This is a genomic window from Rhizobium grahamii CCGE 502 (assembly GCF_000298315.2).
GTDB lineage: Bacteria > Pseudomonadota > Alphaproteobacteria > Rhizobiales > Rhizobiaceae > Rhizobium > Rhizobium grahamii.
This window is the reverse complement of record NZ_AEYE02000036.1, coordinates 230687-288357: the sequence shown is the minus strand read 5'-3', so window position 1 is coordinate 288357 and position 57671 is coordinate 230687. Positions and strand designations below refer to the sequence as shown.

General features: G+C 58.4%; 44 protein-coding genes and 5 pseudogenes (2 of these 49 running past the window's edge). 32 read left to right on the top strand and 17 right to left on the bottom strand.

Features of this window, described 5'->3' with window-relative positions; translation table 11 throughout:
- Positions 1–79 (bottom strand): annotated as a pseudogene (locus RGCCGE502_RS31500) (IS66 family transposase) (its annotated part extends 919 nt beyond the left edge of the window); the annotation flags it as partial.
- Positions 80–726: 647 nt separating this feature from the next.
- Between RGCCGE502_RS31500 and RGCCGE502_RS31495 the strand changes: the two are divergent.
- The 3 genes from RGCCGE502_RS31495 to RGCCGE502_RS31485 are packed head-to-tail and all read left to right on the top strand — an operon-like array spanning position 727 to position 2394.
- On the top strand, positions 727–936 hold the full coding sequence (locus RGCCGE502_RS31495) for a hypothetical protein (protein ID WP_016558281.1): 210 nt from the start codon (positions 727–729) through the stop codon (positions 934–936).
- A gap of 17 nt (positions 937–953) precedes the next feature.
- A complete protein-coding gene (locus tag RGCCGE502_RS31490; protein WP_016558280.1) occupies positions 954–1151 on the top strand; it encodes a hypothetical protein in 198 nt (65 codons plus the stop codon).
- Position 1152: 1 nt separating this feature from the next.
- The gene (locus RGCCGE502_RS31485; protein ID WP_016558279.1) at positions 1153–2394 is read left to right on the top strand and encodes an AMP-binding protein; all 1242 of its coding nucleotides are present in this window, start codon (positions 1153–1155) and stop codon (positions 2392–2394) included.
- Positions 2395–3088: 694 nt separating this feature from the next.
- On the opposite strand, the gene RGCCGE502_RS34795 is transcribed toward RGCCGE502_RS31485, so the two are convergent.
- Positions 3089–4096, bottom strand: a complete 1008-nt coding sequence (locus RGCCGE502_RS34795; protein ID WP_016558278.1) for a nucleoside-diphosphate kinase — start codon at positions 4094–4096, stop codon at positions 3089–3091.
- Between the two features lie 168 nt (positions 4097–4264).
- On the opposite strand from RGCCGE502_RS34795, the gene RGCCGE502_RS31475 reads away from it, so the two are divergent.
- The 10 genes from RGCCGE502_RS31475 to RGCCGE502_RS31430 all read left to right on the top strand — a co-directional run bounded on the left by RGCCGE502_RS31475 (position 4265) and on the right by RGCCGE502_RS31430 (position 15101).
- Positions 4265–4498 carry a hypothetical protein gene (locus tag RGCCGE502_RS31475; RefSeq protein WP_016558277.1) on the top strand — a complete coding sequence of 78 codons (234 nt, stop codon included), beginning with the start codon at positions 4265–4267 and terminating at the stop codon, positions 4496–4498.
- A gap of 330 nt (positions 4499–4828) precedes the next feature.
- Positions 4829–5650 (top strand): hypothetical protein, encoded by an 822-nt coding sequence (locus RGCCGE502_RS31470; RefSeq protein ID WP_141652450.1) that lies wholly within the window; start codon positions 4829–4831, stop codon positions 5648–5650.
- A gap of 102 nt (positions 5651–5752) precedes the next feature.
- Positions 5753–6898 (top strand): hypothetical protein, encoded by a 1146-nt coding sequence (locus RGCCGE502_RS31465; RefSeq protein ID WP_016558275.1) that lies wholly within the window; start codon positions 5753–5755, stop codon positions 6896–6898.
- A 101-nt stretch (positions 6899–6999) separates the two neighbouring features.
- Positions 7000–8058 (top strand): amino acid--tRNA ligase-related protein, encoded by a 1059-nt coding sequence (locus tag RGCCGE502_RS31460; RefSeq protein WP_016558274.1) that lies wholly within the window; start codon positions 7000–7002, stop codon positions 8056–8058.
- Positions 8059–8179: 121 nt separating this feature from the next.
- The gene (locus RGCCGE502_RS31455; protein ID WP_141652449.1) at positions 8180–9130 is read left to right on the top strand and encodes a class I SAM-dependent methyltransferase; all 951 of its coding nucleotides are present in this window, start codon (positions 8180–8182) and stop codon (positions 9128–9130) included.
- Positions 9130–10599 carry a B12-binding domain-containing radical SAM protein gene (locus RGCCGE502_RS31450; protein WP_016558272.1) on the top strand — a complete coding sequence of 490 codons (1470 nt, stop codon included), beginning with the start codon at positions 9130–9132 and terminating at the stop codon, positions 10597–10599. Before RGCCGE502_RS31455 ends, RGCCGE502_RS31450 begins: the two co-directional genes overlap by 1 nt.
- A 12-nt stretch (positions 10600–10611) precedes the next feature.
- The gene (locus RGCCGE502_RS31445; protein WP_016558271.1) at positions 10612–12045 is read left to right on the top strand and encodes a B12-binding domain-containing radical SAM protein; all 1434 of its coding nucleotides are present in this window, start codon (positions 10612–10614) and stop codon (positions 12043–12045) included.
- A 4-nt stretch (positions 12046–12049) separates the two neighbouring features.
- Complete coding sequence (locus RGCCGE502_RS34790) at positions 12050–13003, top strand: aldo/keto reductase (protein ID WP_016558270.1); 954 nt, start codon at positions 12050–12052, stop codon at positions 13001–13003.
- Complete coding sequence (gene mtnA / locus RGCCGE502_RS31435) at positions 13000–14040, top strand: S-methyl-5-thioribose-1-phosphate isomerase (protein WP_016558269.1); 1041 nt, start codon at positions 13000–13002, stop codon at positions 14038–14040. The genes RGCCGE502_RS34790 and mtnA overlap by 4 nt, the downstream gene beginning before the upstream one ends.
- Positions 14037–15101 (top strand): S66 peptidase family protein, encoded by a 1065-nt coding sequence (locus RGCCGE502_RS31430; protein WP_016558268.1) that lies wholly within the window; start codon positions 14037–14039, stop codon positions 15099–15101. Before mtnA ends, RGCCGE502_RS31430 begins: the two co-directional genes overlap by 4 nt.
- On the opposite strand, the gene RGCCGE502_RS36050 is transcribed toward RGCCGE502_RS31430, so the two are convergent.
- Entirely contained in the window at positions 14994–16079 is a 1086-nt protein-coding gene (locus RGCCGE502_RS36050; RefSeq protein WP_016558267.1) for a nucleoside-diphosphate kinase, read from the bottom strand. The genes RGCCGE502_RS31430 and RGCCGE502_RS36050 overlap by 108 nt on opposite strands.
- Positions 16080–16349: 270 nt before the next feature.
- On the opposite strand from RGCCGE502_RS36050, the gene RGCCGE502_RS31415 reads away from it, so the two are divergent.
- The 4 genes from RGCCGE502_RS31415 to RGCCGE502_RS31400 all read left to right on the top strand — a co-directional run bounded on the left by RGCCGE502_RS31415 (position 16350) and on the right by RGCCGE502_RS31400 (position 19637).
- Positions 16350–17225, top strand: coding sequence for an S-methyl-5'-thioadenosine phosphorylase (locus tag RGCCGE502_RS31415; protein WP_016558266.1), 876 nt, complete (start codon positions 16350–16352; stop codon positions 17223–17225).
- Between the two features lie 288 nt (positions 17226–17513).
- Positions 17514–17783, top strand: a complete 270-nt coding sequence (locus RGCCGE502_RS31410; RefSeq protein WP_016558265.1) for a hypothetical protein — start codon at positions 17514–17516, stop codon at positions 17781–17783.
- A 23-nt stretch (positions 17784–17806) separates the two neighbouring features.
- Positions 17807–18901, top strand: a complete 1095-nt coding sequence (locus RGCCGE502_RS31405; RefSeq protein WP_176705743.1) for a hypothetical protein — start codon at positions 17807–17809, stop codon at positions 18899–18901.
- Positions 18891–19637 carry a hypothetical protein gene (locus tag RGCCGE502_RS31400; protein ID WP_016558263.1) on the top strand — a complete coding sequence of 249 codons (747 nt, stop codon included), beginning with the start codon at positions 18891–18893 and terminating at the stop codon, positions 19635–19637. The genes RGCCGE502_RS31405 and RGCCGE502_RS31400 overlap by 11 nt, the downstream gene beginning before the upstream one ends.
- 915 nt (positions 19638–20552) lie before the next feature.
- Here the strand turns inward: RGCCGE502_RS31400 and RGCCGE502_RS31395 are convergent.
- Positions 20553–23525: pseudogene (locus RGCCGE502_RS31395) on the bottom strand (Tn3 family transposase).
- A gap of 184 nt (positions 23526–23709) precedes the next feature.
- On the opposite strand from RGCCGE502_RS31395, the pseudogene RGCCGE502_RS31390 reads away from it, so the two are divergent.
- Positions 23710–24588 (top strand): annotated as a pseudogene (locus RGCCGE502_RS31390) (RHE_PE00001 family protein); the annotation flags it as partial.
- Positions 24589–24633: 45 nt separating this feature from the next.
- On the opposite strand, the gene RGCCGE502_RS31385 reads toward RGCCGE502_RS31390, so the two are convergent.
- On the bottom strand, positions 24634–27300 hold the full coding sequence (locus tag RGCCGE502_RS31385) for an ATP-binding domain-containing protein (RefSeq protein ID WP_016558261.1): 2667 nt from the start codon (positions 27298–27300) through the stop codon (positions 24634–24636).
- A gap of 182 nt (positions 27301–27482) precedes the next feature.
- On the opposite strand from RGCCGE502_RS31385, the gene RGCCGE502_RS31380 reads away from it, so the two are divergent.
- The 7 genes from RGCCGE502_RS31380 (at position 27483) to RGCCGE502_RS31350 (ending at position 35735) form a co-directional block, all read left to right on the top strand.
- Positions 27483–28499: a hypothetical protein gene (locus tag RGCCGE502_RS31380; RefSeq protein WP_016558260.1), complete on the top strand. Its 1017-nt coding sequence runs from the start codon at positions 27483–27485 to the stop codon at positions 28497–28499.
- A gap of 4 nt (positions 28500–28503) precedes the next feature.
- Entirely contained in the window at positions 28504–28923 is a 420-nt protein-coding gene (locus RGCCGE502_RS31375; RefSeq protein ID WP_016558259.1) for a hypothetical protein, read from the top strand.
- Between the two features lie 7 nt (positions 28924–28930).
- A complete protein-coding gene (locus tag RGCCGE502_RS31370) occupies positions 28931–30412 on the top strand; it encodes a DEAD/DEAH box helicase (protein WP_016558258.1) in 1482 nt (493 codons plus the stop codon).
- Entirely contained in the window at positions 30409–31422 is a 1014-nt protein-coding gene (locus tag RGCCGE502_RS31365; RefSeq protein ID WP_016558257.1) for a ParB N-terminal domain-containing protein, read from the top strand. The genes RGCCGE502_RS31370 and RGCCGE502_RS31365 overlap by 4 nt, the downstream gene beginning before the upstream one ends.
- 71 nt (positions 31423–31493) lie before the next feature.
- Positions 31494–32546 (top strand): DGQHR domain-containing protein, encoded by a 1053-nt coding sequence (locus tag RGCCGE502_RS31360; protein WP_016558256.1) that lies wholly within the window; start codon positions 31494–31496, stop codon positions 32544–32546.
- Positions 32539–34170 carry a radical SAM protein gene (locus RGCCGE502_RS31355; RefSeq protein ID WP_016558255.1) on the top strand — a complete coding sequence of 544 codons (1632 nt, stop codon included), beginning with the start codon at positions 32539–32541 and terminating at the stop codon, positions 34168–34170. The genes RGCCGE502_RS31360 and RGCCGE502_RS31355 overlap by 8 nt, the downstream gene beginning before the upstream one ends.
- Positions 34167–35735, top strand: coding sequence for an ATP-binding protein (locus RGCCGE502_RS31350; RefSeq protein WP_016558254.1), 1569 nt, complete (start codon positions 34167–34169; stop codon positions 35733–35735). The genes RGCCGE502_RS31355 and RGCCGE502_RS31350 overlap by 4 nt, the downstream gene beginning before the upstream one ends.
- A gap of 20 nt (positions 35736–35755) precedes the next feature.
- Here the strand turns inward: RGCCGE502_RS31350 and RGCCGE502_RS31345 are convergent, their stop codons facing one another.
- Together RGCCGE502_RS31345 and RGCCGE502_RS31340 are read right to left on the bottom strand one after the other, a co-directional pair.
- A complete protein-coding gene (locus RGCCGE502_RS31345; protein WP_016558253.1) occupies positions 35756–37351 on the bottom strand; it encodes an ATP-binding protein in 1596 nt (531 codons plus the stop codon).
- Between the two features lie 4 nt (positions 37352–37355).
- Complete coding sequence (locus RGCCGE502_RS31340) at positions 37356–39272, bottom strand: PIN-like domain-containing protein (RefSeq protein ID WP_016558252.1); 1917 nt, start codon at positions 39270–39272, stop codon at positions 37356–37358.
- A 341-nt stretch (positions 39273–39613) separates the two neighbouring features.
- Between RGCCGE502_RS31340 and RGCCGE502_RS31335 the strand changes: the two genes are divergently transcribed.
- The 4 genes and pseudogenes from RGCCGE502_RS31335 to RGCCGE502_RS31325 all read left to right on the top strand — a co-directional run bounded on the left by RGCCGE502_RS31335 (position 39614) and on the right by RGCCGE502_RS31325 (position 41805).
- Entirely contained in the window at positions 39614–39922 is a 309-nt protein-coding gene (locus tag RGCCGE502_RS31335) for a type II toxin-antitoxin system RelB/DinJ family antitoxin (RefSeq protein WP_016558251.1), read from the top strand.
- A pseudogene (locus tag RGCCGE502_RS36040) lies at positions 39919–40210 on the top strand (type II toxin-antitoxin system RelE/ParE family toxin). The gene RGCCGE502_RS31335 and the pseudogene RGCCGE502_RS36040 overlap by 4 nt, the downstream one beginning before the upstream one ends.
- 88 nt (positions 40211–40298) lie before the next feature.
- Positions 40299–40507, top strand: a pseudogene (locus tag RGCCGE502_RS37625) (aminotransferase class I/II-fold pyridoxal phosphate-dependent enzyme); the annotation flags it as partial.
- A 584-nt stretch (positions 40508–41091) separates the two neighbouring features.
- Positions 41092–41805 carry a DUF1612 domain-containing protein gene (locus RGCCGE502_RS31325; protein WP_016558249.1) on the top strand — a complete coding sequence of 238 codons (714 nt, stop codon included), beginning with the start codon at positions 41092–41094 and terminating at the stop codon, positions 41803–41805.
- Here RGCCGE502_RS31325 and RGCCGE502_RS31320 read toward each other — a convergent pair.
- From RGCCGE502_RS31320 to RGCCGE502_RS31295, 6 genes are all read right to left on the bottom strand, one after another.
- On the bottom strand, positions 41769–43160 hold the full coding sequence (locus tag RGCCGE502_RS31320) for an LLM class flavin-dependent oxidoreductase (RefSeq protein ID WP_016558248.1): 1392 nt from the start codon (positions 43158–43160) through the stop codon (positions 41769–41771). The genes RGCCGE502_RS31325 and RGCCGE502_RS31320 overlap by 37 nt on opposite strands.
- Complete coding sequence (locus RGCCGE502_RS31315; protein ID WP_016558247.1) at positions 43157–44302, bottom strand: ABC transporter permease; 1146 nt, start codon at positions 44300–44302, stop codon at positions 43157–43159. The genes RGCCGE502_RS31320 and RGCCGE502_RS31315 overlap by 4 nt, the downstream gene beginning before the upstream one ends.
- Entirely contained in the window at positions 44292–45833 is a 1542-nt protein-coding gene (locus tag RGCCGE502_RS31310) for a sugar ABC transporter ATP-binding protein (protein ID WP_016558246.1), read from the bottom strand. The genes RGCCGE502_RS31315 and RGCCGE502_RS31310 overlap by 11 nt, the downstream gene beginning before the upstream one ends.
- Before the next feature lie 58 nt (positions 45834–45891).
- Positions 45892–46902, bottom strand: a complete 1011-nt coding sequence (locus RGCCGE502_RS31305; protein WP_016558245.1) for a substrate-binding domain-containing protein — start codon at positions 46900–46902, stop codon at positions 45892–45894.
- Positions 46903–47021: 119 nt separating this feature from the next.
- Positions 47022–48074 carry an ABC transporter permease gene (locus RGCCGE502_RS31300; protein ID WP_016558244.1) on the bottom strand — a complete coding sequence of 351 codons (1053 nt, stop codon included), beginning with the start codon at positions 48072–48074 and terminating at the stop codon, positions 47022–47024.
- The gene (locus RGCCGE502_RS31295) at positions 48071–49555 is read right to left on the bottom strand and encodes a sugar ABC transporter ATP-binding protein (RefSeq protein ID WP_016558243.1); all 1485 of its coding nucleotides are present in this window, start codon (positions 49553–49555) and stop codon (positions 48071–48073) included. The genes RGCCGE502_RS31300 and RGCCGE502_RS31295 overlap by 4 nt, the downstream gene beginning before the upstream one ends.
- A gap of 233 nt (positions 49556–49788) precedes the next feature.
- On the opposite strand from RGCCGE502_RS31295, the gene RGCCGE502_RS31290 reads away from it, so the two are divergent.
- Positions 49789–50832, top strand: coding sequence for a substrate-binding domain-containing protein (locus RGCCGE502_RS31290; protein ID WP_016558242.1), 1044 nt, complete (start codon positions 49789–49791; stop codon positions 50830–50832).
- A gap of 73 nt (positions 50833–50905) precedes the next feature.
- Complete coding sequence (locus tag RGCCGE502_RS31285) at positions 50906–52105, top strand: acyl-CoA dehydrogenase family protein (RefSeq protein WP_016558241.1); 1200 nt, start codon at positions 50906–50908, stop codon at positions 52103–52105.
- A 71-nt stretch (positions 52106–52176) separates the two neighbouring features.
- Here RGCCGE502_RS31285 and RGCCGE502_RS31280 read toward each other — a convergent pair whose 3' ends face one another.
- Positions 52177–53394, bottom strand: coding sequence for an SfnB family sulfur acquisition oxidoreductase (locus RGCCGE502_RS31280; protein WP_016558240.1), 1218 nt, complete (start codon positions 53392–53394; stop codon positions 52177–52179).
- A gap of 315 nt (positions 53395–53709) precedes the next feature.
- Between RGCCGE502_RS31280 and RGCCGE502_RS31275 the strand changes: the two genes are divergently transcribed.
- On the top strand, positions 53710–54234 hold the full coding sequence (locus RGCCGE502_RS31275) for an L-2-amino-thiazoline-4-carboxylic acid hydrolase (protein WP_016558239.1): 525 nt from the start codon (positions 53710–53712) through the stop codon (positions 54232–54234).
- Positions 54235–54617: 383 nt separating this feature from the next.
- On the opposite strand, the gene RGCCGE502_RS31270 is transcribed toward RGCCGE502_RS31275, so the two are convergent.
- The 3 genes from RGCCGE502_RS31270 to RGCCGE502_RS31260 all read right to left on the bottom strand — a co-directional run.
- A complete protein-coding gene (locus RGCCGE502_RS31270) occupies positions 54618–55994 on the bottom strand; it encodes an FAD/NAD(P)-binding protein (RefSeq protein WP_176705744.1) in 1377 nt (458 codons plus the stop codon).
- Positions 55995–56138: 144 nt separating this feature from the next.
- A complete protein-coding gene (gene yghU / locus RGCCGE502_RS31265; RefSeq protein ID WP_016558237.1) occupies positions 56139–57029 on the bottom strand; it encodes a glutathione-dependent disulfide-bond oxidoreductase in 891 nt (296 codons plus the stop codon).
- Between the two features lie 196 nt (positions 57030–57225).
- Positions 57226–57671, bottom strand: partial view of an ABC transporter ATP-binding protein gene (locus RGCCGE502_RS31260; protein WP_016558236.1) — the 3' portion only. The gene runs 289 nt beyond the window's last position; only the last 446 of its 735 coding nucleotides appear in the window; its start codon lies off the right edge, out of view — the gene reads right to left on this strand; it ends in the stop codon at positions 57226–57228.

Genomic DNA, 57671 nt, shown 5'->3' with positions numbered 1-57671 from the left:
AACCCGTCACCAGACTGCGCAACGCATTCAGTGAAAGCGTGTCGGCATGCTCGGGTGAGGGGAGCCGCTTCTTTGCCATGCCCGGAGCGAATCTGATTTGCCCCGTCTTAGGAATCCCTGCGCCGACCAGCCGGATTCAAAGCGCCGGCTTATGCACACTTTTTATAAGCGGCCGCTAAAATTCTGCCACCGATTTTGCCCCGCTAACGCGGCGGCCGCGGTCAACGAAGGATCGAGTCGTGCGTTTCCCGCAAACCTTCACCCAGCTTCAACGCTGAACGCGTTCATGTCGACGAGCTGTTCTCAATATTGCTCCGTCTAAAGTATCTTTTCGTAGCCTTCCGCGTTAGTATTGTCTAATACACAATTGTATGTAGTATTAGGTCTTGCGGCAGGAGGAGAGGAAAATGTCCAGCCGATACAACACGGATCCAGCAAAGTCATATGATGGTCCTGAGTTCGATGAGTTTTGCATCGAGCGTGGAGGTTACTTGCCTGCCAGTCGCGATCGTTCGACCTGCATTTGTTGCCCACTTTCATCCCTCTGCCAAGCCGGATTCGAAGAGCAGGTAAGACTAGCGTCTGTGGGAAAGGATCCGAACCTAATAAAAGATTGCACGTTAGATGCCGTCGAATTAACGCCGCGCAGACTCTTCGCCGGTCTATCCCCTGAAGCGGTTGAATTCGTCAAGACACATGTTCCTTCATTAAATGAGGAGGTTTGTAATGACTGATACATCGCAGTTACAATTAGAGGCAAAGAAGCAGCTCGCGAAAAAGGCGGAAACGCTTAGCTCGCAGCAACTTGAAGCGAAGAAGCAGCTATCGGAAAAGGCCAAGACGCTGGCTGTTCAGCAGCTGGAATCAAAAAAGCAGCTCTCAGAAAAAGCGAATCTGGTTGCCAAGCAACAACTTGAGGCAAAAAAAAACCTCTAGCCAAGGAGAGCGTGGTCATGGACAAAATAGTAACTGAAATTGCTGCAGCATCGAGTGTCCCAGAAGACGCTGTCCGTGCGGTTCTATCACAGCTGGGTCTAGGTGATACGATCGATCGTATCAGGGATACGATCGGAGAAAACGCTGTTCGAAATTTGAAGATCGGCGATTTGTCGGTCAGCGCGCGCGTGGCGAATTTGATAGTATCGCGTTGAGATGGATGCGGGAAAGAGCATTGAAACCTGTCTGAAATTTTGGCCTGATGTTAAGGTAGACCCTTTCCCGTTTCATCTTGCGCTAATGTATTCTAAAGAACTTGAACTTGCCCTCAAGAGAGGGCTAAGTTTGACCTCCGCAGCTCTGACTCGGGATCGTATCGTCGACAGAACTTCGCAGACGCCGCTTGGTGCCCGTCATCGCTTTTTTGATTTCAATGAAATTCCATTGACGAAGAAAGAAGACATCGTCCGATCGCCGTCAAGTTATGTCAACAAGTCACTAATTGACGACAATATAACGGTTAAGTTTACCAGCGGCTCCACAGGCCCCGGTCTCGCCGTACTTTATAGCGGTCATTTTTACGTCGAAGAGCTATTCTTATCCGTTCCTAGAATTCTTAGAGCATGGGGAGTAGAGGACTTCTCAGGCACTCTTACACTGAACATCTCAGACAGCAATCACCGGCGCGGTAGCATCGCAGTCTGTCCGGACCGACGTATAGGAGTCCAGTTGGATCTTCCTATTGATTTCAGGAGCAAAACGGAAATCCAAAAGCTAATCCATTTTGTTCAGGCCTGGAAACCCCGCGTGATCTCCTCCAGACCCGAGCTTCTTGAGCTGATCTGTGCGGTAGGGTTGGACGCCGCACTGCACGCGACGGCGGATTGGGTGATTTCTGGAGGTAGCTATCTAACGATCGAACGAAGGCGCCGAATCGGCAGCTATTTCTCAGCTCCGGTCATAGACGTGTACGCGTCAACGGAGTGCGGAATTGTAGCTTGGGACCGTCCAGGTCCAAATTACCTTGTGGTGGATCAAAGCAGACATTTCGTCGAACTGCGGGACGGCAACATCGTTATCACTACCATTGATAATTTGGTGATGCCGTTCCTCAGGTATCTCACAGGTGACCGGGGGCAGCTTACCTTCAATAACGACATAGGAATTAAACTTGATCCAGATCGAAACGTACCTCTTTTCAACGATAAACACGGCCAGCCCTTTGTTCCTATCTTTGTGAAGAACGCGCTCAACAAGCTTGGCATCTGGAGCTTCACCCTCATCCAGGAAACAGCAGGGACAATGAGTATAGTCGTTCCGGAAGATGTTGGGCGCAACGAAGTCGAGCGTACGGTTTTGAGTAGTCTTGCTTCTTCAGAGGCTAGCGAAGAAATCATTGTCGACTGCCATGTTGAAATAGCATCTGTTTCTGGTTTTCAGTTCATCGGTCCGTCTTAGAAAACATTGCTTCCGATCGGCGAAGTAGTTTCTAATTCCTGCATTCGCGATCAGAATATCTCCCTGCCGTACCGTCGGTTTTTCGCGCCACTACTTTCCCGTGTCGTTTGTGATTGACGTTGCCCCAAGTTTTATCCAGTTTTGAGTTCGCTCCAGCGTTTATGGGTTGCTGTTGGGGTGATAGCGGCGCGTTGCGGCGGAGCCATTTCGGGTGTGCAGTACCGACGACCGTCAGGACCCTCGCTTCATGGACACGGAGATCCGCGACTTAGATGCTGCCGAGCCAGCCGGGTACGTTCCCGGTGGGATGCCTGAAGTTCGGTAATGTGGGCGCCGTGCTCTACGAGGTGCTTCGCTAGAACGAAGTATGGTTTAGTCCGCTCTGCTGTAAGCAGCATCGAGGTGACTTCACGTTCCTAAATTGGCCAGCGGTCTTCAGCCGCCTCCACGGAGCAGCGGTCCAGCGCGGAGTGCTTGGCGAGGACTGAGCTAAGGCATTGACTCAAGGCCTAGTACAGAAGCAATCGCTAAATTTGATGACGACGGATGGGTGATCCCGGAATGCATAAGATGGCCAGAGACTTAGGGTGTTGAAAGGGACGCCATTGGGCTCGTGCACAAAGACCTGCACTGCGTGCACGACCCGGTTGGCTGCCTTCAGAAGCAAGGATGGCGATCATATACGCCAGCGACCTTACAACCATGAATCGATACGGACGGAGCCGATCATCTTTGACGCGCCGGGTTCGTCTGGAACGATGAAGGTAGCGCCGAGCAATGCCAAATCCCACCGATCGATCTCGAGCCCCGCCTCTGCGACCGCCGTGGCGAACGCGCGCCAGACAATTGTTTCGCCGCGATGCATGCGGGCGATATCAACGAGAATGCGCTCCGTGGCAGCTCCCGAACATCCGCATGCAGCCTGCGCCAAGCGCTGCAGCGACGCCTGCACGTCAAACTCGCGCGCTATCCGATCCGACGCCAACAATGTTTCGTCAAGCAGTTGTATCTCCCGCCGCGGCAAAACACCAACGGCGAATCGGGAGAGCACCGACCGGCGCATCGGCCTGTCGCAGAGGATGGCGAGTTCGCGGAGCAAATCGGCGGGTTCATCAGCGACATGGCAGAAACTGAAGAGACGATTCGGCTGAGCGAGCAAGCGCCGCAGGCAATTCTGTGGTTGCGAATCGAGGTCCGCTGGCCCTTTCAAAACACCAAGCCGGACCGTGGCAGGGACACGCAGTGGACCATTATCGTGCAAGAGCAGCAGCAGCACCCGATCCTGCAAAATCAGATCGTTGACGGCGAGACGATCGAGCGAGGCCGCGGTTAGCTGGAAGCGCCAGAGTTCGCGCCATTCCAGACGCGAAAGCGTGTGCTCGATAACGGCCGTGATTCCAAAGCCATGCGCACGCAGAAATTCGACGATAGCGCTTGCTTTACCACCGGCCAGTCCTTCAGGCTTGAGCATCACGAGTGCGGACCGATGCAATGCCGCGATCATATCGGCTGCGAGACTCTCGCTGGCGTCGGTCAGTCCCTCCCGAAAATACGTTTCGCGTCCATAAAGTTCTGCCTTTACCGGGATGCGCGTGACCGCGCGCCATGTCGGCGCAGATGGGTCGCCTGCAACGTGCCCGTCGAGGATGTCGTTCTCAAGATGGGGCGTACCGCGGCCGCTCTGATCCGCACGCGCTTGCATCAATACTCTCCATGCGGGTTGCCGACATTTTTGGTTTGACGGGGTTGTATCTTCGGTGCAATATTATAGCGGCTAGGTTTTATTAGCCACTATCTGCAACGGTAAAGTTTGCGTAGTCACCACCAGCTTAGCGCAGGTGGACAAGGACTTCATCTGGAGGACTATGACATGGCCCAGGCGCAGGATGCAGACCATAAGCGAGTTGTAGAAGCTGCGAAGGCGATCAGCGATATCCGAGCTGGTCAAACCACGATTCCAGTTGTGTTGACGGGGCGAATCGTGAACGGCAAAGTTCAAATTGATCAGCATGTTTTGGACGAAATTGCCAAGAATCATGCGAACGCTAACGGCGTCTTTATTGCCGTGAATGCACCGTTCGATACCAAGACTACAGTCCTGTAAAAAAGTGACATAACACATTCAGCGGTTGTTGCGCTTTAGTGAAGGCGGCATGAAAAGCTGTGTGGATAGCCGGGCTTTGGATCCTTGGCTATAGGCACGGCATAGCGATGCAGCTTGGCCCAAGTGCGCATTTAGATGACGTTGCACGATTCGAGACGTGACGTCGTGCATCGCGAGCTGGAGATTTTTTCTCTGTTAGCACCAAGGGGTGCCTGAAATTGACGTGGATTTGACATCGAGGGGCTCTGAAATCAGCAGTCTCCAAAAGGTTGGAATGGAAGCGGGAAGACGATGAATGTCGGCGATCTTCTGAGCGCAGAACCAGAGCCCATGCGAGTTGAACAGATTGCAAGGGTCGCACTCGATGGCAGAAGTGACGATGCATGCCCGAATTATTTTTCTGCGCTGCGCGAGGCACTGGCGGACGAACCGCCACCATTCGGCACCAAGGCCTATTCGGATATCTACCGCAACGTCGCCTCGGACGGGCGATGGTTGGCAGTCTCGCTGATTACCAACGCCGAGCGTGAGGGTGACGGGGCCACCCGTCTGTGGTCGCTGGCCGCCTGCTCCCGGGATAAGGACGAACGGCTGCAGCTCAAGGTGCATGCCGTGGACGAGTCCCGGCATGCTTTGTTCTATCTGGCGCTGCTCGATTTTGCGTTTCCCGGGATGACAGACCCCCAGTTCCGTCTGGAACTACGCAAGCTTTCGCCGCATTATTCGATGCACATGGAGCCGTTTCCCGTGCCTGGCTCGCCCTACGCGAAGACGCCGTCTATCGACGATTTTGTTCAGATGAATATCGCCGAGATCCGAACGACGATCCATCACCTGATGCAACGCCCCGCGCTCTCAGTCCATGCGACCGCCGAGAATAAGGGCCGGATAACGCCAATCTTAGATTCGCTTCTGCGCGACGAGTTGCGACATGTGGCCTATACGGCGAAGCTAATCGAGCGTCTTTCGCAACGCGCCGCGCGGCCGGATTTCCACCATCTGGTCCGCAAGCGGCTGCATGATTTCAACCAGATCACCAGCGAGGAGCTTGGCAACCTGGCTTTCGATTGTTCCGTTGCATGTTGCGAGAAGCGGCTAAATTGCCGGGCGAAGGCGTTGTCCGTGACCGCATTCATCGACATGCCAACCTGAAGCGGTCCCGATCTGCGATCCCATCGCTGAGGCCAGCGGAGCGATGGTGGCCGCCGCGGACGGCTTACATCATGAGTACGTGCTGCAAGGAAACGCAAGTCGATGAACACCACGGAATTTCTACGTCTCAAAGGCGTCGACATGTCTGCGATCGTCGCGGGCGCACAAGCATCCGTCGGCCTCGGTCCCGACGACTTGCTGCTGGCGGTGGGCTCGCTGGCCGAGGGACTGGGAAACAGTATGTCCGACTTCGACCTGATCCTCATCACTCCGCGCGACGCGGCTTACCTGCCGGCGCACGACGTGGCGCTGGTAGTCGAAACATGCTTGTTCGATATTCAGCTGCTGCCGCTGCAGAAGCTCGAGGCCGTCCTCGCACGCTTCGCGAAGTGGGCTGCGCTGCCCTGGGATATCACGCGCATCGCAGATATCAACATAGGTGACCGCAGGCTGCTGCACCGGCTATTGCATTGCTCGGTCGTTTTCGAGGGCGAAGCGAGCGACCTAACAGAACTGCTGCCCAGCCGTGCTGAACTCGCGCGGCTGAAGCTGCAGATTGCCCGCCATACGTCGCGCACTATTCAAGTCGACATGGCTGGAGATCTCGAAGCTGACGATTACGCCTCGCTGGTCTTTGCGTCGCAGGACCTTTTAGGTCATGCTGTGGACGCGCTCGCAGCGGGTCATCACCTCACGAATCCGACCGCCAAGTGGCGCAGCCGCCTGTTGCAACGCCTGCCGACCAACTGGGAAGCCGCGCTCGGCATCCACCCGACCGGACTAAATGCCGCTCAATTGTACTGGACGTTGCATCAGGCACCGGAGCGGCCTGACCGCGCACCAGTGCTAGGGCATGCCCTCCGCATCACGACGTTTGCACGCGCAGTATTCGCCTGGGCCGAGCGCCGGTTGCTGGGCGTAACGGCGGGTGCGCGCGCTCCGGGCGCCTGGCCGCACGTGGATCGAACTTACGGCGACATCTGCCTGCCGCATCTCAACTTTGACGTGGACTTTTGTGCGCACGACGACCGGGTGATCCTTGGGCGACTCAACCAATTCGATGAACCCCTCGACCTGACGCCGCACGAATTCGAGATAGCGTTGCTGTTTGATGGAGCGACAACCGCGCGCGAGGCCGAACTCGTCGTGCGCGGCGCCTATGCCAGCAAGGCTGAGCATCGGCTTGTCGACCGGGTGATGGTTCGAGTGGCCGCGGCGGGCTTTTCCGTCGGGCCGGAACTGATGTGATCGCAGACCTAGCCACACGGCCTCGGCCGGCTTAGCAACCAGCGGGCAGATCCCGCCACGCTATAGTATCTAACGTAGCGTGCCTTTCCGCGGAGTGTATCGTGGGTACTGCAATACCGACAACGCAAATTCAGCCGTCAATCGTGCCCACGAAGCCACCGCGCGCCTGGCGCCATCCGGACCAGCATTTGCTCGTCGCGATGAACGCCCCGTGGTATGGCTTGGTGCTCGACCTCCAAGACGCGGTGACCCGAGCTACCGTCAACTTCTTCAGCGCGCGCGGCTTGCGCGCCGCGCACCTTCCGATCACCACCGGCAGTATCTCGTCACCGATGGGACTCGGGAGTGACTCTTTGCCGGTGGCGATCGAGCTGCACGGCGAGCGGGTCTACCTCGCCGATTCCATGCAGTTCTTGCTCGAATACGCCACGCGGCTGACGGGCCGCGGCGCCTACTACATCATGCCGTCGTTCCGCGGCGAGTGTCACGACACCACGCACCTGAACGAGTTTTTTCATAGTGAAGCCGAGCTGCGTGGCAACCTGACCGACGTGCTCGATACGGTTGACGCGTATATGACCGCGCTTTCCAGCGCGCTGCTTGAGGTGACGTCTCTGACGCAGACATTGCAGCAGCGTACTCGCCATCTGCAGATTTTCGCCTCCGGCGGCCGCGCGCCACGCGTTACTTTCGACGAGGCCGCCGTAATGCTCGCAGACATTCCTGACGCCATCGAGTACGACCCGGCCGGATACCGCACGTTGACTCGCTCGGGTGAGCGCGCGCTGGCCCAGCAAATGGGTGGCGCCGCGTGGGTGATCGAATGGGATGCAATTGCCACGCCATTCTATCAAGCTACCGTCGAGCGCCGTGGCGACCTACGCTCGCTCAATGCCGATCTCGTTCTAAGCGGTCCCGGCGAGGTTGTGGGCGCCGGCCAGAGACACACCACCGCCACGGAAGTTTTGGAGGCCTTGCATCGTAGAGGCATCGATCCTGAGCCCTACCGGTGGTACCTGCAGATGAAGCGGGAGGCCCCGCTCGTTACCGCCGGCTTCGGACTGGGGGTTGAGCGGCTGCTGTGCTGGGCGCTCGGCCACGACGATATTCGCGACCTGCAGCTGGTGCCGCGGCTGCTCGGGATTCCGAGGGCATTCTGATGCGGACCCCGGCACACCAGCTAACTGCAGCGAGGATCCTGCGCACCGTGGGCCACGCCGCTTGCCTAACCGTGCGCCCAATAGTGGATCCAGTCGAGGGAGGCGACAGTGATGTTCGCGCGTGCCAGTGACTGCCGCCATTTCTGGTGATCTCGAGCGGCTTGATGCCAGCCGCGCGCAGTACGACGGGCTGACGCCGGACGACGTTGCCGCCCTTGACTATGTCGGCTTCATTTCGTTGATCCAGGAAACAAACCGCTGTCCGGGCGGGTTAGTCTCGCTCCGGCGCCAAACAATTGCCAGTGGCATCGATACCACTAGCGAGGTACTCGAGATTGGCTCCAACACCGGCTTCACCTCGATCGAACTGGTTAAGATGTCCCGCTGCCGGGTCACCGGCATCGAGCCCAATGCCGCGGCCGTCAGCGAAGCGCGGCGACGCGCTGCACTGCTGCCGCCGGATCTCCAAGACCGGGTAAAGTTCGAGATAGGCGACGCTCGTCGCCTGCACCGCGAACCTGGTAGCATCGATGTGATCGTGTGCGGCGGCGCCAACACCTTCATCGACGGTCGCGATGCGGCGTTCGCGGAGTATCGGCGGGTGTTGCGGCCGCTGGGCCGCGTCACGCTAACCAACTTCTTTTACGTCCAGCCGCCATCACAGGCGTTGCTGCAACGGCTACGCAACACCATCGGCGTCGACATTCCGCCCTGGGATCAGCGACAGTGGTTGCGGATGATCCTAGACGGGTCCTTCTGGGACGTCATTTCGCTGGGCACGCATCCCGTGGTCGCCCGGCCTACGGCGGTGGTTAAGGCATATGTCGACTACATGGTCGATCGGCCGGCGCTTGCCGATCTGCGGCCAAACACCCGCGAGGCGGTTCGGCGACGCTGGCAAGAGACCTGCGACCTTTTCAACGAGAACGCCGCGCAACTCAGTTTCTTCGAACTGGTGCTGAGGCGACCGATCGACGGGATGGAGGAGCAGCCGCCGCTATTCCTCTCGCCGGGCGAGTACGATCGATGGTTCGCGCACGACATTGTCGCGGCCCCAAAGGACCTGATCTGATGGACGCGCTGATCGTCAACCCGCCGACTTTAGGTGATCTCGAACGGATCGGCTTGGCCGTGCGGATGTCGTATTTCGAATTCGAACGGCAGACCGCCGGTGCCGAGGGCTTTCTGTCGTTTCCTGGCGAGCACCTCGGCCTGTTGGCGCTGGCCAGCAGTTGCCGGGCGGCAGGTCTCGCGGTAGCGCCGATAAACGGCCAAGTCGCGAATCATCGTTCGCTGGACGAAACATGGCAGGCAATGGTGGCCGCCGCCCCAGGAGGCCCGGCGGCCGTCGGCTTCTCGGGACCGTGCCAAGTGCTGGCAGAGAACCTGACGTTGGCGTACAGGGTGCGCACACGCTGGCCCGACACCCGCATCGTCATGGGCCATGACTTCGCGACGCTCAATTTCGAGCGCCTACTGCAGGACTATGACTGCCTAGACGCTGTGGTGGTTGGCGAAGGGGAGCGGGCTTTCCCGCTGATCGTCGAAGCGGCCAAAGCGGGGCGATCACTCGCCGATATCGCCGGCGTCGCAACGCGCGACGCCAACGGCCGCGCCCAGCTTGCGACGGCCGCGGCGCCGCCCCTGGACCTCGATACACTGCCCTGGGTCGCGCGCGACCATCTACCGCTCGTGCTCACCGCAGGCATGAGCGCCGGCATCTACACCTCGCGCGGCTGTCCGTATCGCTGCTCATTTTGCACTACCGGACAAACCGCCGCCCGTCTCGGCAAGCATGGCAGCCATCGACTACGCGCGATCGATGACGTGGTCGACGAGATCGAACGGCTGGTGGTGGACTACGAGATTCCGCATCTGACCATCGTCGACGACCTGTTCGTCACCTCGCATCCGGAAAGCCGGGAGCGCGCAACGATGTTTGCAGAGCTGCTGCGACGGCGATCGCTGAACGTGCCTTTCATGATCGATGCGCGGGTCGATTCCATCGACCCCGCGACCTTTGCGGCGTTGCGCCAGGCCGGCCTGCACCGGGTATTCGTCGGAGTAGAGACAGGAAGCGATGCGCAACTCGCCTTCTACAGCAAGGGTTACGGCCGGGCTGGACGGGACAACGGCTTCGTCCACCGGCAGATGCGTGTGCTCGCCAACCTCGGTATCGAGATTGTGCCCGGGATCATCACTTATCATCCGGAGAGCGAACCGAACGAACTGTTAAGCACGCTCGGCACGATTGATGCCAGCGGCTATCGCGGCACGTTTCAGTTCATGAACCGGCTGTTCGTGCATCCCGGCACGTCGCTGTGGCAGGACTACCACCGCCGCGGCCTGCTGGTCGACGAGTGGCCGGTGCCCCGATGGACGTTCCTGACCGATCGTGCCGCCGCGCTGGAGCGCGACATCCTGGAGGCCGTTGCTGCGGGACTAGGCTTCGACGCGGTACGGACGATTTTCGAACAGGGCGTGCATACATGGCTTGCCGACCAGCAGCCAGGCCTGGACGTTCTCGCCGCTCCAACATAGGAAGCACCTCACATGATTATCCTCGTCAATCCGCCAACACTCTGGGAGTTGCAGGAACTTGGCATGGAAGGTAAGCTTTCTTGTTTCGAGTTGCAGAGCCAGCACGTCTCTCCGAGTGCACTAAAATCCTTCCCCGGCGAGCATTTGGGCCTGCAGGCCCTAGCGTCGGCTTGTCGACAAAAGGGGTTACAGGTATCGCTGGTCAATGGCCAGATCCTTCTACACAAGTCGCTGGACGAGATTTGGCGGGCCATACTCGATCGGGCCGGCAAAGAGCCTCCTGCTGTGGTCGGCTTCTCCGGCCCCAATCAGGTGTTTGTGGAAAATGTCGCGCTCGCGCGCCGGGTCAAAGAACGTTGGCCCGACACTGTCACCGTGCTCGGCGCCGATTTCGCCACGCTCAATGCCGACCGCATCCTGAACGACTACGAGGTATTCGATGCTATCGTGGCCGGTGAGGGCGAGGTCGCGTTTCCAGCGCTGTGCGCGGCCGCTGCGGACGGCGACCCGTTCGATCAGCTGCCCGGGGTGCTCACGCGCGAGACGGTTCGCGTCACGCTCCAAGCCCCGCCGCCGCTGAACCTCGATGATATTCCGTGGATCGCACGCGACGACACCCGGGCAGTGCTGGCGCTCGGCCTGAGTGCCGGAGTCTACAGCAGCCGGGGCTGCCCGTATCGCTGCAGCTTCTGCACCACTGGCCAGGTGTCAGCGCGCAGCGGCCAGGGCGGTCATCGCGAAAAGAGTATCGAAAATGTCGTAGATGAGATCGACTATCTCGCGACCGACTTCGGAATCGATCATGTGACGATCACCGACGACCTGTTCGTCACCAAGCATCCCGCCTCGCAAGAGCGGGCGCGGCGCTTCGGCGCGCTGTACAAGTCGCGCGGCCTGTCGTCGATTCCTTTCATGATTGACTGCCGCGTCGATTCGATGGACCGAGAGACGCTGTCGGTGCTGCGCTCGGCGGGCCTGCATCGCGTCTTCGTTGGGATCGAGACTGCAAGCGCCGATACCTTGGACGCATATGACAAGCTGTATGTGAACAGAGCTCTCCCCCAGTACATCAATGACCGCCTCCGCATCGCCAGTGATCTCGGGATCGATGTAGTCCCGGGCATCATCACTTATCATCCTGAGATCACGGTTCCTGAGCTGAGACGCACGCTCAATGTCGTCGACTCGGTTGGCTATCGCGGCTCGTTTCAGTTCCTCAACAAGGTAGTCGCCCATCCGGGAACACCGATCTGGAAGGCATATGCTGCAAAGGGCTATCTCAATCCGGAGTGGCCGGTGCCGCAGTGGGGTTTCAGGAATCCGGACGCGCAGAGCGTCGCCGATGCTGCATTCGCCGCAGCCGCGGCCGGCGGCGATTTTGAACAGATCCGTGGCGCGCTGCTTAGCGCTATCGAGCAGTGGGAAGCCCGGCAACCGGAGCAGTGACACGATGAGCATGCCCTCTATTCCTGCCGGTGAATCCCGGCGTGTCGATCTGCCGTTCCTGTCGCGCGTCGGACTCGGCGCTTATCCGCTCGGCGGCACCCATGCAGGTGGCGGCGCGGAGAGGAGGGCGCGGGCCTGCCTCTACGCTGCCCTCGACGCCGGCTATAGCTGGATCGACAGTGGCGAGGTTTATCATGACACCGGTAATGAGACGCTGCTCGGGCGTATCGACCTGCGTGTTCTGGCGGTGGCGACCAAGGTCGCCCCAGCTCCCGTCGGGTCCGGCCTGCGGCCGGCACAGATTCGTGCCGCATGCCGGGCCAGCCTGAAGCGGCTGCGTCGCGACGTGATCGACTGGTATTATCTTCATTGGCCGGATGGGTCTGATGTTCCACTGGTGGAGAGCTGGGGGGCAATGCGGTCGCTGGTCGATGAGGGATTGATCCGCTGCGCTGGGCTGTCGAATTTCAGTATTGATCAAATGCAACAATGCCGGACCGTGGGTCCGATCGACGTTGTGCAGCTGGGCCTATCGCTGGTGGATCATCACGACAGTCGCGAGGTGGCGCGCTGGTGCGGACACCATGGCATCGCGGTCACCGTCTATGAACCGCTCGCCAACGGCCTGCTCAGCGGTGCGGTCACGCCAGGCACAGACCTGCGCGCCTGGGCCGCGCGCGACGTCTTGGCCTGGCCGTTTTTCCAGCGTGTTCTGACCGGCGATTCACTAGCGCGTACGTTGAAGATTCTCAACACTGTCCATCAATGGTCCAAACAGCTTGGCACGCCGGTTCCCCAATTGGCGTTGGCCTGGGTGCTGTCGCTACCCGGCGTGGTGTCGGTGCTGCCTGGCAGCCGACGGACTGACCATATCAGGTGCAACGGCCGTGCGGCCGATCTCCGGCTACCGCCGGAGGCACTAGCGGCGCTCGACCAGATCGCGGGGTTCGCCAGATGACCGCCGTCAGCAACATTCCAACCGCGTACCCTGTCCCGCTGCACTGGGACGGCGAGGCGCTCGACATAATCGACCAGCGCGCCTTGCCGCAGGCGGAGCGGAGGCTGCGACTGAACACCTGCGCCGATGTTGCCGACGCGATCCGCGCGCTCGCGATCCGCGGCGCGCCGCTATTAGGTATCGCGGCCGCCTATGGCCTCGTGCTCGCCGCACGTGAGGGCAAGCTGGCGCAAGGTGGAGCGCTACTCCGTGCCGCCCGCCCAACGGCCGTCAACCTTCCCCGCACCATCGATCGTTGCGTCGCGGTCGTAGCAGCGTCAACCGACTCGCCCGAGGCGACTTTGCTGGCGGAAGCACAGCGGCTGGTAAATGTGGAGGTGAACGCCAGCGACGGCATCACCCGGCATGGAGCCTCGCTGCTGGCCTGCGCTCGCACTATCATGACCGTATGCAACACCGGCGCGCTGGGGACCGGACATCGTGGGACGGCACTGGGCATCATCATTCGACTGGCGGAGACGGGACCGGTCACAGCGATCTGCTGCGAGACACGCCCGCTGCTGCAGGGCGCGCGGCTGTCCAGTTGGGAGCTGTCACGCCATGGCGTTGCCGCCACCGTCATCGTCGACAGCGCCGCGGCCGCGCTGATGCGAACGCTGCCGATCGATGCCGTAGTCGTGGGATGCGACCGCCTGGCTGCCAACGGCGATCTCATCAACAAGATCGGAACCTACGGCATCGCGCTTGCCGCTGCTGCTCACGGCATTCCCTTCATTGCCGCAGTGACACGCTCGTCAATCGATGCCGCGACACCCAGCGGAGATGATGTCGAGATCGAACAACGCGATCCCGGCGAGGTACTCGACCTAGTGCCGGGTGTCGCCGCGTTACCCGGCGTAACCGCCCTCAATCCGGCGTTCGACGTCACGCCGGCGCGACTGATCACCGCTGTTGTCACGGAGGCTGGCGTCGTCCGGCACGCAAGCGATCCGCGCACCGCTCGGCTGTCCGAAACAACGGATCGCGCGGGCTTATGACGAACCCTCCTCCACGGCTGTTGGCACATGCGATCGGGCCGCATCCGCGCATTGCGATCATCGCGCCGTCCTGGGGCGGCATCGGCTCGCTCCCGTCCCGCGCCGCGCGCGCCTTGGCCGCACTGAGCACGCTGGGGGCCGAGCCTGTGCTCATGCCGCACGCGGCATCCGCCGCAGATGTCGCGCGCCCATGGGTTTCAGCGGGCGCACGCGAGCGCGCGGCCGACCTGCATGCCGCGTTCGCAGATCCCAGCATCGATGCAGTGCTGTGCGCCATCGGTGGCGATCACTCGGCACAGCTGCTACCCTCGATCGACATGGGCGTGATCGCGGCCTCACCCAAGCCGTTGTGCGGATATTCCGACGCCACTGTGCTGCTGCATGCGATCCACCACGAGACTGGCCTTGTCTGCTTTTACGGCCCTTCACTGCTGCCACAGTTCGGCGAGATCGATGGTCTGGATGCGGAAGTTATTGAGCACCTGTGCCGGACCATCGTGCACGGCGACACCGCACCTGGCAACATTCCCGACATAGGCTGGCAGGCCGACGAGCCGCGCGAGCTAAGCGACCGGGAGCACCGCCCACGGCGGCGGCGGGCGGCGGAGCCGCGACGCGCGCTGCGCGTCGGTCACGCAATTGGACGGCTGATGCCGGCCTGCCTGCCCAGCCTGCAGCACTTGATCGGCACGCCATGGCAGCCGCGGCTGGCCGGCACGCTGCTCGCGCTCGACGTGCCAGGCGAAGGTTATGACATCCGTCGCGCCGATGCGGACCTGACCCATCTGGCAAATGCCGGCGTGCTGACGGAGATCGCCTCATTGGTGCTCGGTCGCAGCGACGGATGGAGTGCCACCGATGTGGACCGCTTCGACAAGATCGCAATAGAGTTGACCGCGCCGACCAAGATCCCGGTTCTGGCCGGGATCGCGTGCTCCCATGCGTCGCCGATGCTAACCCTTCCCATTGGAGCCCTGGCCGAGCTCGATGGACTGCACCTTCGCATCCTCGAACCGGTCGTGGCTGGCCGACCGGACGACCGGCACGGCGACCGAGGCTGAACGTTGCAGCCATGCTTCATCCCATCCGCCATGGACCGGATCGGGAAGCACGCGGGTGGCCCCGGCGGGATCGTGCTCGCAAACGCTGGAGCCAACCACTACATAATCCCAAAGGCCAAGCTGATCAGCGTGCGGCCACAGCAAAGCGTGGACTTCACGCCAAGCGCGCTCGGCATCAGCCGGTGCAAGGCTCAGCAGCCCGTCGAGCTGCGTCAGTGCGGCTGCCGCCAGCGCAGGCGGATCGAGCCAAGCTACGCGCCGACGCAGGCGCTCAAGTGCCGGTACAGGTTCGAGATCGTGGGCAGGGCACGCCGCATAGGCTTGTCGTCGCGCCCGCTGCAGCTCTTCGCCTGCATCGTTGCCCTCGAGCAGCCGGCTGATCAGAGTACGCCGTGCTGGACGATCAAACAGCAGTCCCAGTTCGCGCAATACGTCAGCCGGCTCATCGGCGGCGTGGACGAAGTTGAGCAGCCGATTGTTTGGACCGAGCTCAAAACGGATTTGGCCCGGCTCCCGCTGCGCCGGCATCGTCGAGCCCTTAAGCCGCTGTAGACGGACCGCGGCAGGGATCGCATCGTGCCGCATTCGATCGTCGCGACAGATGAGAAGGATGCCGGTCGCCGCTGGTTTGAACAAATCCAGCAGATCCAGTCGCTCGAGCGTGGCACCATTGAGCACATAGAGCCAAAGCAGACGGATGTCTTTGCGGTCCAGCCGCAGGCTATGAGCGAACACCGGCGTGAAGCCAGCTGCGCGAATCCGCGCTTCGATACGCTCGACCACCCGAAGAGCGATGGACTCCGACTTGATCAAAATCGTCCCATGCGTCAGCAGCAAGTCGCGAGCATGGGCCTCACCGGCCAGGTCGACCAGATCGCGCATCGCCTCCCGCGCGAACGGCTCGCCGTTGAAGAAGCGCGCCTTGTCGGGCAGAACTGTCGTCGCGTCGAGGATTGCCCGGGTCTGCGCTTCGATCATGCGGCCACACCATCACTCGCAAATGACCGCTTGGGGCTGCGCCGCAGCTCGCAAAATGCGGTCTGACCTGTACCTTAAAGCACTAGCAATTGACACTATCACCCATCCTAGCCGCGCAAAAGCGCGAATGGCTACGCCGGTCGCATTCCGGTGCATTTAAATGCCGCACAATCAATTACCTGTCTTTGCATCCATGGCGCGAGTAGGGCATGCTATTCATCGATCTCGGCTCCGCCGAGCGTACTAGAGAAACGATTGGAGAGAAGAGCCATGACAGCTGCGGTGCTCGGCATCATCGGCGGATCGGGTATCTACGATCTGCCTGAACTCGAAAACGCGCGAGATGAAACTATCGCGAGCCCGTGGGGCGAGCCTTCTGCGCTGGTTCGGCGCGGCACTATCGCGGGCCTGCCAGTGGTGTTCCTGCCCCGTCACGACAAAGGCCATCGGCTATCGCCCTCGGACATCAATTACCGCGCCAACATCGATGTCCTCAAGCGCGCCGGCGTAACCGATTTGGTGTCGCTGTCGGCCTGCGGCTCGTTCAAAGAAGAGCTGCCGCCCGGCACCTTTGTGATGGTGGACCAGTTTGTCGATCGTACCCATCGGAGGGAAGGTTCATTTTTCGGCAAGGGTTGCGTTGCGCATGTGTCGATGGCTAATCCGGTGTCGCCAAAGTTGCGCACGCATCTCTGCGCGGCCGCGGACTCTGAGAGCATCGCAGCTGCGCGAAGCGGCACCTACCTCTGCATAGAAGGTCCGCAGTTCTTGAGTTATGCGGAAAGTATGACTTACAAAGCGCTGGGGTATGACATAATCGGCATGACGAACATGCCGGAGGCCAAGCTCGCCCGCGAGGCGGAGATTTGTTACGCCAGCGCGGCAATGGTGACCGATTTCGATTGCTGGCATCCCGACCACGGGACCGTCACGGCACAAGAAGTCGTCCGGGTTCAAGCCGCGAACGTCGGGAAGGCGAGGCGGCTGATCTTACGTCTCGCACGAGATTTTCCCCGCGAACACGAGCCATGCCCGATCGGGTCGGACCGTGCGCTCGACCTTGCATTGATGACAGCGCCAGAAGCGCGCGATCCAGAGCTCGTGAAAAAGCTCGACGCGGTGGCCGGTCGAGCGCTGCGGTCGTGAGACGAAAGAAGTTCCACATTGCGCCGCTAATGATTTAACGCACGCTCCACATTGTCGAGGTGGCTGAGGCCTGCCGAAGCTCCACCCGTCGGGCGGGGGGAGCATCCGCTTTTTCACGGGAGAGAACGTTCATGGCACCGGGAGTCGATGCTACGCAAATGCGGTCATTCCGCACTAAACTTCGTAAAGGCACAAAGTACATCTCCACGTAATTGACTGGATCAAACTACACTGTATAGTAGATACTAAGCATTGGAGTTTTCGCTCGCTGCAACAGGAGAGGTACCAATGGGTGCGATGACAATTGAATGCGCGATCGCTGTTAGCCCGGCTGAATTTGCCAAGAAGTTCCGTCAGGAATTACTTGAATCGTCCGCCGGAGAGGGACTCACCGATGCGCGCTTCCGCAGCTCAGTTGATGATGAATCCCACCTGTTCGTCGATCTCCAGTGGAAAGACCTCGCTACGGCGAGAGCGAATCTCGAACAGGTCAAGGCACTGCTAGACCAGGATTCGCAGATTTTGAAAGAGTCTTCCTTTCAGACCAATGTTCGTTAGCGATGACGCCCGCGCAGGCTGGATTGGATGAGTTTCTGGTTTGGCTGATTGTTGGCGCTACGGACGAGGAGCTCCGTGGCGTCGTCGACGCAGGTTTAAAAGGTTCCGGACTCGCCGCTGCACTATGCGAACTTGCAGCGCGCAATGATCTAGCGTGGACACTCTTCGATCGGATGAATAGCGCGAGAGCGGTTCACGCCGCGGATTTCGAGCCTTTGCCAAACAATGGAGGCATCATCGGTTTTAAGAACACCGACTCCGAGACGTTGAAAAAGGAGTCTAGGGAATTCGCGTCGTTGGCAATGGGCTTGGGATGCGATTTTTGCCTGGCGAAAGGCGTGACTGTTGCCGATCTCTATCCGAGCAACGTGAACCGTCACCAGAACGATTTCGATATTGCGACGAGATCACAACAAGACTTTTTGAAACTAGTTTCTTTGATGATCGAACGAGATTACACGCCCCGGGTATTGGCGGTTCGTTTGACGGGGCAGAATACTTTGGAAGGCGCACTATCGATAGTGCAGATCGACCAGCAAAAGAGGCGTACGCTCTGGTGCGACATTTGGGTGGCAGTGCAACCACTCAGCGGCGGCAGAACTAGGACGCTTCCATCATCGTTCTGGTCGAAGGTAGAGCAGCTAGAAACGGGCGGCGTAGGACCAAGCATCCCCGATCGCCTCGTTCTGTTAATCAATGAAGTGGAGGAGCGAGGCGCTCTCAAACTAAGGGATCTACTGGATTTTGCCTTTCTATCCGCGGAAGGGCGACGAATGACAGATGACGCTGACCTTAATCGCGGCATCGAAAAATTGATTACAAATGCGGCTTCGGAACTTTTATCGTTCGTGAAGTCTAATACGCCAATTGTCGACAGATTGGCTTCCATCTCGATGCTCAGGAACTCAGCGCCGAGGTATCCACTCGACGTTTCCAATGTTGGCAAGCAAGGCAAACCCCCGGCTGATACGCTCGTTCGCTTTGTTGCTGTCAGTAGCGGGCGGGGAGACCTTGCGGTCAATGAATATGCAAACCGAACGATTCTTCGAACACCCTTCGGCACCTTCGCTTCCGAGCAATCCGACAAAGAGGTGAGGGAGAGGCTGTTTGGAGGTTGAGCCCAACGAGCCTTCTGGTCCTGAGTTCGGTCATTTGTTTCCGCGCACGAGAACAATCTGGGCAAGCGTGACAGGCGAAACGCGGGCGGCGAGAGTACTCAGTGTCTCGCAATTGACAGCTCGGGCAAGACATCTGTTCCTGGAAAACCAAATCGACCTCGCAATCCTTTCGGCCACGATTGCCGATAGCGACGTCGTCCAACAACCCTTCTGGCATCCCTGGTGTCATGTGGTAGCAAAGGCGCCTGAGTTCGCCGGACCGGGGGAAGCGGACGTTACCGTTCGTACTCTGGAGGAAGAGGACCTGGCGGTGATCGTGCCACTATTTGCCGAATCCCTTAAAGCCGGACTCCCGGAAAATATTCAGCATAGATACTCTGATCGGGACCTTGTAGATGCCGCAACGAAACGGATCGAGGACGTTCTTGCTCGGGATTCGTTGGCAGTCGTAGCTGGTGGGGGCACAGCTATTCGTGGATTTGGGTTGGCCAGCAATGAAACCGAATTTCTGCATGTCCACGATATCGTTGTAAGTGGTGGTGCCGCCGGAACCGGAACGGGCTTGGCATTGGCGCGATACATCGAAGGATTTGCCTACCTAAGGAAGCTGCCGGAAATGCGGGGCACGGTTTCCGTTTCTAGGCTGAATAACCATGAGAGAACCCTCGCCTCGCTAGCTAGTCACGGGTGGAAAAGCGTAAGGTTCAACTTCGCTTCGCTACGGTCCGGCTTATGAGCGAGGTTCGAAACGGAAGGCGCTGCCCTTCGAATGGAATGGTTCCGACGGTGGCGTTGCTTTAACGGATCGGATGAGCGAAAGGAGATGCGCCGCGCATGATGAGCGATGACAAGCGACGTTCTTACTCCGCCGGCCGACATTGCAGTGAAGGCCGTTAGAACTGATGTCAGATCATCTATGAATCCCTCGGCGAGTTTCGGTACAGCCTTCCCATAGACAAGATAGATCGCATGACGGTAGTTCGCCTCACCGCGATACCTTGATGCCTCATGCAGGAAAGCAATGCTCTTCTTCGCGAACGCATCATCTCTCATTGTACGAGGTGCCTTGGTGCGAACGTTATCAACGGCCAAAGTCCTCATCGCTGAAGCCGTGCCATACACACCGCAGTACCAGGTCACTATCCCAACGCGGGCGACGTCGGCCTTGTTTGGCACGGTTGCCAAACCTTGGAGAGCGGCAATCTGGTTCAATGAGAAGAGTAACTGTTCAAGCATTGAGTTGAGCTGTGGCTCGGTAAGCTCCTTCCATTGAACTCGTTGGTAAAACACTCTGCCTGTTCGGAAACTAACTCTGCGGTCTGTGACCAGTATTAATTTCGCCCGCATCCAATTCAGGGCGGATGGGAGCGCGAATACGGCGTCCGGTATTTCTTGTGGCTTCTCAGTCAGCGTTCCATGGGCACGCATACGTCCATAAGCGAGGTCATGTCTGCTCCTCTCTCAGGCAATCGACAGATTTTATCCATGGGTCACAGATTGGTACGATGCTTGACGATGTGGACCACAGTAAATGCAATGCTTCTCCTAGCGAATCTCAGTCAGCAATTTTTGCCATACGACGGACTGCTCCTATTGGGGCCAGAACAAGAGCAGTCCGAAATCGTACGCTAAGGGCGAACGGAATGAGAACTTATGCGACCCGCCGCAGCCCGGCTGGAAGACGGAGTGATCGAAATCCGTTCGGCATCTGATGTTCAGCATCCCAGGTGTAGATGCCCGTAAGGTTGATATGTTCCCAACTCAGCGGCGAGATGTGCTTCAACAGATCAGGAATATCTCGACCCGAGCGTCTCAGCTGTGTGATTGCGCGGTCAAGATAGACTGTATTCCAGTGGACGATCGCACTGACGACGAGGTTGAGACCAGAGGCACGGAACGCTTGGCTTTCGAACGACCGGTCGCGGATCTCGCCCCGCTCGTGGAAGAAGACCGCGCGTTTCAGCTTATGGGCGGCCTCGCCCTTGTTGAGACCGGCTTGGCATCTCCGCCGAAGTGCCGGACTTGAGTACCATTCGATCATGAAGAGCGACCTTTCGATACGGCCGAGTTCGCGGAGCGCCCTCGCGAGATGGCTTTGCTTCGGAGTTGCGGACAGTTTCTTGAGAATGGTAGATGGCACCACGGACCGCGTCGTGATCGACGCGGCGAGATGGAGCAGATCGTCCCAATGATCGAGTATCAGACTGGCATTGATCGGCACCCCGATGTGGTTCGACAGCGCCGGATATGCATCGCTCTTCTCGAACGTGTGGAACTTCCGATCTTTGAGATTGCGCAGTCGCGGTGAGAACCGCTTTCCAATCAAGGCGAATAGCCCGAAGATATGATCACTAGCCCCGCCTGTGTCGGTAAAGTGTTCATGGATGTCGAGGACCGTGTCCTGATCGAAGAGCCCATCGAGCACATAGGCCGCCTCGCTCTCGGTCGGACTGATGGGCAAAATGCTGAAGTATCCGTATTGATCTGACAGATGGCTATAGAATTTCGATCCGGGCTCGCTGCCGTAATGCAAGTTGATTTCGCCGCGCTTTGCAGCTCGGTCGCTCGCACGGAAGAATTGGCCATCGGACGATGACGTTGTGCCATTGCCCCAAAGGCGGGAATGCGGATGCTGGGTGTGGGCATCGGTGATGCACGCTTGCGCCGCACGATATGTCTCAGATCGGGCGTGAAAGGTGCGCATCCACCCGATCTGGTGAGCGCTGATTCCCTTGGATGCGCCCGCCATTCGTTTTGGCCCAAGATTGGTCGCATCCGCCAGCACGCCCGCGAGCATGGCAGAGACATTTTTCGGGACGTCGCCGGTGCGAACATGCGTGAATGAATCTGCAAAGCCGGTCCATTCATGCACCTCCCTTAACAAGCCGGGAACCTCGACCAACGGATACATGTCGCTGATCTCGGCATTCAGTTCCTCGGCGGCCACAGGGACTTCGCCGGCGGTTGGTGTAACGATCAACGTTCCGGTTTCAAGACGAACTCCTTCGAGCTTTCCGGATCGGGCTCGGTGCGCGAGACGCTTCAGGTTGAAGTCGAGCATCTGACGGGCTTCGGCAAGCCACTGCGCGCCGTCGCCCTGGACCCCCAATCCAAGACGATCCTCTTCCTTCATCATTATGAATGTCGACCGCGGCATCAGGTGTTCGTCAATCGGCCGGAAAGATCGGCTGCCGTCGACCCAAATGTCGGCAGATCTAAGCCGGTCTCGCAAAGCCGCGAGCGTGGCGACCTCGTAGAGACGGCGATCGGGTTTTTCCTGTTCGAAGATGAGCCTTCGATCGGTCTGGCTGAGGTGGGTGAGTGGGATACGATCCGGGAGTGTTCGCCGCTTCTCGGCATAAAGCCGTTTCAGCAGCGCAATTGCCGCGAGAAGCGGGTCGTGGCGTTGCGCCGAGCGGAACGTGAAGGCCTGAAGAAATGCACCAGTGTATTTGTGGACGGTCGCATACTGCTCGGCCGCTACGGTCAACGGCGATGCCTCGTTGTCGCCGACCATCTACTCGAGCTCAGGCTTCATTCGAAGCAGCCGGTCCCAGCCGACTCTTTGGTCGAGAACATCCAATGCGTTCCGACCATAGTCGTTGGCGGACTGCAGGGCGGTGATCGTATCTAGAAACATGCGCAGCGCTTTGGCGGTGTTCGCTCTGCAATCCATCTGTCGCTGCTTCTTTCGATTGTTGGCTTGCGAGAACAACTTGCCAATCAGCTTGATGAACATCGTTACCGCGTCGTCCGTGAGCTTCTGGCAAAGCTTGATGACTTGAGCCACGATCAGAGCGTGGCGGCGACTGGCGTTGAAGTCGTTGGCAAGCCAGGCCGGCGTTGCGTTGCCCTCCCGGATCATCTGGTCCCACCGTCCGGATGATACGCGCGCCTGCAGTTCCGGATCGATCTCCAGCCGCCGCAGAAACGCTATCCGCTCGGTCAGCCCGACGAGGTTCGACGCAGCCGGCGCTTCTGGCGCCGAACGCAGCCAATGAAAGCGCGTCTGGCCGATCGACGGGTCAACCTCTAACAGCCTATCCAGTGATTGGAGCCCATCGAGTGGGATGTCTTCAATCAGAGTTCTTTCTGCCCGGCGCCGGGCCATCGCACGACCGGCAAGGCCGATCCGTTCGATCGTGTCGATCGCCGGCAGAAGAGCTCCGCGTTCGCGAAACGCTGCGACAACGGAACTGGCTATCGCAGCACCGTCGTCGGACATCGTCGCCGCCTGGATTGCAGCCAATAGCGCGGCCCGGCGATCTTGCAGCGTCGCGCTTCTCGTATCCAGATACACCATTAGCCGCGCCACATGATCCCGACGGGTTTCTTCACGGCGTGCATAGAGGGCAAATTCGTCTGGAGCGGCGCCGACCTGATCAGCAACAAACTTCAGCATGGCGCGAGGCGGAGTTTCTTCTGCCCCCAGTACTCGACCCGGGTACCGCATCAGACATAGCTGGATGGCATAGCCTAGCCGATTGTGGTTGCGTCTCCGCAGTTCGATCTCCAGGCGATCCGCCAATGACAACGAATAGTGTCGGATCAGGCTGTCCTCGTCGATTGGGATATCGACAAGCTTCCGGCGATCTTGATCTTTGAGAAGCTTGCGCTTTGCCATCGCCCGACTCCATTCATGACCAATCTGCGTCGAGCGTTGTCGAGTCGGCTCGGACAGAGAAATCAAAACTGCGGTATGTCGATAGCAATCCACAGAGATCGAGTGCCGCAGAACTGAGCTACCGCATTGTTCATGCTCCGTTCGGCCTTAGCGTACGATTTCGGACTGCTCTTGTTCTGACCCCGTCTTGCGCAGCCGTCGCCGCATCGCCAGCCAACCGCCGGCCTGGGCCCTCAGTCCCGACGGCCTGCGCACCCTCCGCCGGGCGCAGGCTCGGCCTGGGCCCGGACCATCATTGGCAGACGGCGATGGGAGTGGAGCTGAGGAGATTAATGGCCAACTATCGGGGGGGGAGGGGGAGAGGGCGGCCGACACGACCGAGTTGGACTCCGAGTTCGCAGCGATCGACGCGGTGCTCGCCCGCTCCAACGCCGCGATCGAACAAGCAAGACGCCCCAGCCGTTCCGGCGCTCGCGACGTGGACAGCAAGGCACTGGTTTACGATCTCGACTGGGACGAGGATGCTCGGCTCGAGGAGTGGCGCGACGTCGTGCGGCAGGCGCACGACCTGCCGCCGGTGCTGGCAGCGATCGTCGCTCTCGATGCCTGGAACGAATTGTCGGTGTCGCAGCACGCCCCCTGGCTCGGCCGGTTGCTGGCCGCGACGATGCTGCGCCAGGTTGACATCTCAACCGGTGGCCACCTGGTGGCGGTCAATGTCGGCCTGAAAACCATCCCGGTCGATCGGCGCCGGCATCGCGATCGTGACACGCGGTTGCTGGCCATCGCCCAGGGATTGCTGGCCGCCGGCGAGATTGGGCTGAAGGAGCACGATCGGCTGGCGTTGGCGCGCACCATGATGGAGCGGAAAATCGTGGGGAGACGGACGTCGTCGAAGTTGCCGGAGCTCGTTGAGTTGGTGATGGCGAAGCCGTTGGTCTCGTCCGCCATGGTAGCGGAGACGCTCGGCGTCACGCAGCAGGCGGCGCGGCGGATCGTGGTGGAGCTCGGCCTGCGCGAGATGACCGGCAGGGGGAGGTTTCGGGCGTGGGGGATTTTGTAATCTTTTTCAAGACAACCGCTACTTTCCTGGACCCAACGCGCCATTCTACCATTTCTGCTCAAAGAGCGGTTCGAGGTGTCTGACACGATCCGGCAAAAATTGAGCGCAAGTCAGCCCCAGATACGACGCCGCACGTGTTGCTCCGACATACAGGTACTTGTCGAACAGCTCGGGTAAATTGGCTGCTAATGTGTCGACGCCCACGAAAAAGACGGCCTCGAACTCAAGCCCCTTGATATGTTCGACATTGAAGACGCGGACAGCGCCCTCTCGACCGCGGACTTGACCATCGGGGCAAGGGATGACGCGAATGTTATTATCCAGGAGAGCCTCTCCCAGAGCGTCAGCAATCGGGCGGACATCAGCTTCACTGTTGACCAGAACGGCAATGGACGGGAGTTCGCGAACGGCCTCCTCGATCTCGATGATCCGGTCTGCAAGCCAGCGTGACGTGTCCACCAGATCAACGATTCCGGTTCCCAGGACTGGCGATACGCCTTCGTTGTCGGCAAAGTCAGAAAGGGCAACTTCCGCGGCGTTGTCTCCACCGAGAGCGACCAGTTGGCGGGCCAGTGCGTGAAGTTTTTTGCTCTGGCGATAGGCGATTGAAACAGACCGGTTATCGATATCCGGCAACACCCATTTCATTTGCTCGAGCGACCGGGTCCCCCATGCCGTTACCCGCTGATTGAAGTCACCGCAAGCAAAGAACGAACGGCTCACGGGTCGGGCGAGCATCGACATGCAGGCAAGCTGTATGGGAGAAAAGTCCGTTGCCTCGTCAACGAGGACTTGGGTCCTGTAAAGGTCGCTCATGCGCGTCAGAATCCGTTGAGCTGGATTTTCCGGCGTATCAAGCCGTCGGGCTCGGCGCACGAGTTCGTCTGAACTGCGCATCATGGCGAGCAGGATGAGATCTGCTTCCAGGGGATGAAGGTCCGTCACTGCATGTCCGTCCGGAGCGAACCACAATCCCTCCGCCTGCCTGATGCGGCGAAAGCGGCGATAGCGTTGCGGGACACCGTCGACGTAGCGGCGCACCGGATTGACGAACCATCTGAGTGCGGATTGCACCACAAGACTTTCCCCGATGCGCTGCAAATCCGGGTCGGCCGGCATCCGGCCGGCAAGCCAATCGATAATGCGGCCGGTACGGCTGGCTTTCGGAACATTCCTTCGACGCGCGCGTGCTCGCGCCTGCGTCCGCAAGACCCGGAGATAGTGGTTCATCGCAGCCGCTCTGCCGACGCGCGGCTGGTTTGTCTCCTCTTCATCTTCGTCCTGATCATCCGCGTCGTCAGTCACATCGGACAAGCCTTCGATGAAGGCTCCAAAACTGTCGAGAAAGCCCCTATCCCGGTTAACCTGCAGGTTCAGGGACTTTTTCAATTCGGTGTCTGTGGCGGCCTTGCGCGCCTCCACCATGGCCCTGATGTCTTCGGCAATGGGAAGGAAACTGACAAATACCTGCGTGCTTTCGCTCCCTTGCGGACCGATGGCAGAAGAAAGTCGTGCCCCGACCTGGGCGACATCGGGCGCGGCCTGTTCGCTCAAAGCTGTTGCGGAACTGCGCATCTCATCCCAGAACGCTGCCCTTTGCCATTGGTCAAAATCCTCGAACCAGGCAATCGCATCATCCTGAGATCCCGGCCTCAATGTCAGCGCGTTGTCCTTCAAAACATAGCTACTTGAATTAGATGTCGAGCGGAGGATGGGGAAAGTGTTCCTCGCGAGTTCTTCGCGGTAGTCTGACCAGGTGCTGATGCGGTCGTCGGGCGCTGGGATTTCTTCTCGATTGAATGCCTCCTTGACGTAGAGTTTCAGGAGTTCAGTTGGGGTAAACATGATCCAGTCGCGAGCGTAATCATTTTCACGGCTCGGTGATGTCGCGCCAATGGCGCGGCGCTCGTCCTCTTCGAGGAACGCGGTATCAAGCTTTTGGCCGAGCCTTTTGATCAGGGTCGTTGTTTTGCCGGTTCCCGGAGCGCCCAGCAAAAGCAGCCTGCTGTTTAGCGGAAGGCGGAAAATTTCGTCTTGGTACTGGTCGAGCAACGGCTGGTCGCGCAGATCCATTCTGGTAATGACGCTTCGATGCAAGCCCGCGCGGATAATGGCGGCTGCATTTTCTTCTTCCAGCAAGGCGTCGAGCACACTCGCATCGACATCGGGCAGGATCCGCTCCAGCCACCGGCGGAACGATTCGATGCTCAGTGGACCATAGTCGCCCCCGGCGACAACGGCGTTATGCGCATCCCATTGGCCATCGACTACCCGTGGCTGGAAGCGGGCAAATTCCACGACTTCGACCGTAACGGGGCGGCCGTCTCTAAAAAGGGTATGATCCGAGCCGACAGGAAGGGAGGCGAGCCTACCTACCGGGGAGCGATAACTGGCAAGCTTTATACCCTTGTTTGTGAGGGGGACGGGGCTCGTGCGGCAGATGTAATAATCGGTGGTCGCACCGTCCTCATCGGTGACCCTTACCCGGGCAATGGCGGGTTCCTCGATCAGCAAACGATGAGTTTCTGCGTTCTCCTGGTCGATACGCCTGCGGTTTTGGTCAGCATTCGGATTGGTCCAGCTGTTATCGGCAATTTGGATAGATGGCGCACGTGCTGCTTCCAAATGGTCGCGAGCCGTACCGGATATCATTGCGAAGCTTTTGAGGCTTTCGTTTGCCACGGCTTCGATCTGCGCTTCATGCTCGCTCAAGCTTACCCCCCCAACCTCAGGGCAACCATGGCAATTCACCACGATGCCGGTAGTTATTCTGCGGCACTGTGCCCGCTATGTTAATGCTGTCCACTAAAAGTTGCGGCCGGACTCATGTTGCTGCTTGGAATCGCCTGCAGGTCAACACTAAAATGTCTAGCAACAGCGGGGGGAGAATCAAATTGGTCAATGCGGGTACACACCAAAATATTGCAGTGGACACGATCGAGCTCGATCGCTCAAACCCCCGAATCCGCAAGTTCCTTGAAATGTACGGAGACAATCCCTCACCCGAGGCGATCTACCTGGCGCTCGGAGCCGGTAACGAGGAAGAGCCAGGCAGTTCAAGCAGCACCACATTCGAAAAGCTGAAGCAATCTATCCTGACGAACGGCGGCATTATCCAGCCGGTGATCCTCAATCGCCGGGCCGATGGCACGCTTGTCTGCGTCGAAGGCAACACCAGGGTTGCGCTCTATAAAAGCTTTCTCGAAGATGGTGTCAAAGGCAGCTGGACGCATATTCCTTCGCTCGTTCATGACGAGATTGACGAGGCGTCCGTTCATGCGATCAGGCTTCAGATACATTTGGTGGGAACCCGACCATGGGATCCATATTCGAAGGCGAAATATCTCTACGAGCTGAGGACGCAGGAGCACCTTCCCTTCGCCACCATCGTTGATTATTGCGGCGGACGCCAATCTGAGGTGCTTGAGAGCATCAACGCCTACGCCGACATCGAAAAGTATTACCGCCCCGTAGTGGGGGAAGATGGGGAGTTCGACACAACACGCTTCAGCGGCTTTGTGGAGTTACAAAAAGCAGGGATAAAGCAGGCAATCAATCAAGCCGGCTTCGATTGTTTCGATTTTGCGCGGTGGATCCACGGCGGTAAATTGCACCCCTTGCAAAAGGTGCGCGTCTTGCCTCGCGTTTTGCGCAATGAAAAGGCCCGAGAAATATTCCTCAAGGACGGTATCAAGAAAGCGGAAGCTGTCCTTGAAAAGCCGGACCTGACGAAAACGCTGCAGGAGGCTCAGCTCGGACAGCTTGCTCGGGCACTGGTGACCCAGATTGCGGCTCTTCGCTACGATGAGCATCAGCGTATTGAAGCCGACCCCGGCGGTGAAACGGCTCAGGCGTTGATCGACGCTCAGGCGGAACTGAGCAAATTGATATCCAGCCTCAAACTGGGCTGATGTTATGGGTGAGACAGCCGTTCATGCCAGATTGGTCGATGCATTGATTGTTTATGCCGAAATCGAACTCGGCCAACAAAGCAACCTTTGCTTACGAAATGACGCCGTCCGACCGGTCAGAGGTGAACGGCCGCCAAGAATCAATGGCTACGTTCCTGATTTGTATGCCACGGATGTCCCAACAACGGCAACGCTGATTGGTGAGGCGAAGACGAAGGCCGATCTTGAGACCGACCATACACGCGTCCAAATCCAGGCCTTCCTCGACTATTTGTCGCAAACGCCGAATGGTATTTTTGTCTTGAGCGTGCCGCTGAGTGCGACGGCGACGGCACGGCGGCTGTTATCACAGCTTAAGGCGCCGTTCATGGACGCGCAGACCCGAACCGTTGTTATTGACCGTATGAGGGCTGTGGTTTGCTGAGGTCGCCATGCTGAGAATACAAAAAGCCGCGAGCCTTGACGCCAAACGCTCCGCCTTCCCGCATCAAATGGAGGCGTTTGCTGCCGTAAAAGATCTCCCATATGCCGCCGTTTTTCACGAACAGGGCCTGGGCAAGACGAAGATCGGTCTTGATCTCGCATTGTTTTGGCTTGCCAACGACGTAGCGGACTCCATTCTGATCGTCACCAAGAAGAGCCTCATCGAGAACTGGCGAAACGAAATTGCCGATCACAGCCATCTTCGCCCGCGAATATTGGGCCAAGACCGGAACGCAAATTTCTATGCGTTTAATAGTCCGGCCCGCCTCTATCTCATGCATTACGAAGTCATCGTTTCGGAGAGAAAGCGGCTGGAGCTGTTTTTAAAAACGCGTAAGGTCGCCGCAATATTCGATGAGGCCCACAAGATAAAGAACCCGGAAGCGGAGATCAGCCAGGCGGCGCATGTGCTCGCTCCTGGGTTTGTCCGCCGGGTTATCATGACGGGAACGCCTGTCGCAAACCGGCCATACGACTTATGGTCCCAGATCAAGTTTCTTGATCTGGGAAAAAGCCTTGGCGACGAATTCGCATCGTTCAAGCGGGACCTGGACCTAAGCAATGAGCTCCGCAACGACGATAGACGGGCCCAAGCCTTCGCAAACGAACTTGAGGCGGTCTTCGAGAAGGTTCGGCCGTTTTCAGTCAGAGAGACAAAAAAAACCGCAGGGCTAAAGCTGCCGGACAAAACGATAAGCAATCTGGAATGCGAACTCGAACCGCGGCAGGCGGAAATATATGCCCAGTTCCGCGATGAGCTCGCGGCAATCGTCGTGAGGCAGGGACGCCCGATTCTGGATGACGCCGAGGACATCCTCAAGCGTTTGCTGCGACTGGTCCAAGTCGCTTCCAATCCGGCGATGGTCGACCAGGCCTACAGGTCGGTGCCGGGCAAGATGCGTGCTCTCGATGAGCTCGTGACAAGCGCCATCGATGCTCGGGAAAAGATCGTTGTCTGGACCAATTTTACTGCGAATGCCGAGGCGCTGTATCACCACCTTGGAGAATTTGGAGCAGTATTGGTTCATGGCGGAATCGAGATTGCCAAACGCGAGGAAGCCTTGATTGCCTTCAAGACGGATCCTCAAACCAGAGTTCTAGTCGCAACGCCTGGTGCGGCGAAGGAAGGGCTGACACTTACCGTCGCCAATCATGCTGTGTTTTACGATCGCAGCTTCAGCCTCGACGATTATCTGCAGGCCCAGGACCGGATTCATCGGATTTCGCAGGATAAGCCATGCTTCGTGACCAATTTAATCGGCACGGATACGGTCGATGCCTGGGTCGACGCGCTTCTGTCCGCCAAGCATCTGGCCGCACAATTGGGGCAGGGCGACATCGACCGCGAGGAATATGATAAACGCGCAGACTATGCCTTCGCCGACATGATCCGCGAGGTGCTAAGGCTCAACACGCAGGAGGAAGAATGAACGCGATGGATAAACATCCGCTAAAGGCTGGCGAACCGATCCTAATACGCGGGGTTGAGGTGCCTGTCGAAACCGGATCTTTGCCGCAGAAGCATCTGCAGTTCTTCGTGGAAAATCCGCGTGTCTATTCCATCCTGCGATCCGATGGCGAAGAACCCAGCCAGGCCGACATCGAGCGCAAACTCCTTGATATGGACCATGTGAAAGCGTTGATCCAAGACATCAAGCGCGATGGAGGGTTGACAGATCCGGTTGTGGTGCGGGCCGGCACCCTGGAAGTGCTGGAAGGCAATAGCCGACTTGCAGCTTATCGAGCGCTCGCGAAAAACGATCCTGTAAAGTGGGGATATATGAAAGTGCGGCTGTTGCCGCAGGATATCGATGAGGCTTTGATCTTTGCCCTGTTAGGCCAATACCATATCAAAGGAAAGAAGGATTGGGCCCCCTTCGAACAAGCTGGCTTTCTTTACCGTCGCCATAAAACCCATGACGTCGATACTGGCAAGTTGGCAATAGAAATTGGCCTCTCAAAGCGCAAGGTCGAACATCTGATTGCCGTTTATCAATTCATGCTCGACCATGATGAAGCCGACACGGCGAAGTGGAGCTATTACGACGAATATTTGAAGTCCTCAAAAATCAGAAAGGCCCGCCTCGCAAATGTGGCTTTCGACAGCCTCGTTGTTGGAAAGATAAAGAGCGACGAGATTGCGAAGGCCGTCGATATCCGCGACCGCCTGCCAATCATCTGTTCGGCGCCGAAAGCATTGCAGAAGTTCGTCAATGGAACCGAAGGGTTCGAGGATGCCTTCGATCATGCCGTCGAAGCGGGCGCTGATAACACCCCCCTGAAGAAGATCACCAAATTTCGCAATTGGCTTGCCCTGCCCGAGACAGAATCAGCGCTCAACCACGCCCAGGATGAAACCCGCAAGAAAATCCTGTTTGAACTCGGCAAGCTTTCAGGGCGGGTTGATACACTGGTGCAGAAGTTGAACCCCAAGAAATAGCTGGACGACACATCTGCGTGTTCTTTCGCACTTGACTTGCTCGCTTGAAATGCAGAAACTGCAGCCACTGAATGCAGATTTTGCAGCTGAGGGGTGCGATGGCGGAATCAATTTGGCTCACCTGCTCGACTGGCGTCTCGGTCGACAGGCCGGTCCTCCTGGGATTTGCACCGGCAAAACTCCTGCATCGATACAGCTTTGCCGACGTGTTGAACGAAGACACAGGTCTTGGCTATCAGCGTCGCTTTAACTCGCAGCACAGCCAAGATTTCCGTCGCTACATTCGACAGACCGGCGCCTCAACGATCCCCCTCACTTTGAATCTGCGGCCCGACGAAAAGGGTTGGAAAGTCGAAAATGTCGGACCTGGACAGGCTCGGTTAGAGATCGCGCTGGACGCCGGCAAGATCATGGCGCAGGTCGATTGCCAACATAGACTCGGTTGTCTTGAGGATCTCGACATCCAGCTGCCGTTTATGTGCTACGTGGGGCTCAGTCTTAAAGAAGAGATGGAAGTCTTCAGTACCATCAACAGCAAGGCAAAAGGCCTGAGCAACAGTCTCCTGGACTTTCATGATGCACATCTGGCTGGAGACCTGGCGAAAGATCGCCCGGAAATCTTCATCGCTCTTCATCTGAACAATGACCCGGATTCGCCTTGGTGCCGACAGCTTGATCTCGGCGGAGAGAGCACTTCCGGGATGACCCGGCGTGCGTCGCTTCGGACTATGCAAAAGGCCATAAAGCGATTTCTCAACTCGACCCGGTCGCTCAAGACGCGCTCACCTGAAACCGTCACGCAGATCGTCGTGTCCTTCTGGCGTGCAGTTGCCGAGGTGCTTCCTGCCCAGTGGAGCACGCCGCGCAAGCACATCCTGACCAAGGGTGTCGGCGTATACGCGTTAATGGACATCGCCGCCGATCTTTACAACGAGGCCGAGGATGGGGCCAAGCTCGACCGTGGCTATTTCGTCAATCGCCTCGCTGACTTTGCCTATGATATCGACTGGTCAACGACCGGCCGCCTGAAAGGACTTGGCGGCGAGGGTGGGGTCAACGAGGCCGTCGAATATATCCGCGAAACCCGCAAGCGCTCTCATTTGAAAGTTGTCAGCAATGGCTAATAAGAAAATCCTGCTTATCGAGCCGGGCTACAAGAACAAATACCCGCCGCTTGGACTGATGAAGATTGCCCAATATCACGGCCCCCGGGGAAAGCGCGACAACGTCCGTTTCATCAAGGGTGAGGATCGTTCGGTCATGAACGAGGCCTGGGACCGCATTTACGTTACCACGCTGTTTTCCTTCGAATACCCCAAGATCTCTCAATCGATCGATTTCGCGCTGGAAGTGGCAAACGGCCAGGCCGATAAAGTCTTTGTCGGCGGAATCGCAGCATCTCTCATGCACGAGCGGTTCTTGGACGAGCGCCGCTGGCACGGCATTAGGTTTATCAAAGGACTGCTGTCGGACGCACCGGCGGTCTCTCTGCAGCTCGACGAATTTGCGGAAGAACTCTATTCCAGTGATACAAACGGCCGGCCGATTGAGGATCTCGTCCCGGATTATGATATCCTTTCTCAGATCGACTACCGTTATCCGGTACGGGATGCATATTTTGCCTATACGTCGCGCGGCTGCATTCGCAAATGCCATTTCTGTGGTGTGCCGAAGCTTGAAGGCATGCAACGTGATACGGAGTCGCTGACCGATCTGGTGCGTGCCATTGACGAGCATTATGGTCCGAAAAAGGATCTTATCCTTATGGACAACAATGTTGTCGCCTCGGCGCGATTCAAGGAAATTATTGCTGAAATCCGTGACCTCGGATTCGTTCCGGGAGCAAAGCTCATGAGACCGGGCGCCAAGGTTGCCGTTCAGCGCCGGGTCGACTTTAATCAGGGCGTTGATGCTCGGATCCTGTGCAAAGATCCGATGTATTTGCGCGAACTGGCGACCATTTGCCTCAAGCCGCTTCGCATCGCGTTCGATCATCTGGGCGTGAAAAAGCCCTACGAGCAGGCGGTGCGCTACGCCGCTGAATATGGGCTGACAGAGTTGTCGAACTACATGCTGTACAATTTCCATGACGGTCCGGAGGATTTGTTCGAGCGCATGCGTTTGAACGTGACCCTCAACGAAGAGCTTGGCATTCGTATCTGGTCGTTCCCGATGCGCTATCAGCCGACAAATCGCCCCAATCGTGGGCATATCGGTGAGAAGTGGTCGCGCTATCAACTGCGTTCAATGCAGATCGTGTTGCAGGCAACACACGGTATCGTCAGTGGCGCGCCGGACTTTTTCAAGCACGCGTTCGGCGACACGTTCGAGGACTATGCGCGCATCCTGATGATGCCGCACGATTTCATCTTCAATCGCACCTGGTACGAGCGATACGATCAGGATCACAAGCTCTACGAATTTCAGGCCGAGTTTAGTTCTCTCGATAATTATGAGCGGGCAGAGCTGATGGAGCTGTTGTCCTCCCGCGATCCGCGCGAGTTCGTCACGCTGAGTGATTTTGCGGCCAACGATAAAGTCCGGCGGATTTTGCGCTTCTATATTCCAGTCTCCAAGGATGAGCTGACTACCATTTGGGCGACGCAGAAGGAACTGGTTCGACTGGAAGCCATGTCGGACCTCGGGCTCGCCGAAGACGAGCGCGTGGAGGACGCCGGCTTGGACTATGAGGAAGAGAGCATCGCTATCACTGCAGAGCTCGCACCAAAGCAAAGGGCTGTTGCATGACGACGGAAGCCACCACACGATTGAACCGTTCGGCAATTCTTGCTGCGAAAGCTGATGGCCAGAGCGAACCTTTAGAGGAAATAACTATTGGTCGGGATGTGTTGGAACTGGTTTCCAGCGCTATGTACATCGACCCGATGACAATCTACCGCGAGTATGTACAAAACTCCGCAGACGCAATCGACGACGCGCGCAGCCGCGGATTAATTTCCGCCGAGGAGGCTGGAAAAGTTCTAATAACCATCGATCCAGTGACGCGGAGTATCCGCATCCGTGACAATGGATCGGGCCTTTCAAACGAAGAATTTTCCCGAAAAATGGCCGCGCTCGGCGCCAGCGGGAAGCGTGGGACAAACGCCAGAGGCTTTAGAGGCGTTGGACGCCTCGCCGGACTTGGCTACGCGCAAGAGCTGGTTTTTCGCTCACGCACGGCGTCGGATGATAGTGTGGCTGAACTGACATGGGATTGTAAGCGGCTAAAGGCGGCGCTACGCGAGGGTGATGGCGATATTCAAAGCCTGATACGATCCGTCGCGACTTTACGGAAGAAACCGAAAGCTGACTATCCGGACCGCTTCTTCGAAGTCGAATTGCGGGGTGTTGTTCGGCTGCGAAGTGACAAGTTGATGAGCCCTGCAGCTGTCGATGAGTATCTCGGCCAAGTCGCTCCCGTTCCATTCGCACCCGAGTTCCGATTCGGCTCAGAAATTCGTGACATCCTTGCTCCGGTGGTTGGGCTTGGGAATTTGGAAATTTGGATAGAGGGGAGCAAGCGGCAAATATTCCGACCACACCGCGACGTATTGACGCCAGCCGACCATCCTCCAATTCAATTCAATCGCCTATCCGTCAGTGAGATCTCGGCAATTGATGGTGAGCTTGCGGCCATCGTGTGGGTTCTCCACCATGACTATCAGGGCGCGTTGCCAAATGCCGTTGGGGTAAAGGGGTTGAGGCTGCGTGCCGGAAACGTCCAGATTGGCGAACATAACCTCCTCGAAGAGCTGTTTTCTGAAGTTCGGTTCAATGCTTGGGCTGTCGGTGAAATCCACGTCGTCGATCGGAAAATAGTTCCGAACGGGCGGCGCGACCATTTCGAGCAGAATGCCCACTATCATAACCTGACCAATCAGCTTGCGCCGATTGCTCGCGAGATTTCAAGGCTTTGCCGCACGAGCTCGATCAAGCGAAAATGGCTGCGAGACGTGGAGCTGCAACTCCAGTCCGTCCATCAGCTAACCGACGTTATTGTCCAGGGTACGATTAGCGATGAGGAGCGTGCACGGTTCGAAACGCGCGCCAACGACGGTATCGCGCGTGCGGAAAAAACGCTGAGCAGCGGTGTCCTCGATGACGAGGATGTTGTGGAAAAGTCTGCCGAACTCAGCGAGCTGCGTTCGAGATTAAGCACGGTGGCGGCAGAGGCGGGTACGCCGGTTGAGTTGCACCAGCTCGACGAACAGGAGCGCGCGATCTTTAAACGTTTCTGTGACCTCGTGTACCGATGCTCTACCAACACCGTCGTGGCCAAGTCGCTTGTCGACAAAATCCTACAGCAACTTTAAGCTCGATCGGGTGGTCCTTTCTAGAAATCGTCCGAGCCCAGCAGCTCGGACGCGATTTTGGCAACCTTTGAATAGGTTGGCGGATCGAGCTTTTCTCGAAAAGCTGCCATTAACTCGGAAATAATATCGAGCTGTGCTTGCTCTCGCACTTCGGAGAGGTCCACTTGCTGAGAGACCCCGAGATTTCGCACGGCACGGGTTTTGACATCGAGAAGTTTGTTCTCGAGCGAGCGCAGCTGTGAACTGGTTTCCAGATCAGCATGCCGCAGAGCCCGACCAACTTTGCGCTGCAGTTTATTCACGGCGTTCGAAAGCTCAATAACCTTGTCCGTGTCGGTGCCGGCAGCCGCAATCGACTTTCCTTTCTCTTCAATCTCTTTGGTGTTTCGCGCCAAGGTGCGGATGGATAGCTGTGCTCGCCTGGAAATGTCATAGGCCTGCCGACCCAAATCGGCGCAGAGGTCGGCCAACTCGCCCTGCATTTTCATCCAATTGTCGTCCTCCTCAAAGCCGTCACGACGAGCGTTCGGGATGACGAAAGTCGGGTCCACGAAAATTTCTCCCGCGTACCAGTCATTGAATCTGCCAAAGGATGCAGCCCCTTCAACGGAAGAGAATTGCTTTCCCATGAGTTCGGTGCCGTCAATCTGGATGTTTCGCATGCGCACGCGCATAGCCCGCACGCGGTCGTCTTTGTACACGCCTGGCTCTTTCTTCAAAGCAATCCAGGCCCACCACCGACGGCTAGGCGGATCAAAAATCCTGATGTCATAAATGGGAACATCGTCTTTCCCGACGGCTGCTTGGTTTCGGTAAGGTTTGCGAACGTCGGTCTCCTCGTCGCCGCGCTTGATCAATACTCGGACTTGATCGAGCAGAGATTTCTTGGTCGCATCCTTTTGCGAAGCTGAGGGGAAGCGGCGCTCCTCGCCAGCCTTTAGAATTTGCGCAGCAAAGCTAAAATCGTCGCGGTAACCCACCGGTGCAACCTGACCGACAAAGTCCGACATCAGCGAAGGGTCCAAGCACTCCTTCGGTGGATTGACCAGCCCTTCGAGCCTGACTTCAAAATAGTGTTCGCCTGGCTTGTGGCCGTCGCTCTGGCTGGCGGTGATGTTCTTTTCCAACAGCTCCGTAAGGGTGTACTTTGCCCCGTGCGACGGCGACATTTGTTGCCTGAGTTGTTTCGCATTGAACGTCACCGTTGTCTGGACAGTTTCGCCTTGAGCCTTCGTGACGAATTTGAGGCTGGTGCAGAAGACTATGCCTGCAAGCCTTCCGATGCCACGGAACCCGGCTTGGGACCGAAAATCCTTCAGCGATGCGCCAACCGAGGTCAGCACCGACACCGCCCTGGCGGAACCAATCCCCATCCCATTGTCGCGTATAACGAGCATCGAGTCAGACATGGTGATGTCGATGCGAGCCTCGCTTACCTGCGTAATTTTTTTCTCGATCGCCAATAGTAAGGAATCGAAGCTGTTTTGCAAATATTCTCGAATTGCGCTCTTTGAATCCCCGTACATTCCGATGGTGAGTGTCTCGAGGATGAAGCCACCGAAATAAGGATCAGCCTTTTTGGGGATCTCGGTTCCGATTTCTGGAGTTTCGGTCATAATCTTACTCATCGATCAAGAGTACGGTTTCCGACGGCGCTATCAGGCCTATCGTCGGGCTGAACTCGACCTCGCGGTCAAGCTCTGCGGTGTTTAGTAATTGCGCCACAGGAAATCCTAACAGCTGGCTCGCTCTCTCGGCGATGCTTCTCACCGTGGCGCTGCCCTGTCCGTCCAGTAAATGGGACAAAGTGAGTTCTTCCTCCGACTGCGCTGCGTCCAGTACTCCAAGGCCACCGATCTGTAGTCCAAAGATAGACGATCTGCCGCCAGACACGTCTTTCAGTTGCACCGTTACAGGGAGCGCAGGCTTTGCAGGGTCTGGTGAGTACATGGGCTTTTTGTGGAGTTTGCGAAATTTTCCTGTAATGACGGCAATTGGCTGGGCAGCGAACGGTCGGTCTTGAAGACCCAAAAGGGCTTGAAAGATGGGAGCGGACGGTGGCGCGCGTAAATCATCGCCATCGAAATAGGCGCCGGCTAGAAAGCCGAGGTAAAGGCACGTCGCGGTCCCGCTCGGTAGCTCATCTATCATCCCGAGGAGATCGGAGCAGTGAGCGACGGCCAGAGAATCGCCCGCTTGGCTTCTTGAAACCAAGGCTCGCGCCAGCCAAACCAAGGTGCCGGTGTCTGCAGCCTTAAACAGCTCCAGTTGCAGGAAATCGATTATGCCTCTTGATTCAGTATTGTCGTCCAGAACTGCCTTGACCAATGCGTTTCCAGGGGGATGCTCCAGCTTTCCGCTGGTGGTGAAGGCAAGGTTCAACTTAAGCGGAGCAACCAGGACATTGGGACCGTCTTTGAATAGCGTTACTGCACGGATGTCATCGTTCTTTCCGCGGGGCTCGCTTCCGACCGTCGCGACGGTTGCTTTAAAACCCTTGCGAACGTCTTTGTCAAACTCCGAGGGCTCGGGTAGTTCAACATCGACCGCAGCATTGAAGAAAGACTGGCAAGGAATTCCTGCCTTCTTGAAGTATGTAGCGAGATATACGGTATCGGTCAGAACAAGCTCTTCCACGCCGGCTGACGCGTGCGCTTCGAATAAAAGCATAGGGTGAGCGCGAGGGATGGGATTCCAACTTCTCTTCGCTGCAATGACTTCATCCTCGCGGTCAATCGTAGGCGCGGGCTGGGCACCCATCAACCAATCATTTTTGCGGTCGTTGCTGAGGATGATCACTGATTTTGCGCGGACATCTTTCGAATGCCGCAGGATCTCTCTCCAAAACTCGAGGTCACCAAAGCTGTTTGAGCCGACACCGTCGCGCTCTTTCTTTTTTTGATCCTTGAAGCCAGGGGGAATTCTCCCGGTATAACGGCTTTTTTCGAGAACCTCGATGTCATGCAGATTTTCGAAAACAGAGCCGCTTTGTACGCCATAATCGTTTATCATCTTAAAGACGTCGTTCACGTGAGACTGATAGTGCTCTGTGCTCCATTTGGATGCAAATCCGGCCAGTCGTTTGACGTCTATCAGTGTTTTTCGGACACTTGTATGAATTTCCGCCAGCGACCGATGCTCTCCCCGTACCGGCGTATCCAGGTACGGCCGTAAAGCGGCATAGGAATCATTCGCAGCGGTGCGAAGGTTACCCGCCACCACTTGCAACTGATTGGAAATTAATCCTGTGACGTGGTGGCGGAAATACTCATGAGCAGCCCAAACAGGAATGTGAATTCGGTTTCGACCCATTGCGTGCAGCCATGAGAGAAGCTCTGCGCGGCCGTCACTGGATACGCCGGTTAACCAGACGAGAAACGACGTGTCGAAGTAGATGTGCGTGTCGACGCGGTTTTGTAGAATTTGTAGGCGTGCAAAGTAGTCCTCGAAGGATTGCACATCAGTCGGGATAGTCAGCTTCGGCAAGGGTCGCTTGATTTCCTTTGCAGCGACAAACCTTTTATGCTGACCGCGCATACAAACTATCTTTCCAATTCGTGTTAGCTCACAGGCTCGCGTTGTAGCAAACCGGTTCCTAACACTCCATTACGAATACTGCCCTAGGTTGGTATTCGCCGCCGGTTGCTGGGCTAAGCGGCAACCTATTGCCTCCAAAATCGTTGCCCCTGGCAACGTGGCAACCGGGTCGATTGCCTTGACCGGGTTGGAAAAACTTGATGCGAATGTAGTCAATAAATAACGGGGTCGGCGGTTCGGATCCGTTCAAGGCGATGGACAGCGCTCGGTTATAAACCATGACAGGGTTGTGGCATTGGTCATTCAAATGCATTACTATGTCGCGGAATTTGGAGATGACGATGGCTGCAAATGCGCTTGTGCAAACCCGTATAGATGCCGAAGTTCGGGATCGTGCTTCCGCTGTTCTCGAAAGCATGGGCCTAACAGTATCTGACGCAGTTCGAATCTTACTTACCCGGACTGCTAACGAGGGAGCGCTCCCTCTAGAACTCCTCTCGGGCAGCGAAGCGCATGACGCTTGGTTTCGCACCAAAGTGCTTGAAGCGCTCAACGATACTCGGGTGGATATACCCGATAACGAGGTTGAGGCGCATTTCGCCGAGCGTCGAGCGGCGGCCCGGCTTAAAGCTGGTGCGATCAAGCCGTGAAGCTCACTTGGTCTGCGTTTGCGTTATCGGATCGCGACGCCATCTTCACTTACATTGAGGCCGATAATCCTGCCGCCGCCGTTTTAATCGACGAGCGGCTAGTTGCAGCATCACGTCGCTTGCTGGATTTTCCTGCTAGCGGCCGTGTGGGCAGAATTGCCGGTACACGCGAACTCGTCATTTACGGTACGCCTTACATCGCCGCATACGCCGTTACGGAAACCACAGTTCGAATTTTGCGCCCTACATGGCGCGCAGGAATGGCCAGAGACTCTCGCAACGAGTTGAAATCGGTTCGTCCCGTGGGGCCAAAAGTTCGTACACCTTCAAGACCTTCAACCTGGGTCAGAAAAACGCTTCGTCCGGATCGCTGAAGCAACGTGCAAGCGATCTGCTGCTTGCAGATCACGGTATCTATGTCCAGCCGATCAACTATCCGACCGTTTCTCGCGGAACAGAACGGCTGCGCATCACGCCTACACCTTATCACGGCGAAATACTGATCGAGGGTCTTGTTGAAGCCCTGGTCAATGTCTAAGGCGTCTCGGGTTGCCGCTCCGATATAACGCTGTTGCTGCAGAGTAGTGGTCCTTCGAAGAGCTCGGCCGACCTTTTCGTTCGTTGGCCCGATGGTAGTCGTTCAAGCTCGCGCGCGGCAATGCGGCGCTCAAGATCTCGATCGCGCAACATCAACAGAGGCACTATCCCTCGTTGGCGACGACTGTTGTAAGAGCACGGGCGCAGCGCGGAAATGGATTGGCGCCGAAATCAACGTACAAGGACTCGTTCGAAATCGGTCGATACGGCATTGGCGCGACGATGACCTCTCTATCTTTGTTGCCCCTTCCGCTCGACCTATTCTGCTTCAAGATGCTGCAGGAAATGGTGACCAGGAGCGTGAGGCACGAACTCGACAAATACTATCATTAGGCAGCATGTGTGTCGGGCACCGAAGTCAGGCTCGGCGTCCCATCGCAGGACGCCGAGCGTTGACCCGAGACAAGTTCGTTCATTCTTACGACGGCTTGACAGCCTTCGCTGCCGCCCAGAGCGAGCCGGGATTGACCCGGTTCGGATACAGGCACAGCATCTTCTCGTAGAATTCCATTACCGTCTTCGTGACGGGGATCGTTGCGGCGAAGTCCTGAAGGTATTGACGCGTTTCGGCGATGTGGCGCGTCGCCTCGCTGTGGCTCGACGGTGAGCTTGTGCGTCTCGAAGACCTCGTCCTCCACGACGCCGGCCAGGACGTCCGCGCCCCGACACATCAACTGACCATCGCCCGCGATGTGCTGCGCAGCCGCCGGCGCATCGCCAGCCAGCCTCAGGCCTGGGCCACCAGTCCCGACGGTCTCCGCACCCTCCTGCGGGCCTGGGTGTGGCCCGGACCATCATACGATGACGACAGCGCGAGCGACAGAGATGCGATTGCTCGCGAACCACGCGGGGGAGGGGAGGGGGAGAGTGGCGAAGAGGGTGACGTGAGTGTCTTCGCCGCCGTTGATGCGGTATTGGCGCGCTCGGCGGTCGCCATCGAGGACGCCAAGCGTCCTAGCCAGGAGGCAAGCAGTCGTGCCGCTAGCGGCCGCGACGCTAACAACAAGGCGCTGGTGTACGATCTCGACTGGGACGAGGATGCGCGGCTCGACGAATGGCGCGACGTCGTGGGGCAGGCGCAGGAGTTGCCGCCGGTGCTAGCGGCGATCGTCGCCCTCGATGCTTGGAACGAGCTGGCGGTGTCGCAGCACGCCCCTGGCCCCGCCGGCGGCTCGCCGCGGGGCTGTGCGCCAGGCTGGCATTGCCACCAGAGTCACACGTCCCGGTCCGATCTCGAAGGGAAGTACACCTACACCGCAAGCTTCGCTGACGAGGACATCAGATGACGGAATGCAGAGCCGGGATGCGGTGCCTTCAGGCGCGGCCCCTGGCCTCCGAGTTTTTCACGAAGCGTTCCCGCTCGATACTCAGTCTTGTAGACGCCGCGCTTCTGCAGTTCGGGAACAAGAAGCTCGACGGCGTCTTCAAAGCTGTCCGGCGTCACCGCATATGCGAGGTTAAAGCCATCGACGTCGGTTTCTTCGGCCCATTCCTGCATCAGGTCCGCGACTGTCGATGGGGATCCAACAAAAACTGGCCCAAAGCCGCCGATGCCGACCCAGTCCGCCATCTCCCGCACGGTCCATTCCTTGTCGGGGTCGATCGTCGTGAATGTTTCCACGGCAGACTGTACAGCATTGGTATAGCGATGACGCAGCACCTCGTCAGGGCCAAACTGGCCGAAGTCGATGCCGGTCCAGCCGGAGATCAAGGTCAACGCGCCTTCGAAGGATGCGTACTGACGGTATTCGTTGAACTTGCGCTGTGCTTCGGCATCTGTTTGACCGAGGACGACGGTCTGCAGATTGAAGGCGAGAATTTCCCGCGGGTTTCGGCCGGCAAGCGCGGCGGCTTGCCTGACATTGGCGACATAGCGTTTGAGCACGGCTTTCGACGGTGCAGCAACGAAAATGCACTCGGCATGCGCGCCGGCGAAGTCTTTGCCACGGCTGGAGGCGCCTGCTTGGTAAAGGACCGGCGTGCGCTGCGGAGACGGTTCACTCAGGTGAATCCCAGGAACCGTGAAATATTTGCCAGAATGCCGGATAGGGTGGACTTTTCGTGGGTCCGTAAAGATTCCTTTCTCACGGTCCCTCACGACGGCGTCATCCTCCCAGCTGCCTTCCCAAAGCTTGTAGCACACCTCAAGGTATTCTTCCGCGAGCTCGTAGCGATCATCATGATTGGTTTGAGCAGATTGGCCAATGTTGAGTGCACCGCTGTTGAGGTAAGAGGTGACGATGTTCCAGCCCACCCGCCCCTTGGTCAGGTGGTCGAGCGTCGAGATCCTGCGGGCGAAGGTATAAGGGTGCTCGAAGGAGAGCGAAGCGGTCAGACCGAAGCCGAGGTGTTCGGTCTCATAGGCCATGGTTGGAATGAGTTGCAGCGGGTCGTTAACTGGTACCTGAGCCGAATGGCGAAGCGCTGCATCGACATTGCCGTTCAGCACGTCGTAGACACCCAAAACATCGGCGATGAAGAGCCCGTCGAACTTGCCGCGCTCAAGAGTCTTGGCGAGGTGCACCCAGTAGTCGAGATCCTTGTAGGTCCACGATTTGTCGCGCGGGTGGCGCCAGAGACCGGGCGACTGGTGTCCGACGCAGTTCATGTCGAAGGCGTTCAGCCTGATTTCTCGGCTCATGTCATAGTTCCTGCATTGTCCGGGTTGCGTCGGCTCAGGTACCGACCGCTTTCCTGTTGATGAAGCTGAAGGCCAGCACTAAGAAGATGAGGCTGCCGGTGCCGACCTGCTGCCAGTAGAAATTCAGGCCGGTCAGAAGCAGACCATTGGCGACGACGCTGAGCAGCAGAACGCCGAGCACGGTGCCGGCGACATTCGGGCGGCCGAGCGGCGAGAAGGTCGTGCCGATGAAGGTGGCGCCGATTGCGTTGAGCAGGAAGGCGTTGCCTGAGGAGGGAATGTAGACCGTCACCGTTGACGTCAAGATGATCCCGGCGATTGCTGCGATGGTGCCGCAGGAGCATTTCGCCGGAACCCGTCGTGCTGCCGCTGAGGTAGGAGACGGAGAGGATGCCGGCGAGGCCGCCGCAGAGGCCGCTGGCGATGAATGCACCGGCGACCAGTCGCTCGAGGGGAAGGCCGGCGGCGCGGGCGGCATCTGGAAACTCACCGACCGCATAAAGCCGCAAGCCGATCGGCGTGTACTGGACGATAGCCGCAACAACGGCCGTAAAGCCGATCAGGATGTAGGCGAGGACAGGGATGCCGAAGCTGTCCGATGTCGAGATTGCTGTCAGCACGTCTGTCGACGCCGGCACAACAGTATTTTGCGTCAGGACCAGCTCCAGACCGGCGATGACGTTCATCACCGCAAGCGTCGCCAGGAGCGGCACGATGCCGGCAAGCACGACCGCCACCGCGTTGACGGCCCCGATGGCAAGGCCGGTGATGATCGCTCCGGCAGCAGCAGTTGCATCGCCGTAGCCGAGCTGAATCAGCGAGGCATAGACCGCAGCGCTCAGACCCATATTGGCCGCAAGGGACAGGTCGATGCCGCCGGTCACCACATTCGAGCCACCGGCGATCAGCACGATCGTCAGGCCGATGGCAAGGACGCCGGCGATGGCCGATTGGCCGAGGACATTGCCGATATTGCCGATGGTGAAGAAGTAAGGCGCCGTTAGCGAGAAGATGACGAGAATGAAGGCAAAGGCGAGCAGCGAGCCGAAGCGAAGTGCTGCTGCTGCGAGATTGCCTTTCGATCTCGGAGCACCGTCGCCGGCAATGGCGGGCAGGGAACCGAACTGAACATCAGCCGACATGACGCAATCCTTCCGAAGCGCCTGTCGATGCCGACAGCACTTCATCCGTTGTGGTCTCGGAGGAGACGAGTTCGCGAACGACACGTCCGCGGAAGAAGACAAGAATTCGATCGGTGATGCCCACGAGTTCGGGCAGATCAGAGGACAAGACGATGACGCCGGCACCGCGGGCGGCAAGTTCGCCGATCAGCGCGTAGATCTCGACCTTCGAGCCAATATCGACGCCGACGGTCGGCTCATCAAGGAGGTAGATCTCCGATCGCCGGCTCAGCCACTTGGCGATCGCGACCTTCTGCTGATTGCCGCCGGAAAGCGTGCGTACGGGTGCGTCTCGCCCGGCCGTCTTGATCTGCAGGCGCCGGATGAGATCGTCGGTGTCCGAGCGCTCGCGCTTCCGCTTCAGAAAGCCGAAGCGGGTGTATCGCGCAAGGCTCGACAACGTGATGTTCTCGGAGAGGCTGAGATCGAGCCCCACGCCATGGCCGCGCCGGTCCTCCGGGACCAATGCGACATCCTGGTCGACGGCCTCTATCGGATTGCGCAGCCGCGCTGGTTTGCCTGCCATCTCGATGCGGCCGGATGCTACCTGTTCCAGTCCGAAGAGCGTGCGGATCAGATCCTTAGCGCCGGATCCGAGGAGACCGGTGATGCCAAGCACCTCGCCACGGCGGAGCGTAAAATTCACATCATCGTAGCGGTTCGGTGCCGAGAGGTTTTCGACCTTGAGGATCTCCGCGCCCGGCTCGACATGCGATTTCGGGAACATCTCCGCGATATCCCGCTCGATCATCAGGCCGGCGATGGCTTTCGCGGAGGTTTCGGCTATTGGCAGCGAGGCGACGTCGAGCCCGTTGCGCAGCACCGTCACGTGGTCACAGTGTTCCTCGATTTCATTGAGATAATGAGAGATGTAGATGATGGTGACGCCGTCGTCGCGCAGGCGCCGGATCAGCCGGAAGAGCGTCTCAGCCTCACGCCGGACCAACGCTGCCGTCGGTTCGTCGAAGACCAGCACCTTCGGCTGATTGAGGAGAGCGCGGGTGATCTGCACGATCTGCCGTTCGGCCGTGGAAAGCTCACCGATCAATGCATCCTTCGGCAGCCGCAGGCCGAAATAGTTGAGAAGGGTTTCTTCGGCTCGCCGCTGCATGGCGCGGCGATCGAGAAACGGCGTTCCGGGAAGACGGGTCTCTCGGCCGAGGAAGAGCGCTTCCCCGACGGTGAAGGTCGGAACTAGCAGGCGGTCCTGATGGATGAAATGGATCCCAAGCTCTTCGCAGAGGTGTGGCGTCAGGCTTTCATAGTCTTGGCCCTCGACCTCGATGTGTCCTTCGTCCGGCCTGTGAAGGCCGGCAAGGATCTTGATGAGCGTGGATTTGCCGGCGCCGTTCTGACCGACGAGGCCATGAACGGTGCCGCGCCGAACGGCGAGCGATGCGCCTGCCAGCGCCTGCGCACCACCGAAGCGTTTTACGATGCGGTCAAAACGAATGATGTCGCTGCCGGGATCGGCGGTTTCAGCTGCGGTCATGGTGCGGCTCTTCAGAGAAGGGGATGCGATGCGGCCCAGCCGCATCGCGAGAGTGCAATCAGCCGATACCGAGCTTCTTGGTGATCTCGCCGACATTCTCCTTGTTTGCGAGGAGAGCCGGAACATAGGTTTCCCGCGGCAGGGTCTGGCCGGCCAGCAGCTTGGCGACGTTGCGGATCGCGACACGGCCGATCTCGGCCGGCTGCTGGGCTGCATCGGCGCCGGCTGGCGATTTCGGATCGGCAACGAGCTGCAGAACCTCCGGGCTGCCGTCTACGCCGTAGGTGCGGATCTCGTTGCGGCCGGCCGCAGCAATCGCCTGCGTTGCGCCGAGTTGCGGAATATCCCAGGCCGACCAGACGGCCTTGATCGAACCCTTTTCCGGATACTTGTTGAGGATCGCGGTAATCTGCGTAAACGCGTCCTGGACGGTGTTCGGGATGACGTCGCGCAACTCCGGCTGAATGATCTTCACCTTCGGGAAGTACTTGATGACGTTGACCAGCTGGTCATAGCGGATGGCGCACGGCGTTACGCCATAGAAGCCGTTGAAGACCACGATGTTGCCTTCGCCGCCGATGTCGGAGACGAGCTGCAGGGCAAGGTCCTTGCCGATGCCCCAGTTATCCGAGGTCGTGTTGTTGAGCGAGTTGGTCGAGCCGACATCGACAGTCAGTACGGGAATGCCGGCGTCGCGGGCCTTCTTGAGCCAAGGATCGATGACGCTGAGCGTACCCAGAATCTGTACGATGGCGTCCGGCTTCTGGGCCACCAGCGTCTGCAACTGCGCAATCAGCTTGCCGTCGTTACGGCCTGCGTCGACCGCAATCGGCTCACCGCCGAGCCGCTTCACTTCTTCGATCTGAGCGTTGTAGACCTGCAGGTCGAAGTAGTGGTCCGTTCCGGTGGCGCTGATCGCGACACGCTTTCCCTTGAGCGAGAGCCCATCGTCAGCGGCGGTGGCAGGCGCGGAGGCAAAGACGCCCGCGCCGGCAAACGTCGCGCCGGCGACTGCCGCGAGCTTCAGGATTTCACGGCGCCCCAGGCCGGATACAGTCGATTCACTCATTGAAATAGACCCTCTCGTTTCAATTAGTATATAAAATAGATAGATTTAACTTATTGAGGAGGAACATTTTTCCAAATGCGCAGGGCGCCGGGAAAATTTCCGCAAGCAAGAATGACGCCTCAGCGATCTCCGTTGCGACCGAGGCCGTAGGTGAGGGCCAAGGCGCCGACCAGCACCGCCCCCTTCACGAAGTCCTGAGTGTAATAGGGCGCGTTGAGCATGGTCAGCCCGTTCAACAAAACGCCCACAAATACTGCGCCGACCACGGTGCCGAGCACATTGGGGCGACGAAGATTGAGTACTGCGAACCCGATCAGAGCGGCCGCTACCGCATCCATGAGGAGAGAGCCGCCGGACGAGACGTCGCCACGGCCGACACGGGCGGCAATGACGATACCGCCCAATGACGCAAGCGCACCCGAGATGACATAGGCGAGCGTCTTCAGCCGTGCTGGCGAGGCACCCGCGAGCCGCGTCGCCACCTCGTTGCCGCCCGTCGCAAACAGCAGTCGGCCAATGCGCGTCCGTTCCGTCAGGACGTAAAGCACGAGGGCCACGAGCGCCATCAACACGACGGACATAGGAAGGGTGGCGGAGAAGCTGTAGCGGCCGATGAGAAGGAAGGCCGGATCATAGGCGCCCGCAGCCTTCGAGCCATCAGGCAGAATGAGACCTGCTGAAATCGAGCGGCCAGCCGTCGGGATGAGCTGCAGTCCGGATAGAAGAAACATCACCGCGAGCGTCGCCAGGAGATCGGGGACGCGCAGACGCACGATTAGGAGGGAATTGATGAGCCCGATGGTTGCCCCGAAGGCAAGCACCAGCGGCACCGTTGCGAAGGCATCCAGCTGCCAGACGATCATGGCGTAGCTTGCCGCCATCACGCTTGAGGCGGCGACGGCACCGATCGAGAGATCGAAGCCGCCGACGGCGAGCGTGACGGTGACGCCGGCGCCCAATATCGCAACCACGGACACCGCCTGCAGGATGCTCATCAGGTTGCTGATGTTGATGAACGCGGGTTCCGCGAGCGCGAAACCCACGACCATCAGGCCAAGAAGCAGAAAGACCGCGCCCGCGCGCAGAGCCGCGCCCAGCGAGCCACGCTGTTCGCTTGTGTTGTCCTGAATTGTCGCTCGCTCAGGCAGAGCGCTCTCGTCCAATGTGGTCATGCGTGTGTTCCTTGAAACACCGAATCGACGGTCGCATCGACGGCGATCGGTTGCAGGGTGTGGCGATCGATGCTCAGAATGCTGTCGGCGACCTCGTAGGCTTCTTCCGGGTCGGAAGTGGCGATCAGTGTGGCCCGGTCGCTACGCGCGCGGATTGCTTCGATGATGTCGCGGCGCGCGCCGACATCGACACCCTGAAACGGTTCGTCGAGGAGAAGCAGCCGGCTTGGCTCGGCTTCCCAACGTGCGATGACGGCCTTCTGCTGGTTGCCGCCGGAAAGGCTCCAGATCGAGGCCAGCGGATCCGACGCTTTGATGCCGAGGCGCGTGATGGCCGCGGCCGCCTCGCGCTGCTCACGTCCACCGAAGAGGATGCCTCGCCGATACCATGTCCTGAGATGCGGGAGGCTGATGGTCGCGGCAAGCGAATGTCCAGGCCAGCCTGCCGGCATCAATGAGGAGCGGTGGCGGTCTTCCGCGGCCATCGCAACACCTGCCGCGATCGCCTCGGCAGGGGAGCGCGGAGCGTAAGGTTTTCCGCCTAGCAGCATTGTGCCCGCCGCGAGCTTGCCGGCGCCGAAGATCGCGGAAAGCAACCGGGTCTTGCCGGCGCCAAGCACTCCTGTGATGGCGACGACCTCGCCTTGCCTGATCGACAGGTCGAGGGGGCTGCTTGTCGGCAAAAGCCTGACATCGCGCATTTCGAAGGTCGTGGTTTCAGCTCGCATGCGAGCCACGGGTTGGAGTGCCTCCAGCCTGCGGCCTATCATCGCCTCAATGGCGTTGGAGAAATCGATCGGGCGGGTGAAGCCGCCGACGATCCGGCCGCCGCGCATGACAACGGCGCGATCCGCGATCGCTTCGAGATCCGCTGTGCGGTGGGAAATATAGAGGATAGCGAGGCCCTGGCTGCGCAGCCGCAGGAGGATGTCGAACAGCCGCCGGCTTTCTTCTCCGGAAAGGCTCGCGGTTGGCTCGTCAAGGATCAGGAGATCGGCGCGGTTTGCCAGCGCGCGGGCGATGGCCACGAGCTGGCGTTCGGCGGCCGAGAGATCGCCGAAGTCGCGATCGAGAGGCAGCGAGAACCCCGCAGCCGCCAGAATGGTCTGCGCCTGGCGGCGCAGGCTGTTGCGTGAGACGAAGAACGGTGTCGCGCCCTCGGCGAAGCGATGTAGGAGGAGAGCGTCGGCCACTGTTTGGCCCGCCGCGCCGACGATATCCGTCGATTGATGAACCGTCGCGATGCCAGCACGGGCAGCGTCATACGGTGTCCGTGGAGCGATGATACTGCCGTTCAAGATAATGCTACCGCCGTCGGCGGCGATTGCGCCCGACAAGATCTTGACCAGCGTCGACTTGCCCGCGCCGTTGGCTCCCATCAGGGCAACGATCTCTCCGCTCCCGATCGATATGTCTGCGCCCGCTAAGGCGCGCGTTGCGCCGAAACTGCGGGTGAGATTCTCAATGTGAAGAAGTGGCATCGTGGCTGTCCCGATCGGCTTCGCGTGCCTGATATTGGCCCGGTGGGCGAGGGAACTTCCAGGCAAGCCTTTGCCGGTCGGCTATTCCCGACGAAACAAAGAATCTCCGCAGGTCGGCAAAAACGGACTTTTTAATCTACTAAAAACATAGAGTTTATATCTAAATAATTCCTGCGTCGTGGGGATCTGCCGTCCGTCAGACGACGCTTTCGATCTTTTAGAGGAACGCGACGATGAAACTTCTTTTACGGCTGGCCCTGAGTGCTGCCATTCCACTCTTTGCATCCGAGGCGGCGCTCGCCGGCGGCGTCAATGGGGCGCCCGCGCCGTTCGACAAAGGCGGCGTCAAGATCGCCCTGATCAGCTACATCTCCGCCGGCGACTTCTTCCAGGCCTATCAGGCCGGTGCCGAGGCACAGGCAAAATCGCTCGACATCGATCTGCGCGTCTTTCCCGGACGCCAGGATGCGGCTCAGCAGCGCGAACAGGTCCTGCAAGCGATCAATCTCGGTGTCTCCGCCATTGTGATCGACCACGGTCTGCCGGAATCGCTCGGTGACGTCGCCCAGCAGGCGCTCGACAAGGGCATCAAGGTCGTCGCCTTCGACGTGAACCTCAACAATCCGAAGATCCCGCAGGTCGAACAGAGCGACCACGAACTCGCAAGGCTCGCGCTGGAGCAGGCGGCGAAGGACAACGGCAAGAGCTTCGAAGCCGGCTATGCCTACGTCGCCGGATTTGCGCCGCTCGATCGTCGCAATGAGGTCTGGGAAAAGTTTAGATCGGAAAATCCTGATATCGTCGAGAAGGCTCGCTTCGGCGTCGTCAACGACACGACTGCTACCTCCACGGCCGATCAGGCCAAGGCGGCTCTCTCGGCCAATCCCGACATCACGGTTGTCTTCGCGCCCTACGACGAGTTCGCGCGCGGCGTCAAGCTTGCGGCAAACGATCTTGGCATCGCCAAGAAGCTGAAGATCTATTCGGCCGACGTCTCGACCGCCGATATCCAGGAGATCACCGAGGAGGGCAGCCCGTGGGTCGCGACCGTTGCCACCAATCCGGCGGTCGTCGGGGCGGTCTCGGTGCGGGCTGCGGCGCTGCAAGTCGCGGGGCAGGATCTTCCCCACCAGATTACGGTGAAACCGACGCTGCTGACCCAGGAAAGTCTGCGCGCGGCCGGCGTCAAGACGATCGAGGAGCTGGCGCAGAAGGTGCCGGACTTCAGCACAAGCGATGCGGCGACTGCAAGCTGGATTCCGGACAAACTTTTCTGATCGGCCCGCCTCGAACCAGCCGACGGGAGCAGCAGTGCCGCCGTCGGCATCTTTTTAGAATGGAGTTCCGACCATGAGCCAATCCAACGTGCTCTTTGCTACCAATCGCAACACCAGCCGGGAGGCTCTTTTCGCGCGCGCAGAAGACATTTCGGCCGATCTTTCTAAGCGCGCCGCCGAGCTTGATCGCGACGGCCATCCGCCGTTTGCCGAGATCGTCAAACTCAAAGGCTCTGGCCTCCTGAACTCGCTGCATGCACCGGAGGTGGGTGGTGGCGGACTGGACTGGGTGGACGGTCTCAGATTGGTGCGGATACTCGCCCGCGGTGAAAGCTCCATCGGGCAGCTGCTCGGCTATCATTTTGTCAACAGCCAGTATGTCTACTGGGCGTTCGACGAGGCCCGCGCCCGCTCGCTTGGAAGCGAAACGGTTGCCAAGAACCTCTATTGGGGGGCTGCGGTCAATCCACGCGATCCCGGCCTGGTGCTAACGCGTCGAGGCAGCGGCTATGTGCTCAACGGTCGCAAGTCCTTCTCTACGGCGGCGCATGTCTCCGATTACATCAACGCGAATGCGAGCCTTGACGACAAGGTCGTCGGCTTCGCGGTCCCGACAAGTCGGCCGGGCTATGCCGCCAACGACGACTGGGACAATTTCGGCCAACGTCTCTCTGACAGCGGCAGCGTCGAGTTCCACGATTTTCCCGTTTACGAAGAGGATTTCGTCGAAGCGCCCGACGCGCCACCGCCGGTGCTCGCGACCTTTAACACGCCGCTGATCCAGCTCGTTTTCGTCAATTTCTACCTTGGAACGGCCGAAGGGGCGCTGCAGGCAGCAATCGACTATGTGCGAACGACGACGCGCCCTTGGGTTACGTCAGGTGTCGGGCGCGCCGCGGACGATCCCTATATTCTCGAGCGCGTCGGTGAGTTCACGGCGGCACTGAAAGCGACGACCGCGCTGGCGGACAGTGCCGCCGCTGCCGTCCAGGCAAGTCTCGCCCGAGGCCATCACGTCACGGCACGCGAGCGTGGCGAAGCAGCAGCAGAAGCATATGCGGCCAAGGTGAACGCTACGCATGTTTCGCTCGACATCACGTCACGTGTCTTCGAACTGACGGGCGCGCGGTCCACGGCGGAGCGCTATCGATTTGACCGCTACTGGAGAAACGTCCGTACGCACACGTTGCACGATCCGGTTTTCTACAAGGCCAAGGAAGTCGGCGAGTTCGTCCTGAATGACAAAATTCCCGAGGTTAGCCTCTATAGCTGAGGCATGTCATCCCGAGAAATACACAACCCCATTCCTGCGCGGGAATGGGGTTTTGTTTTGCAGACCTCTTTTTAAAGAGCACCGCTCTTTGGTGGTATGACGCGGTTTAGATGATAATTGCCAACGACATGGTGCTTCCAGCGCACCGGATCGTGCAGCGTATGGGTTCGTGCATTACGCCAGTGGCGATCGAGATTGAGATCGAGCTTCACGGATGCCGTGCCGGCAAGCTCGAAGAGGGTGGTGGTTGCTTCAAGGGCGATCTCGGTCGTCAGAACCTTCGCGGCGGCTACAGCGAGCGTAGCGTCCACAACGTTTTCTTCCGTGGTGTCGATCTGCGCCAGATCAACCTTGCGTCCGGCCCGCTCCACCGTCGCCGACGCAGCTTCCAATCGGATGGCGAGCTGGCCGACTTTGGCGATCGTCAGCGGATCATCCGCTGCATTGTCGACGCCGCTGTTCGTCCAAGGGCGCGATTTCGTCCGCACGAAGTCCAGCGTTTCCGCAAAGGCCGCGCGGGCGATGCCGAGGTCGATCCCGGCATGAATGATCTGCCCGACTGAGCCTATTGTCGTGGGTCGCTCGAACCCCTTGTGATGATGAACCACGGAATCCGCGTGGACATAGACATTGTCGAGCACCGTCGTACCGCTACCAGTCACGCGCTGGCCGAAGCCATCCCAGTCGTCGATGATCTCAACGCCGTCGGTGCCCTTCGGCACGAAGGCCATCACCAGGCGTTCACCCTCGTCGAGTGCGAAGACGGTGATCCAATCGGCAAAGAGAACACCAGTCGAGTAGTATTTGCGTCCGTTGATACGATAGCCGATGCCGTCACGCGCAATGCGCGTGTTATAATGACCGACCGTCTTCGTTCCACGCTCCGAGAGGGCGTTGCCAAACCGGTCTCCGGCAAGCGCGCGGCCGAAGTAGTAACGCTTCTGTTCTTCGGTGCCGTCTGTGCGCAGCGCCTCCAGGATATAGAAATGGTTCTGCGGGATCTGACCAATCGAGCCATCCGCCTCCGAAATTATAGCAGTGATTTCCGCAAGCACCGCGTTGGAAACATCGAGTCCGCCATATTCCTCCGGCACGGTGATCCCGAGAAGGCCGGATTGGGAAAGCACGTCAAGTTCGGTAAAGGGCAATAGTCGCTCGCTATCTCTGCTTGACGCTGTTGCCCGGAAGCTTTTTGCAAGCTCGCGGGCAACCTCAATCGCTCCAGCTTCACTATCAAGCACGGTGGCGACTGCCCTTTCGGGAACGAGATGATGCAGATAGGCGTTCATTGGTGACTCCTTTGAATTGCTGGCGTCACGATGCAACAACTCACGGAATGCTTCGAGGCAAGACTTTCCCTTTTTAAACCTCGCTTCAGCAAGGACTTCTATCGATAGAACATGGCCCACTGTTATGGCTGCGGGGCTAGGACTGCGGGCGGGACTTTCGATCTGACGACGTTCGGGGATTGGTCCTACTCTTGGTTTTGATCGCCAATTTGTGACGTGACGAAACGGAAAGTTGTTTCTGCCTTGCTCCGGTCTTCTGGGTGCACCATCCTGCATCAATATTCGGCAAGAAACGGCTCAAATCTGGAGAAGGGCATGACCAAGAGCGTTGACAACACAAAAGATAGCGAACTTGGCATATTGGAGCGGCGAACGATCGAGGCGGAAATCATCGCCCCAATATACGAGGAGATGGTGGCTGCTTTCGGCGAGGATGCTGCAGTCGGTATCGTTGATAGGGCAATTCGAACGGCCGCAATTTCGAGTGCACAGTCATTTGCCAGCAGAGAAAAGTCCGGAACGAGCCTTCGATCCTTCGCTGAATTGCAAAGCCTCTGGACGAAAGACGATGCGCTCGTCGTGGACATACTGAATTCGACAGAAACAAAGTTTGACTACGATGTGCATCGCTGTCGCTACGCCGAAACCTACAAGGCAATGGGATTGGCAAAAATAGGTCACCTCCTGTCTTGCAATCGCGATGCCGTATTCTGTCAAGGATACGATCCGCGCATTCGTTTGCAACGAACGCAAACCATCATGGAAGGCGCAAGCCACTGTGATTTTCGCTATTCAATGGACTCTTCCTCCCAGGCAGAAAGGACGGCGTCTAGCGAATGAGCTTGACGACAACTACACTCCGCGAGCCGAACGGCCTGCCGCTGCGAAATGCCTCGGACCAATGAAGAGGGGACACGCCGGTCTGGCGGCTAGTGCTTTGATCGCTTTGCTGCGGTGATCAGACCATCGGGCCGAGCCGTTCAGCCGGTAGCTGCCATCTCGCGTCAGCTGTCGCGCGGAAGGCTCGCGCAATTCGTCCAAAGGAGTTCCAGTCGAAGTGCGGGTAAGCAGTTTAGCTGTCTCGGACGCGTCGCAGCACGTGCAACTGCACTGAACATTGTGTCTGGCGCAAGCACCGTTTTGATCGACCAACTTGGGTTGTCGGCGCCGTAATCAAAGGGCTCATCCTTCATTGAAGCCTCATGCACTCACTGCGGTCATCGCTAGCAAATGCTTTCTTGTGATCGACCAATTTCCTCGGCAACCGCTTTTGCTTGTATTCGAATGTCCGGAACGGCGGTTATCTCCCAGAACTGTCCAGCCGTGAGGGCCCCCACGCAAAAGAGGCGCGCTCGTTCGGTTTCAGTCGTGAACTGGACTTCGGAGCGATCGTTTACTTGGATACCAAGTCGCAGCGGATCTTGCGCAATCAATCCAAGCCTCATCATTTCATTCAGTAGCGGTGAGTGATCAATGCCGGCTCGCTCCATGCCGGTGCAATTGACCAACCAGGCGGCTCTGATCTCGGCAATCTCTCGTAGAGCGCGCATTCTGTATTTCGCAACAATGCCATCGGCGCCTTGCATTTCAATGGACTTGAGGAACCCCGCCTGAACGCGGACGGTCCCCGCGCGAACCAACGAAATGAAGCTTTCAAATACATCCGGGGCAACGCGATGGCGATGAATATTCCACCACGGTAGCGCATGGCGAAGAAAGCGAGATCGCTCAGGGAGTGTGAGCTGTTTCCAGAGGTCTTGCGTCACCGGACGCAGTCCATCCATCACGCACCGCCAATCTTCCGCGTCTCGCGCCTGTTCGCGTAGGAATTTCAATATTGCACTGATCTTGGCTGGTAGGGTCTGCGTATCGATTTTGAGCGGTGCGACCTGTGTTCTAAGGTGATCGAGCGGAATCAGGCCCCGGCGTGAAAGGACGTCGATCACCCCGCGATGGCCATGTGCACGAAGCGCCAGAACCTGATCGATCATTGTAAGCCCGGAGCCAAGAATGCACACTCTGTCCATTGGTGCTACCCGCCTTAGCCAGGAAAGTCGCCATGGGTTTTTGATGATGCGTGATCGACCCGCCGCCGCAGTGCCAAATGGCTGGGCCGGAAGACCGGCGTTTCCAACACCAAGGCAAAGCACAACATGCCTACCGGCTATCTCGTCGCCATTGCTGAGCTGAAAGCCGAGCGTGCTGGTGTAGCGCTCTACGCAGCCGGTAGCCTTAGCCTTGACGAAGTCCACTCGGCAGCGTCCGTCACGCTTTCGAAGAAGGCCGGCCAAGGTGTCCCGAAGATAGAGCCCGTAGTCGTTGCGTGATGCGAAATCACTCCCTTGAAGTGACCTTTCGTGGCCCTCCAGCCACTTGACGAATTCCAGCGGTCGTTCCGGAAACAGGCTCATGCGACTCGCGGGGACATTCAGGCGATGCAAATGGAGCTCTGTCCGGTAGGCCGTGCCCCTCCCAAAACCCGGATCGTCACCGATAACGGCGACGCTTGCGGTATCGGAAAGGTGTTCAACAAGATTGCAAACGACCGCGATTGCAGAGAACCCGGAGCCGACAACGATTACATCGTAAATCAATACAATCTCCCGAACCCCTGATGATCGCGAAAGGTTCGTGTGTAGCTTATCAAACGAACCATCCTCAATGCACGCCTCAAAATGCAGCCGCGTACGATCGGAGGACAACGGAAAGGCTGCAGTTCCCTTGCAATGCTGCTCTTCGCCGTCTCAGCCGATTCTGTCCTGTGTGCGTGTCTCGAAGTCGGTGGCCTCGTGACGTTCGTGGAGCTGTTCCGACGGTTCACCGCGTATTCGGTTGACCATACGGCCGCGCTTGACCGCAGGGCGGTCGGCTATTTCGGCGGTCCAACGTTGTACATTCCTGTAACTTTGGACGTTCAGAAAGCTCCCGGCGTCGCCATATGCCTCGCCCTGGGCGAGATTGCCGTACCAGGGCCAAATTGCGATATCGGCGATAGAATATTCTTCACCCGCCATGAACCTGTTGCTTTCAAGGTGGCGGTCAAGCACGTCGAGCTGCCGCTTTACTTCCATCGAGAAACGGTCGATGGCGTATTTGATCTGCACCGGCGCGTAGGCATAGAAGTGGCCAAAGCCACCGCCAAGATAGGGCGCCGAGGCCATCTGCCAGAACAGCCAGTTCATTGCCTCCGTCTGCGCTTTGTGCTCTTTCGGCAGAAAGGCGCCAAACTTGTTCGCCAGGTATAAAAGGATCGAACCACTTTCGAAAACGCGGGTCGGCTTCGGCGTGGAACGGTCCAGGAGCGCTGGAATCTTCGAGTTTGGGTTTACCTCCACAAAGCCAGAACCAAACTGGTCGCCGTCGCCAATCCTGATAAGCCAAGCGTCGTATTCTGCGCCCTTGTGCCCAAGCGCAAGTAGTTCCTCCAGCATGACCGTAACCTTGACGCCGTTCGGCGTTGCCAGCGAATAGAGTTGCAGCGGATGCTTGCCGACGGGCAAAGGCTTGTCGTGGGTCGGACCGGCGATCGGTCTGTTTATGTTGGCAAACTGCCCGCCGTTGTCCTTGTCCCAGGTCCATACTTTTGGAACTTCGTACCCGGCGGGAAAGTTGTCGGCAGGGTTCTTTTCGGTCATGACATCTATCCTTTTGTTCGGCAGTCATACGTCGGCTTCGGTTGCAAGAATGCCAGCCCGATTACAAGGTTTCGACCGGCATGTTTTTGGGGAGCCACGGGAGAGGAAATGCAAACAGGAGGCGAGCCGCCCCTGGCCCGTCGCAGACAAGAACTGGCACCTTTCAGGTCTGGTCAGGCGAGCGAATATGCCGCAATCAGATAAGCAACTCCATGCACCGTTTCTTGAGGGTAGAGAGCAAGACACCACCACGATCACGGGGGCGGGGCAGCGCGACTTCGAAGACGTCTCGAATCCGCCCAGGGTTCGGCTCCATGACCATGACCCGGTCGGCAAGATAAAGCGCCTCCTCGACGTCATGGGTTACAATGACGATTGAAAGGCGATGCTTCTCCCAGATCGACAATAATTCATCTTGGAGGCGCATTCTGAGAATGGAATCGAGTGCCCCGAAGGGCTCGTCCATGAGTAGGATATCGGGTTCCTGGGCAAGTGCCCGGGCGATCGCCGCACGTTGTGCCATCCCGCCCGAAAGCTGTCGCGGATATGCTTTGGCAAATTCCGAAAGCCCGACGAGGTCTATATAATGGCGGACCTTGTCACTGCGAGTTGATGGAGAAATATCGCTGCTATCAAACGCCA

Bases quoted from the DNA above. Each gene is read 5' to 3' on its own strand.
- RGCCGE502_RS31495 (WP_016558281.1), top strand. From the start codon at position 727: ATGACTGATACATCGCAGTTACAATTAGAGGCAAAGAAGCAGCTCGCG.
- RGCCGE502_RS31490 (WP_016558280.1), top strand. From the start codon at position 954: ATGGACAAAATAGTAACTGAAATTGCTGCAGCATCGAGTGTCCCAGAA.
- RGCCGE502_RS31485 (WP_016558279.1), top strand. From the start codon at position 1,153: ATGGATGCGGGAAAGAGCATTGAAACCTGTCTGAAATTTTGGCCTGAT.
- RGCCGE502_RS34795 (WP_016558278.1), bottom strand. From the start codon at position 4,096: ATGCAAGCGCGTGCGGATCAGAGCGGCCGCGGTACGCCCCATCTTGAG.
- RGCCGE502_RS31475 (WP_016558277.1), top strand. From the start codon at position 4,265: ATGGCCCAGGCGCAGGATGCAGACCATAAGCGAGTTGTAGAAGCTGCG.
- RGCCGE502_RS31470 (WP_141652450.1), top strand. From the start codon at position 4,829: ATGCGAGTTGAACAGATTGCAAGGGTCGCACTCGATGGCAGAAGTGAC.
- RGCCGE502_RS31465 (WP_016558275.1), top strand. From the start codon at position 5,753: ATGAACACCACGGAATTTCTACGTCTCAAAGGCGTCGACATGTCTGCG.
- RGCCGE502_RS31450 (WP_016558272.1), top strand. From the start codon at position 9,130: ATGGACGCGCTGATCGTCAACCCGCCGACTTTAGGTGATCTCGAACGG.
- RGCCGE502_RS31445 (WP_016558271.1), top strand. From the start codon at position 10,612: ATGATTATCCTCGTCAATCCGCCAACACTCTGGGAGTTGCAGGAACTT.
- RGCCGE502_RS34790 (WP_016558270.1), top strand. From the start codon at position 12,050: ATGAGCATGCCCTCTATTCCTGCCGGTGAATCCCGGCGTGTCGATCTG.
- mtnA (WP_016558269.1), top strand. From the start codon at position 13,000: ATGACCGCCGTCAGCAACATTCCAACCGCGTACCCTGTCCCGCTGCAC.
- RGCCGE502_RS31430 (WP_016558268.1), top strand. From the start codon at position 14,037: ATGACGAACCCTCCTCCACGGCTGTTGGCACATGCGATCGGGCCGCAT.
- RGCCGE502_RS36050 (WP_016558267.1), bottom strand. From the start codon at position 16,079: ATGATCGAAGCGCAGACCCGGGCAATCCTCGACGCGACGACAGTTCTG.
- RGCCGE502_RS31415 (WP_016558266.1), top strand. From the start codon at position 16,350: ATGACAGCTGCGGTGCTCGGCATCATCGGCGGATCGGGTATCTACGAT.
- RGCCGE502_RS31410 (WP_016558265.1), top strand. From the start codon at position 17,514: ATGGGTGCGATGACAATTGAATGCGCGATCGCTGTTAGCCCGGCTGAA.
- RGCCGE502_RS31375 (WP_016558259.1), top strand. From the start codon at position 28,504: ATGGGTGAGACAGCCGTTCATGCCAGATTGGTCGATGCATTGATTGTT.
- RGCCGE502_RS31370 (WP_016558258.1), top strand. From the start codon at position 28,931: ATGCTGAGAATACAAAAAGCCGCGAGCCTTGACGCCAAACGCTCCGCC.
- RGCCGE502_RS31365 (WP_016558257.1), top strand. From the start codon at position 30,409: ATGAACGCGATGGATAAACATCCGCTAAAGGCTGGCGAACCGATCCTA.
- RGCCGE502_RS31360 (WP_016558256.1), top strand. From the start codon at position 31,494: ATGCAGATTTTGCAGCTGAGGGGTGCGATGGCGGAATCAATTTGGCTC.
- RGCCGE502_RS31355 (WP_016558255.1), top strand. From the start codon at position 32,539: ATGGCTAATAAGAAAATCCTGCTTATCGAGCCGGGCTACAAGAACAAA.
- RGCCGE502_RS31350 (WP_016558254.1), top strand. From the start codon at position 34,167: ATGACGACGGAAGCCACCACACGATTGAACCGTTCGGCAATTCTTGCT.
- RGCCGE502_RS31345 (WP_016558253.1), bottom strand. From the start codon at position 37,351: ATGACCGAAACTCCAGAAATCGGAACCGAGATCCCCAAAAAGGCTGAT.
- RGCCGE502_RS31340 (WP_016558252.1), bottom strand. From the start codon at position 39,272: ATGCGCGGTCAGCATAAAAGGTTTGTCGCTGCAAAGGAAATCAAGCGA.
- RGCCGE502_RS31335 (WP_016558251.1), top strand. From the start codon at position 39,614: ATGGCTGCAAATGCGCTTGTGCAAACCCGTATAGATGCCGAAGTTCGG.
- RGCCGE502_RS31325 (WP_016558249.1), top strand. From the start codon at position 41,092: ATGTGGCGCGTCGCCTCGCTGTGGCTCGACGGTGAGCTTGTGCGTCTC.
- RGCCGE502_RS31320 (WP_016558248.1), bottom strand. From the start codon at position 43,160: ATGAGCCGAGAAATCAGGCTGAACGCCTTCGACATGAACTGCGTCGGA.
- RGCCGE502_RS31315 (WP_016558247.1), bottom strand. From the start codon at position 44,302: ATGTCGGCTGATGTTCAGTTCGGTTCCCTGCCCGCCATTGCCGGCGAC.
- RGCCGE502_RS31310 (WP_016558246.1), bottom strand. From the start codon at position 45,833: ATGACCGCAGCTGAAACCGCCGATCCCGGCAGCGACATCATTCGTTTT.
- RGCCGE502_RS31305 (WP_016558245.1), bottom strand. From the start codon at position 46,902: ATGAGTGAATCGACTGTATCCGGCCTGGGGCGCCGTGAAATCCTGAAG.
- RGCCGE502_RS31300 (WP_016558244.1), bottom strand. From the start codon at position 48,074: ATGACCACATTGGACGAGAGCGCTCTGCCTGAGCGAGCGACAATTCAG.
- RGCCGE502_RS31295 (WP_016558243.1), bottom strand. From the start codon at position 49,555: ATGCCACTTCTTCACATTGAGAATCTCACCCGCAGTTTCGGCGCAACG.
- RGCCGE502_RS31290 (WP_016558242.1), top strand. From the start codon at position 49,789: ATGAAACTTCTTTTACGGCTGGCCCTGAGTGCTGCCATTCCACTCTTT.
- RGCCGE502_RS31285 (WP_016558241.1), top strand. From the start codon at position 50,906: ATGAGCCAATCCAACGTGCTCTTTGCTACCAATCGCAACACCAGCCGG.
- RGCCGE502_RS31280 (WP_016558240.1), bottom strand. From the start codon at position 53,394: ATGAACGCCTATCTGCATCATCTCGTTCCCGAAAGGGCAGTCGCCACC.
- RGCCGE502_RS31275 (WP_016558239.1), top strand. From the start codon at position 53,710: ATGACCAAGAGCGTTGACAACACAAAAGATAGCGAACTTGGCATATTG.
- yghU (WP_016558237.1), bottom strand. From the start codon at position 57,029: ATGACCGAAAAGAACCCTGCCGACAACTTTCCCGCCGGGTACGAAGTT.